Consider the following 56563-nt stretch of genomic DNA (forward strand, 5'->3'; position numbering starts at 1 on the left):
AGTGGGATTGATGTGCGCTAAGCGATGCACTCGCTGAAGCTCTTTGACTTGAGCTTACTGATTGGCTTGCTGATGTCGACTTAGAGATGCTACCGTTACCATCAATAGTCATTGAGAAGCCTCTTATCGGGAATCTCCTTTGATTTGTTCCCTCATTTTGCAGTGCTGCAAAATATGTAAGTGATTGAGGATTCTCTGGAACAGTACCATAAACTCTCATCTTAACATCAGGGCCACTAGAAGTAAATTTATATGTTATCCAGTCACCATTTGGTTTAATCCGTCTGTAGTTATCTATCAGAGTTAGTTTAGCTGGATGTACAAATTGGTTTGTAGAGTTTCTGTGATGGATAGTTACAGTGAAATTGAACTTTTGTCCAGGTTGGAGAACAACATTGCCAGGCCCATCTATGACCTGAAGTCTCGGAGCCCAATCAAATCCTTCATCACCTGGTTGTGGCAACTTACGGAAACCTGAATAACCAGCACTACGGAAACCTGACTGACCTGCTTCTTTTGGTGAATTATTTACAGCCTTATCTGCTTTTTGGTCTTTCTCGGCTTGCTTGGTTGTATCCTTACCTTGGGCTTGGTTCTTGTCTGCTACAACTCCAGCTGCGATATTGTTGCTTGTTGTTACTGCTTGACTTGTACTAAGAGCTGCACTTGCCAAACTTTGGTTAGCACTGCCTGATACAAGACTTGCCGCAGGGTTGACCTTAAGGTTGAGCGATGCAGAAGCTGAGGTAGACACAGAAGCCTGAGCTGATGGTTCGCTAACAGCTGAGGCACTCTCAACTACAGAGGCAGGTGCTTGAGCGCTCGTTGACTCTGATGGTGTAGAGCTTGCTGAGGCAGATGCTTTGGCACTTGCTGAAGCTGATACAGGAGCTGATGTTGATTGACTCGCTGACTCAGATGCCGGAACAGTTGACTGACTTGCTGATGTTGAAGCACTTGCTGATGTTGAAGCACTTGCAGATGCTGACTGACTCGCTGAGGCAGATTGACTGACTGAAGCTGACTGACTCGCACTCGCTTGAGCCTCAACAGATTGACTGACTGATACAGAAGCTGAAGCAGATGCTTGTTCTGCTTGAGCTTTCTTTACTTCTGCTTGCGCTTGAGCGATGATTGAGTTAGTACTTGTTTCAGTTGTTTCAGCTGCTTTCGGTTCAGCAGCAATGACTGTTTTATCCTTTTCTGTATAGTTAGATGTTTCATCCGCATAAACAGTTTGCTCTTGAGTCACCACAAATCCTGCAGCCCCCGCGGCCAGGATTCCCCCTATACCCGCTAGCGTGTTAAAACTAAGGTGTGCGTGATCAAGTTCTTCAGTGTCTGACAGGGTACTAGAGACAACTTCACCCATCCCACCGATACGGAAGAGATCCAATTGAGAGTTCGAGGCTTTTACCCAGTTTTTACCCGACTTGTAAAGCTTATAACGCTTTTTCTCATCTACGATCTCGAAATCTTTGTTAAATTTTTTACTTCGAAACATTTGATTCCTTTCTTTTATCCAAATGCGACCCTTTGTTAACCTCATGATCATTAACAAAGCGTAGTTGCGCTACCCTCTCAAAACCAGAGACAATCAAACCGCAGTCAGTCTCAGTTTTTATCCCTTTGACTCAGAAAAAGCAGATTCCATCTGGGATATACCAGTTGCTTTTATCTAGTATATACCATCTATCATTTTACCAAAACGGATTGCCCTTTTCAAGTAATTATACGCGAAATGACAAATGAAAATAGCTAATTTTTTCAGAAAATTCGCTTTTAAAGTTCAAACTATTGAAATTCTCTTACGATTTTCGAAATCAAGCCCATTAATACTTCCAATAAAAATGACTAAACCATCATTAGAAGAGATCATTTCTTTTGTAAATTCCATACTTTTAATCGTTTTTCAGACGTTTTCGAAAGATACAGATGAGGACAAGATTATTAACGCTTTGGAACACCCTGTTCTCATACAAAACGGGAAGCCACTATCAACCTTATCATAGTCATTAAACGAAATGCCTTTGATTGTTAGAACTTTGACAATGTCAAAACCAGAATTTTCATAGCTTTAAACATGACAAAAGAGAGAACCAGTCTGATTCCCTCTATGCTTCGTTATATGTCACCCACTACAGTTTCCACTTATTTCCATTCTAATCGGCACTCGACCAAAATTCTGCTCTGCTATACTTGGGTGTCCTAGTCGGTAAATCTGGTCTGCCTTTTGAGTCATAGCATCCCAAGGTTCTTTGCCAATTCGGCTGACTAGATGGATCTGCCCTTTCAGAGACTTGAGATGTTGTCTGCCTTTTTCGGTAAAGCCAAGGACATGGAGGCCTTCTGGCAAGTCACTTTCTCTGGATTGCACCAAGATATAGGTCAAGAGGCGTCTAACACGCGCCTTGGTATAACGCTTGGTCGCAACCGCCTCGACCAATTCTTCCAAAGACTGGGCTGTTTTGATAGCATCCTTGATGCGCACAGCCATTTCTTGATTGACCTGATAGATGGTGGTTAGATCTGGATTTGACAAGATTTGATAGCGTAAGAGTTGAAAATAATCTTCCCAGCTCACTTTACTAGCATTTTCAAAAAGCTCCACAGAAGGCATAAAGCGTTCTAAAAAATCTTGGTCTGATTGATGCTGACGGAGGGCTGTAGCCGAAGCAAATTCCACATCCTTGTCCACAGAGTGATAGTCAGCCCCCTGACGCTGAAGCGGATGGAGTTTGATTCTACGTCCCGCAACCGCCTTAGCATAGGCCAAAGCCAGAACATGATTGGGGGTATTGCCTGAAAAATCAAGACCAGCAAATTCCTTCCACATGGCTTGGGTTTTCTGAGGATAGGAGAGAGAATCAGGCAAATTTTCCACAAAATTCTCCATCTCTCTACCTTGCTCTGTGTATAAGTCAGCGATTTTTTGATAATCTAAAACTTCTTCTGTCCCAAAAGCGAGGCTATCAATACCCAACTGTGCTAAGATATCCACAGCCCCTTGACCAAAGAAATCCGCCGCCTGAACACTGACTAAAAAGGGCAACTCCACTACCAGATCTGCTCCATTTTCAAGCGCCATCTGGGCCCGTGTCCATTTGTCCACGATAGCAGGCTCTCCTCTTTGCATGAAGTTCCCAGACATGGCAACAATTTTCAGCCCTTCAGCCTGATCCAGCAGGTATTTGTGGCCATTATGAAAAGGATTGAACTCCGCGATAATACCTGTGATGGTCATGATGTTCTCCTACTACTAGACATTACTTTTCGTTATATTTATTAGCTTCAACTATTTTAAAATCTTCATCTAATTGAGAAATTGTATGAAACAATTCCATAACATTGCTAAAATAATGATTAGATTGATTTATCTTTTTAATAATAAACTCTAAGTTTATTCTTTCATACTCTTCTTCTGATCTAACAGCCAAATCTTGAAGTTGATTCACAAGAATAGTAACGCTATCAATATCATCGATAGAATCATTTTGAGCAATATTTCTTGTTTTTGTTCTCAGAATATTTTCAATAATTCTAATAAATTTAGGCCGTTCAAAATCCTCTAGTACCAAAATGGCAAGTGACAAATAAAGCAGCTCTATATTTCCTTTCAAAGAATATATTACTTTGTATTTTCGTAGATACTTCTGAATTTTCTCTCTAATAAAACGCGTACGTTTCAATTTGTAGTTATCTCTTTCATATATCACTTGTACAATCGAAATCAGAGATAACCCTATAGCTAAATAGAATTGAAACGCCGTATTACTTGAATCAGGTGAAATATCATTTACATTTCCTGTAAAAGCTATTCGAGCAATATACCAGTTTAAAATAATTGAAGCTATCGCTATTATTAAAATAAATAAATGATTCACTAATTTTCGACGACCTAAAATCAAAATTATCAGATATATAACTATCCAAAAAACTAAACTTATCGTCCATAAATAGTTATATGAAACATGACAAGTTTTAAAAACAGAATTCAAAAATAAAGAACTAACATATCCTAGAATAGAAAAAAATGGCGAAATAAATATCCAAAAGATTATGCTACTCGTACTAATTTTATCCCCGCTAGAAGAAGAAAAAAATCTCGTACTAAAACCTTGATACTCTTTCAAATTCATTGAAAGAAAGTTCTTAAGCATAATGTACTCTAATATGACCACAACCAAAATAAAAAAGAATTCTAACATTATTACCTCAATCTATTTCGCCAAACCATTCAGACATCCTACTTCTGTGCCACAAAAAAACAACGTCTACTGGTCTCTGTCGGCTCCTTGTCCTCAAAGTCCGCATAGAGTTTGAAGGACTTGAAACCAGCTTGTTCCAACAAAATATCATAGGTCAAAACCTCATAAGTTCGCTCCTCATGCACTTCATCGTGACGACTAAAGGAACCGTCAGCCTCCTTGATAAAAAAGGTCAACTCATGTACGATGGAGTGAGGAGCTTCGTCCTCATAGGTGTCCCAAAGCATGGCGAAGTCTTCCGCATTTTCATGGTAAGAATAGCCTGGAAAAACCTCATCAGTCTGGTAGATTGAATGCACATCAAAGATGAATACACCATCTTCATTGAGGGCATTATACACTTCCTTAAAGACATCCCCTACCTCGACCTCATCCTGCATGTAGCAGAGAGAGTCAGAGTAGCAAGTCACAAAATCATATTTACCAGCCTTGGATAAATCCAGCATATTGCCTTCAATAAAATCAATCTTTTGCTTGGCTGAAGTCGCTCTCTTCTCAGCAATCTTCAACATATCCGCGCTCAAATCAAGTCCAGTTACATCAAAACCAGCTTGAGAAAAGCGTACAGACTGGATACCCGTCCCACAAGCCAATTCTAAGAGTTTCTTTCTCTCCTTAGTCTTAGGCAAATGACGCAGCGAAAAATCCGTCCATTTATCGTATAAACTATCGTCCATCACAGCATCGTAAACAGCCGCAAAGGTTTCATAAGTTGCCATAATTAAGATACAAAGAGCGTTAAAAGCAAGGAGAAAATAGGAAACTTTCTGCTGTATCGTCAGACACAAAGGAAGTTACTCTTTTTCTCGCAGTTTTTAGCTCGTGTTCAGTTTCGAGATGAACAAAACACGACGCCCTCACCTTTCTATCAATTTTCTAAAATAAGCAAAGAAACCCAGTTGACTGCAACTGAGTTCAATTGTAACGCTATAGTCTTTTCGTTTGCTTTTAGTACTAGGCAACGAATTGCAGGCATAACTAGAGTTAGGCAAAATGAGTTAACGCCGTAATAAAAGATAAAGGAAAAGACTATAAAGTTTCAGATAAATCTACAGAATGCGCCTCATGCCATAGTTTTTCTAAGTTATAGTGGGCACGCATTTCTTCTGAGAAGATATGCACAACGACAGCACCTAGGTCCAGCAAGACCCAGCCTCCAGCTGCATCGCCTTCAACATGGCTACCTTTAAAGCCTGCTTGAGCTACTTTTTCACGTATGTTATCAGCGATAGCGTCCAACTGACGGCTATTCATTGAACTAGTGATAACAAAGTAATCCGTCACGCTAGTCAAATCTTGTACGTCAAGTGCGAGGATATCCTCAGCACGTTTCTCATCAGCCGCTTTCACGACTAGTTCTAGTAATTCTTTTTCGTTCATTTAATCCTCTTTCAAATAGTGCACAAAGGCGTTATAGGTTTCAAGGGTTTGGGGATAGATGGGAAATCCTTGATGAGCCAAATGTTCCACAGTTCGAGCAGTTTCGTAGGCCACTGCCTTATTGAGCGATAAACTTGCAATCTCACGCGCCACATCCACTCCCGGAAATGCTCGGTTATGCTCGATATAGTCTGCGACATAGACAACCTTATCTAAGTCTGTCATCTGACCAGCCCCGACTGTATGGATTTCAATAGCCCGCAGGATTTCAGAATCTTGTAAATCTAAATCTTCCTGAATCTTGTAGATACCAACCATGCCATGCCAGACATTATTGCCCCAGTTTTTGAGGTCAGGGTCTAGCCGATAACGGTCAATCAAGTCTAGAAATTCCTGATCTGACAGCTTTTTAGCATAATCATGGAGAAGTCCTGCTAGGCCTGCTTTCTCACTATCCACACCAAAGCGCTGGGCAAGTTCTATGGCTGCACGCTCCACCCCCAAGCAATGGGTTAAACGTTTTTCAGGTAGAAGCTCTGCCATTTTTTCCAACAAAGCCTCACGTGAACAGTTGATATAGTCTTGATAGGCCATCAGTAGAGCCCCTCCTTCTCGATGTAGTCTAGCACTGGCTGAGGTAGGAGAAAGTTGGGTTTCCGACCTTGAGCAATGAAGTCACGCACCATGCTGGACGAGATGTCCATGAGAGGCACATCCACCCAGATAACTGGATAGGAAGTCCCTGCCTTGTAGCGTGGGCGCTGAACTCCAACAAACTGAACCATGTCGACCAGCTCATCAATTCGGTACCACTTAGGCAGATAGTCCACCATATCAGCTCCGATAATGAAGTAATAATCCGTATCTGGATGTTGCTCTGTCAAAATCTTCATGGTGTCGTAGGTGTAGGAAATGCCCTTGCGCTCCAACTCAATAGTTTCAATGGCTAGACCTTCAATCCCCTCAATCGCCAATTCAAGCATCTTGAGACGATGGTGCTCGGGGATGGTTTCCTTTTTATCTACATGAGGTGGTTGGTATTCGGGCATAAGCAAGACCTGATCCAGTCCCAACTGTTGTCGTACTTGGTCCGCAACGATCAGATGGGCATTGTGAACGGGGTTAAAATTCCCTCCTAGAAGCCCAACTTGTTTGCGTTTTTTCTCCTTGATTTCTGGCTCCAACTCTACCTTGGTAAAGGGAGTCAATAATTCGATTGCCATAGGCTCGTCTTCCTTTAATTCTCTGTAAAAACAGTTGTTTGGAGTAGGTGTTTAGATTTCTTTAACTTTCTTGGAAATCTTGCGATTTTCTTTCTTGCTGGATTGTTTAAACAAGATCAAGATGCGTCCGATTTTTTGGACAGTATCTACACCGATTTCTTCTTCTAAAATTTCAGCTACTTCGTGGATGTTTTCGTCTGTGTTTTGCAAGAGAGTAACCTTGATCAATTCACGTGCGTCAAGAGCTTGACGGACGCTGGTTTTGATTTGGTCGTTGAGTCCATTTTTCCCGATTTGGATGATGGGTTTGAGGGTGTGTGCCTGGCTGTTGAGGAAGGCACGTTGTTTTGATGTTAATGACATAATTTCTTAAAAAGAGTTTCTTTTTATACTTTTCTAAAGTGGTGACGGACATCAGCAAAGTCCTTTGGACTTTCATGACTAAAATTTGAGCCTAAGGTCTCAAATTTTCCGCAGTTGGTACAATCACTTGTACCAACTAACACCACGGCGAAAAGTATTATCTACGAGCTCGCAATGCTCGCCCAAGTCTAGATGACCCTTTCCTTTCTGTGTTTAGATAATTGCTTTGCGTGTGACGACAGCGACGCCTTCTGGTGCCCAGACGGCGACTTTGGCAGTGCCTGTTACTCGGATCCAGCCTAGTCCTGAGATGACCAGGTCAGTCTTGTCCTTGATATTAAATACATGCTGGACTAGTTTTGGAAAATCTTCTTTTTCCTTACTATTTGGTGGTGTTAGAAGGGTTCCGAGGTGCTTGTCATAAAAGGCACTAGCGCCTTCTAGCTTGGTACGGTGGAGTTTGAGTTCATTGTCAAAGAAGGCTGTGAAGCCTTGTTTTTCTCCTGAAATGAAGTCAAATCGTCCCAAACCACCTAGAAATAGAGTTTGCTCAGGGTTAAGTTGATAGGTTTTAGGCTTGATTTCCTTTTTAGGGCTGACATACTTGAGGTTTTTGGCTGTCAAGTAGTGGGCCATCTGGTGTCGGTGGATAATTCCCGGTGTATCGTAGATATAAGATCCGTCATCAAGTGGAATCTCAATCTTGTCCAAGGTTGTCCCTGGAAAGCGTGAAGTCGTGATGACATTTTGGTCACCCGTGATTTCTTGGATAATAGCGTTGATAAGGGTTGACTTTCCAACGTTGGTCACCCCAACTACGTATACATCACGGCCCTTGCGGTAGTGTTCAATCTTGTCAATGACTTCCTTAATAGCATGCTTGTTTTGAGCTGAAGTTAAGACGACATCAACAGGACGAAGACCTTCTTCGTGGGCACGTTCCATAAGCCATTGGCTAATCTTACCCGGTTTAACTGACTTGGGCAGGATATCTTTTTTATTTCCAACCAAGAGGACATCATTGCCCGATACAAAACGTAGCAAGCCTGGGATGACAGAACCATTAAAGTCAAAAATATCAATGACATTGACCACCAAGGCATCACTGTCTCCTACCTCGTGCAAGAGTTTGAGGAAATCATCATCCGTCAACTGGATATCTGTAATTTCATTGTAATGACGGAGACGGAAACAGCGTTGGCAATAGACTTCGCCTGTCTCCAACCCTTTTTCAAGTGCTGACTGGGGTGTAAATCCAAGACCAGCCTTGTCTGTCGTCTGAATGGTTGCTCCACAGCCAATACAGAGAATTTCTTCCATAGTTAGATTCCTTTTTTATATGTAATCGGTCCGTACTTTTCCGTTATTTTTCGCATCACACGGCGCTCACGAGCTCGGTTAATCTGCGTCTTGATAGAGTCATGTTGGACCAAGGGTTTGACCAAAATTGAGCGAATTCCTGCACGATGGGCTGCCCGAATATCGGTCATGAGCTGGTCACCGACCATGACCACTTCATTTTTCTCATAGTGGAATTCCTTCATGGCACGGTCTATTCCAAAGGTGAAGGGTTTAAGAGCCCAATAAACATAATCAATTCCAAATTTCTCAACTGCGCGTTGGACCCGTTTTTTGGTGTTGTTTGAGACTACGATGATGCGAATGCCCGCGTCACGGAGGTCATGTAGCCATTGCTTCATCTCTGGTGTTCCATCAGGGTTGTTCCAAGCAATAAGGGTATTATCCAAATCGACCAAAACAGCCTTAATCCCCTGCGCTTGCAGGCTTGGGACTGTCAGATCATAGACTGCTTCCACAGCAAAATCTGGCATGTAATTTTCAATCGCCATTCTGGCTCCTTTTCTTTTTAATTTCTAGCAATTCTCTTTAAACATTGAGCTAAGACTGCCCATAAAATTAGACTAGCTATCAAAATATAAATCCAAGCATTTGGTTCATCTGTAAACGGTAAGGGAACATTCATTCCGAAAAATCCTGTAATAACCGCAAGGATAGCCAGCAAGACTGAGATAATTGTCAAAGTTGTCAAATTATCATTCAGATTATTATTTAGGATGTTGTTGTAAGAGGCTGAGAGTTGTTGCAAGACTTGAGATATTAAGTCTGTCATTGAAACCAACTGATGGGCTTCAATCATAGCATCGTCAAACTGCTCTCTTTCTACCTCATTAAGATTGCGATAAAGAGCATGCCCTTGAATGTGTTCCAAGAGGAGACGATTTTGTTTAGCAGCAGCTGTCAGGTAAACCATACCAGTTTCCAAGTCAGAGAGGGCAAAAAGATTTTTTTTAGTTGTTTTTTGACGAAGAAGTGCACTGATTTCATCCTTACTTTATCCATCTCTTCAATAACTGGATAGTAAGCATTGCTAATAATCTCTAAACTGGCAAAAAGAAATTTGTAGATGGAAATAATTTCATGGCTTTCAAGATAGGTCGCCATACGTTTGATCACATAAGTATTCTTGTGATTGCTGATAGTGATCAACCGTTTTTTTTCAACGATAAAGGTCATCGGAATCGCTTCATAATATTCTTTGTCTTTTTCTAAATCAAGAACATTATAAATGAAGGTTACTGTCCCCGTTTCACGGTTATAATCCATGTGGGCTCGTTCATTTCTATCCAGAGCATACTCGATGGTTTCCTTGTCCAATCCATAGATGTCAGAAAGATCTTCCATATTTTTAATCTTATCCACATCAAGGTCTATCCAAGTACAATCGTGACCTAGTTTTTTCTCTACAAATAGCATACTCTCTCCTTTACCAAACTCTTTCTATTGTACCACAAATCTGCCAAAATAGCAGACCTACTCTGTACGAGAGAAGTTGCTGACAACAGTGATATTTCGGTTGGGAACAAAGTGAAGGGCTTGGTCGTCACTGCGAAGTTGGGTCGTACGGATTCCTACACTGACAACCTTTCCAGATACGGTAATAGGACCATTTGTGAGGACCACTTCGTCGCCCACATCGAGCTGGCGTTCAAAGAGGATGAAGAAACCATTGATAACATCGGATAGAAAACCTTGTGCACCCATCCCAATGGCAACCCCAGCAATTCCTGCCCCAGCAAGGAGGCTGGAAACTGGCAAACCCAAAATAGACAAGATACAGTAAATCAAAAAGAAATAAAGGGTGTAGTTAAAGATATTCTCAAGCAAACGAGAGATGGTCTTTTGTCTGCCTGCATCCCGATTTGAAAATTTAAGCGAGGGCTTGACAATCTTTCGTACAGTCGCGTGAAGGATCTTTTTAGCTATATAAAATAACAGAAAGAGAATCAAAAGAGAAATCATCTTGGTCAAGAGATTCTCTAATACAGTTGTTACATCCAATTTATCAAGATAACGTTGAAAAAATTCTTGCATACAAAACTCCTTTCTAGTATTATACCACAAATCATCCCGTTCAATTCCCTCATAAATATTCCAATATCCCCCCAAACTCAAATAAAAAGACTTGCCTAAACGGCATATTTATACTATAATCATAAACAATACATTTTGAAGGAGACTATTATGAAAAGAATTATTCGAGCCTGGAACAAGGCCAGCCTCATCAAACGTATCCTAATCGGCATGCTTCTTGGAGCCTCTCTAGGGCTACTTTTCCCAAGTTTGTCGGGACTCGGCATTCTCGGTGACCTATTCGTTGGGGGTCTGAAAGCCATCGCTCCTGTTTTGGTCTTTACCCTCGTCGCAAATGCCCTCTCACAACATCAAAAAGGGCAAGATACCAATATGAAGACCGTTATTTTTCTCTATCTACTCGGTACCTTTGCTGCTGCCTTGGTTGCTGTACTGGCTAGTTTTCTCTTCCCCGTCCAGATTACTCTCAGTAGTGCGAGCACAGAGATTGCCCCACCAGACGGCATCGGTCAAGTCCTCAGCAACCTCCTGCTGAATCTCGTGGACAATCCCCTCAACGCCGTCGTCAAAGCCAACTATATTGGAATTCTATCATGGGCTGTTGTCTTTGGACTTGCTATGAGAGAAGCTAGCAAAAACAGCAAGGAATTGCTCAAAACCATGGCTGATGTAACTTCCAAGATTGTGGAGTGGATTATCAATTTGGCACCTTTCGGAATTATGGGCTTGGTCTTCAAGACCATCTCTGATAAAGGAATTACCAGCCTTGCTAACTACGGAATTTTGCTAGGACTCTTGGTTGCAACTATGGCATTTGTGGTCCTTGTCATCAATCCCCTCATCGCCTTTCTCTTTATGAGAAAAAATCCCTACCCCCTTGTTTTGAAATGTTTGCGTGTTAGTGGGATTACAGCTTTCTTTACTCGTAGTTCTGCCGCTAATATCCCAGTTAATATGAAACTTTGCCAAGATCTAGGACTCAATCCAGATACCTACTCCGTTTCTATCCCCCTTGGTTCGACTATTAATATGGCCGGTGCAGCTGTAACCATTAATATTTTGACTCTAGCTGCAGTCAATACGCTAGGAATCTCTGTTGATTTTGGTACAGCTTTTGTCCTCAGTGTAGTGGCTGCCATTTCTGCCTGCGGAGCCTCTGGGATCGCTGGAGGATCACTTCTCCTCATCCCCGTCGCTTGTAGTCTCTTTGGGATTTCAAATGACCTTGCTATGCAAGTAGTCGGAGTTGGTTTTGTCATCGGTGTCGTCCAAGACTCCTGCGAAACTGCCCTGAACTCTTCTACCGACGTCCTCTTTACAGCAGTAGCTGAGTACGCGTCGGCACGCAAAAAATAGATTTTTTAAGACAAGTCTTCCAAGTCTTGTCTTTTATACTCTTCTTCTAGTATTATAGGAAATTCTCATGTCTATCACCCAACGTACGACAAAACTGATCTTAGCGACCTGCCTCGCTTGTTTTCTCGCTTATTTTTTAGATTTATCATCAGCAGTTTCAGCTGGAATTATCGCCATCTTAAGCCTTTCCGACACGCGCAGAAGCACGCTAAAATTGGCCCGTAACCGCCTCTTTTCCATGCTCTTAGCGCTCGCTATCGGTGTTCTAGCCTTTCAGCTGACAGGCTTTCACATCTGGAGTCTGGGCCTCTATCTGGCTCTCTACGTGCCTCTGGCCTATAAAATGGGCTGGGAAATCGGTATCACACCTAGCAGTGTCTTGGTCGGCCATCTCTTGGTACAGGAGTCTACTTCTCCAGAACTCTTGCTCAATGAAGTGCTCCTCTTTCTCATCGGGACAAGCTTTGCTCTGCTGGTCAACCTTTATATGCCCTCTCGGGAGAAAGCCATCCAAAGTTACCATCTTCAGGTCGAAGAAAAGTTAAAAGATATCTTGCTTCGCTTTAAATACTATCTGTCAAGAGGAGACGGGCGCAATCAAGCCCAACTCGTTGACGAATTAGACAGCCTTCTTGATGAAGCCCTCAAGCTAGTCTATCTGGATCATTCGGACCAGCTCTTTCACCAAACGGACTACCACATCCACTACTTTGAGATGAGGCAGAGACAAAGTCGCATCCTACGAAACATGGCTCAGCAAATCAACACTTGCCAGTTAGCTGCAAGTGAGAGCTTGATTTTGGCCCAGCTCTTTGCTAAGATTGCTGCCCAGCTAAGCCAGACCAATCCTGCTCATGACCTACTTGATGACATCGAACGCTATCTGCAAGTCTTCCGCAATCGGAGTCTCCCTAAAACACGTGAGGAGTTTGAGACCCGAGCCACTCTCCTGCAGCTACTACGCGAAGCCGAAACCTTTATCCAGGTCAAGGTCGATTTTTATCAAAAATATGGAAACTAGAAAAACCCCAGAAGAGTTCATGCAACATGATCTCTCTGAGGTTTTTAATTTACCTTTGACTTCAATTACCTTTACTATATGAAAAAATCCACGAATCAAAAGGCACTGCACCCATAAAATGAGACACAAGAAAAACACATTTATGAGGCCAGTTTTCTGTAATCTACAGGAGACTGGTCATTTAATCTCTGTTGAATTCTAGTTTCATTATAAAATATGATGTAAGATTGACAATTTCTGTTATACTATCTTTAGTTAGGTTTCTCCAATTATGGAGATAGAAGGTTTCAGACTTGAGGACAGCATGAAACCATTCAATACAGGCATTATCTGCTGGTGTTCCTTTTCGGGACATGGAGCGGGTGATGCCTTTTTATATGCAAGCCTGATAGTAGGATTTTGAGGTGTAAACAGATCCTTGGTCGCTATGTAAAAGTATCCCTTGAGGTAGCTCAAGTTGATGAAGTGTGTCGAGCACAAAGTTATTATCTTGGCAATCGGAGATGGTATAAGCTACAATTTCGCGATTATAGAGATCATGATCGAAGATAGATAAAGTCTACAGTTCCCAAAGTAGAGGTAGGTGATGTCTGTGACAAGCTTCTCCATAGTCTTGTCTGCCTGAAAATCACGATCCAGCTTATTGTCTGTTAAATGATAAGGCTTCCCTAATTTAGGTCCCTTCTTGGGACGGACACAGCAAAGACAGCCCTTTTCCTTCATGATACGATAGACTTTCTGACAATTTACGACGAGGTTATAAACTTTCTTTAGTAAGCGAGTGATGGTTCGATAGTCATAAATAAAGTGATTTTCCATACAGAGTTGTTCGATTTTATCTATTATTTCGTCTCTTTTCTAAGAATTCTTACACTCCTGTCTCCAGCGATAAAAGGTTGAGCGTTTGACTCCGAAACACTCTAAAATAACAGACACAGGGCACGTTTTCTTATACTCTTCTACTAGCTTGATAAGACTTACTTTGTCGATTTTCTTACCAAGCTCTGATACTTTTTTAGTAATTCTACCTGCAAACGTAACTGTTCGACTTCGGATAGCTGTTCCATTCCTTTACAATAGGTAATATTGTTTCCCCAGAGGTTGATGAAAACGATGTAGCTCATCATTCTCATACCATCGCATCTAGGTGTAGATTTGACTGTCATTCTTAATTTCCAAGATCTCCATGATGACCTTATTGGACTTACCAACCTTTTTCATTTCGATGCAAGCTAACTTAGTTTCTAATGAATATGCTTTTTTGACCATAACAAAACACTCCTGTTTCTAGTTTACCAGAATTCAACAGGAGTGTTTTCTTGTGTCTCATTTTATGGGTGCAGTTCCCTGAGCTAGTTTTTCGGTTTCTATAATAGGAAGCGGAATCTAATTACTAAATAGTAAAGAAATCAGTTAATTTCCACCAGTTTATCAAAAGCAATTAGTCTTAACTTACTAATATTCAAAATAAGAATTGTAAAGCTACTATTCTCAGTTAACTTAACCACATAGTAAGAACAATTTCAATCATTATTCATTAAGTCCACAAGACTAAACTCTTGACATGGTCAATATTCACTCAAATTATAATGTACTTTTAAACACATTCTTGCATCAACTATAAATCCTCTGATTTTAAAACACTCTTCATATACACTTTACAAAAAGTAACTATAGAAAATCTTGATGATCTATACTTTAGGTGCTACCGCTCTGTAAAAATAGGCTGTTCTAAAAAATTTATCATCGAGTCATAATCAATCTCTACTTTTTCAGTCCTATTATTCCAAATATCTTCCAACTTGTAAACAATATTGCTATTGGAATCAAGATATGTTGTAATATGTCCATGAGCTATGGCATTTCTAATTCGCTCTAAAATATAATAATACTTGGTCTCACTTCTTTTATTTATTGTACTAGAATTATTTTGATAATATTTCTGCAAATTGTCTTCTTCATATGTAAATCCGTCAATATTAACAGATAAAGGAGAAATTTTCTTCAAATCGTCATCTTCTAACCTCAAGGAAATATCCAACAGTCTCAACACTGGAAACATAAAATTAAATCCAACAATTTTATCTTCATCCTCTTTTAACTCCCTAATACTCTTATTTATTTCTTTAATTTGATTTTGTGTCTTCTCTGGGGAAACATCTTCAATATAGAAAATATTACACCAATAATCAATCAATCTATCATTTAATTGCATTAAATGGACTAAAAAAATTAGAAAACTCTGTTTCAAAATCATACAAAAACTTTATTTCAGAAGAAAATTCTTTATAAGTTATTTCTTTTTTATTTAAGTATGTTGTTAAAAAAGACACCTCGACCTCTATTCTATTTTCAGGAATTTCCGTAACTACATGATTATAAATTTCCCTATTATTTTTTATAAAGTTTTCTAATTCTATAAAGTTCAAGTCATTTAATTTTTGAGTAAATATGTTCATTGCATGCTGATTATCACCAGCATATTTTAATTTTTCATCACCTTTACCGTCGTATGTTAGAATATTAAAAAAAGCAAATGTTTTGTTTTTCTTATTTAATAATTTTCTTACTATCCTTGAAATAAATGATTGTTTTTTAAAATCAATAACTTGCTCAGGAGATATCTTATTTGTACTATTAAAATTAAACCAACTATGTTTATATACGACACCGTATGAAGTGTAATTAGAAAAATATGACTGAATGAATCTGTGTAAAATTGGTTCTAAAATAAAGCCATGATTAATAGCTTTACCATTTTTATTGTTATATATAAAATACCCTAGAAAATAACCATTTTCCAAAGTTATAAAATTTCCGTAGTTCATATGAGCAAGAGCATTTCTTAAAATTGCTAATTGGTCATACGGACTTTTACTCTCTCTATTACTGCTCACATAAAATTTATCAAACGATTGAACCGTTCCTTCATTAATCATTAGTTCATCTTTATATAAATTGAAATATTTCTTATATAAATCAAGCAATATTTTATCTTTTTCGCTATTATTCAAATGGTTAAAAAAGTCAGCATAAATAAAATTTTTTTTAAAATAGTCTTTCTCTAGTTTTTCCCTATTAAATAATAGAATAGCTGAATCTAAAAATACTCTAAATCTAACTAAATCAGTAATATTTAATTCACCAAAGTAATTCTTACCTATCTTTTCAATCACATCATCTATATCCAGACCATTGGAATAAAGCGTCTGGTACTTATTTATCATAATTAGATTGTTGTTTAAATAGTCATTATTAGGGTACTCTTGAACTTTTTTATTAAACTTCAAATGACAATTTTTATATTTTTCTCCTGAACCACAAGGACACGGTGTATTTCTCTCTATATTTTTTTTACTCATTCAATTCTCCAAAGATCACATCTTTTCCTCTAACTCTACATCCGGATACTTGTCTGCAAACCAGCGGAGGGCAAAGTCATTTTCGAAGAGGAAGACAGGTTGGTCAAAGCGGTCTTTGGCCAAGATATTGCGGCTAGAAGACATGCGTTCATCCAAGTCTTCTGGCTTGATCCAACGGACTGTCTTTTTACCCATTGGAGTCATGACAACTTCTGCATTATACTCGCCTTCCATTCGGTGCTTGAAGACTTCAAACTGGAGTTGGCCGACAGCGCCTAGCATGTACTCGCCTGTTTGGTAATTCTTATAAAGCTGGACGGCTCCTTCTTGTACCAACTGCTCCATGCCCTTGTGGAATGATTTTTGCTTCATGACATTCTTAGGAGAAACCTTCATGAAAATCTCAGGAGTAAAGGTTGGCAAGGGTTCAAACTCAAACTTGTTTTTCCCAACAGTTAGCGTATCTCCAACCTGATAAGTACCTGTGTCGTAAACCCCTATGATATCTCCAGCCACAGCATTGGTCACATTCTCACGACTTTCCGCCATAAACTGGGTAACATTAGACAGTTTAGCACCCTTACCAGTACGAGGCAGATTGACACTCATCCCACGTTCAAATTCACCCGAAACGATACGGACAAAGGCAATGCGGTCACGGTGACGAGGATCCATGTTGGCTTGGATTTTAAAGACAAATCCTGAGAAATCCTTGTCATAAGGATCCACCATTTCACCATCTATTTTCTTGTGTCCATGAGGTTCTGGAGCAAACTTGAGAAAAGTCTCAAGGAAGGTCTGCACACCAAAGTTAGTGAGGGCTGAACCAAAGAATACCGGAGTCAAATCACCTGCAAGAATGGCTTCCTCTGAGAATTCATTTCCTGCTTCATTCAGGAGCTCAATGTCATCCTTGACTTGCTCATAGAAAGGATTGCTCGCAAAGAGTTTATCACCATCTTCCAGACTAGCAAAACGCTCATCCCCTTTATAGAGTTCCAAGCGTTGGTTATAGAGGTCATAGAGACCCTCAAAGGCTTTCCCCATACCGATTGGCCAGTTCATCGGATAACTCGCAATACCTAGAACTTCTTCTAGTTCTTGCAAGAGGTCCAGTGGCTCACGACCATCACGGTCCAACTTGTTCATAAAGGTAAAGACTGGAATACCACGGTGCTTGACAACCTCAAACAATTTCTTGGTTTGGGCCTCAATACCCTTGGCAGAATCCACGACCATAACCGCAGCATCCACCGCCATCAAGGTACGATAGGTATCTTCTGAGAAGTCCTCGTGCCCTGGTGTGTCTAGGATGTTCACGCGTTTACCGTCGTAGTCAAATTGCATCACAGATGAAGTGACCGAAATCCCACGTTGTTTCTCAATATCCATCCAGTCCGACTTGGCAAAAGTCCCTGTTTTCTTCCCTTTTACAGTACCAGCCTCACGAATCTCGCCCCCAAAGTAGAGCAACTGCTCAGTGATGGTTGTTTTCCCCGCGTCCGGGTGGGAGATGATGGCAAAGGTACGGCGTTTCTTAATTTCTTCTTGAATAGTCATATCTTCTCTTTCTTTTCTTTTAGGATAATAGTGAATGCTATATTTAATTTTATATTTTTACATCGGAATATTCCAATCCTTTCAACTTACCTATTATAGCGAATTTCAGGGAGTTTTTCAATTGCTCGTCTGATGAAAAAGTCAAGCTAGAGCACAGATTTCACCTGATTTCTCTTTTTCCACCGTTTCTTGAACAAGATATCAAAGAGAAGCAAGGCAAGAGAAAGAATAACCGACACAAGGAGGTACTTTATCCATAGAGGTGCATTCGAGATAAATGGTGTATCTCTTAAGAGACCATAATTTCCACCCGTCACCTGATTAACCCCAACTAGAAAGAGATTGAGGATAAAGGTATAGGCTACGATCATATATTTCTTGAGTAGGCTCTTGTCATAGTGATTCATCAAGTAGACCAAGGAGTTCACCAAAAGAGCATAGTGTCCAATCAAAAATGAAAAGCTAGTGATATGGGGGAAATCATAGGGGTCAAAAACGGGGTAAACCAGTGCAAAGACCGCTCCACTTGCTCCTAAGAGGGCAAAATACTGCTTGCTCCACCATTTATCTGGCAAGAAAACCACCGCGAACATAGCCAAACGGCAATGGTAAAATGGAAGGCTATTAGAAAAGGGAATCCCAAAACCAACATACCAACTATAAAGAGCTAGCAACTGGAGGATTTGAATCCCCTTAAACAAGAGGACAAATTTGGGATTTTTGTGATAAGCAAGTGCCCCATAAATACAAAGCACTAAGACAAGCATCATAACCCCATACCAAAAAAGCGAAATGGGAGGAGGGACCGTCTGAGTTCTGGTGATAAATTGATGGAACATATTTCTATCCTAACTCTTATTTTCTCTATTCTCTAGTTCAACCATTATAGCGAATTAAAAACGATTTTTCAATTTCTATTTCTTTTCAGTTTGGCTCCCTTATTTATAGGAAAATATGGTAAAATAGAACAGACTAAAAATCATCATTTCACGAAAGGATGCAAGATGAAGATTACGCAAGAAGAGGTAACACACGTTGCCAATCTTTCAAAATTAACATTCTCTGAAGAAGAAACTGCTGCCTTTGCGACTACCTTGTCTAAAATTGTTGACATGGTTGAGTTGCTGGGCGAAGTCGACACAACTGGTATCGCACCTACTACAACGATGGCTGACCGCAAGACCGTACTCCGTCCCGATGTGGCCGAAGAAGGAACTGACCGTGACCGCTTGTTTAAAAACGTACCTGAAAAAGAAAACTACTATATTAAGGTACCAGCTATCCTAGATGATGGAGGAGATGCCTAATGACTTTTAATAACAAAACGATTGAAGACTTGCACAACCTCCTTATCTCTAAGGAAATTTCAGCAACTGAATTGACCCAAGCCACGCTTGAAGATATCAAGTCTCGCGAGAAAGCTATCAATGCTTTTGTCACTATCGCTGAAGAACAAGCCCTTGCTCAAGCTAAAGCCATTGATGAAGCTGGAATTGACGCGGATAATGTCCTTTCAGGAATTCCACTGGCTGTTAAGGATAATATTTCTACTGACGGCATCCTCACAACTGCTGCCTCAAAAATGCTCTACAACTACGAGCCAATCTTTGATGCGACAGCCGTTGCTAATGCAAAATCTAAGGGCATGATTGTTGTCGGAAAAACCAACATGGACGAGTTTGCCATGGGTGGATCAGGTGAAACTTCTTACTACGGTGCCACTAAAAATGCTTGGGACCACAGCAAGGTTCCTGGTGGTTCATCAAGCGGTTCTGCCGCAGCTGTAGCTTCTGGGCAAGTCCGATTGTCACTTGGTTCTGATACTGGTGGTTCCATCCGCCAACCTGCCGCCTTCAACGGGATTGTTGGTCTCAAACCAACCTACGGAACGGTTTCTCGTTTCGGTCTCATTGCCTTCGGTAGCTCATTAGACCAGATTGGACCTTTTGCACCAACTGTTAAAGAAAATGCCCTCTTGCTCAATGCGATTGCCAGCGAAGATGCTAAAGACTCTACTTCTGCTCCTGTCCGCATTGCTGACTTTACTTCAAAAATTGGTCAAGACATCAAGGGAATGAAAATTGCTTTGCCTAAGGAATACCTTGGTGAAGGGATTGACCCAGAGGTTAAGGAAACCATTCTGAATGCCGCTAAACACTTTGAAAAACTTGGTGCCATCGTCGAAGAAGTCAGCCTTCCTCACTCTAAATACGGTGTTGCCGTTTACTATATTATCGCTTCATCTGAAGCTTCCTCAAACTTGCAACGCTTTGACGGTATCCGTTACGGCTACCGCGCAGAGGATGCGACTAATCTTGATGAAATCTATGTAAACAGCCGTAGCCAAGGTTTCGGTGAAGAAGTGAAACGCCGTATCATGCTAGGTACTTTCAGCCTTTCATCAGGTTACTATGATGCCTATTACAAGAAGGCTGGTCAGGTCCGTACCCTCATCATCCAAGATTTCGAAAACGTCTTTGCGGATTACGACTTGATTTTGGGACCAACTGCACCAAGCGTTGCCTATGACTTGGATTCCCTCAACCATGACCCCGTTGCCATGTACTTGGCTGACCTTTTGACCATCCCAGTCAACTTAGCAGGTCTCCCAGGAATTTCAATTCCTGCTGGATTTTCTCAAGGTCTCTCAGTCGGTCTGCAATTGATTGGTCCTAAATACTCTGAGGAGACCATTTACCAAGCTGCTGCTGCCTTTGAAGCAACAACAGACTACCACAAACAACAACCTGTGATTTTTGGAGGTGATAACTAATGAACTTTGAAACAGTCATTGGACTTGAAGTCCACGTAGAGCTCAACACCAATTCAAAAATCTTCTCACCTACTTCTGCCCACTTTGGAAATGACCAAAATGCCAACACCAACGTGATTGACTGGTCCTTCCCAGGAGTTCTGCCAGTTCTCAATAAGGGTGTTGTCGATGCCGGTATCAAGGCAGCTCTTGCCCTCAACATGGACATCCACAAGCACATGCACTTTGACCGCAAGAACTACTTCTATCCTGACAATCCCAAAGCCTACCAAATTTCTCAGTTTGATGAACCTATCGGTTATAATGGTTGGATTGAAGTGGAGCTAGAAGACGGTACGACCAAGAAAATCGGTATCGAACGTGCTCACCTAGAAGAAGACGCTGGTAAAAACACCCATGGTACAGATGGCTACTCTTATGTAGACCTCAACCGCCAAGGGGTGCCATTGATTGAAATTGTATCTGAAGCTGACATGCGTTCTCCTGAAGAAGCCTACGCTTATCTGACAGCCCTCAAGGAAGTCATCCAGTACGCTGGCATTTCTGACGTTAAGATGGAAGAAGGTTCTATGCGCGTGGATGCCAACATCTCTCTTCGTCCTTATGGTCAAGAGAAATTCGGTACCAAGACTGAGTTGAAGAACCTCAACTCCTTCTCAAATGTTCGCAAGGGTCTTGAATACGAAGTCCAACGTCAAGCTGAAATCCTTCGCTCAGGCGGTCAAATCCGCCAAGAAACACGCCGTTACGATGAAGCCAACAAAGCAACCATCCTCATGCGTGTTAAGGAAGGTGCTGCAGACTACCGCTACTTCCCAGAACCAGACCTACCCCTCTTTGAAATCTCAGATGAGTGGATCGAAGAAATGCGTACAGAATTGCCAGAATTTCCAAAAGAACGCCGTGCGCGCTACGTTGCTGACCTTGGCTTGTCAGACTACGATGCTAGCCAGTTGACAGCAAACAAAGTCACTTCTGACTTCTTTGAAAAAGCTGTCGCCCTTGGTGGCGATGCGAAGCAAGTCTCAAACTGGCTCCAAGGCGAAGTCGCTCAATTCTTGAACGCTGAAGGAAAAACTCTGGAACAAATCGAGTTGACACCAGAAAACTTGGTTGAAATGATTGCCATCATCGAAGACGGCACTATCTCATCTAAGATTGCCAAAAAAGTCTTTGTCCATCTGGCTAAAAATGGTGGTGGAGCGCGTGAATACGTCGAAAAAGCCGGAATGGTTCAAATCTCAGATCCATATATCTTGATTCCAATCATCCACCAAGTCTTTGCCGATAACGAAGCTGCTGTTGCCGACTTCAAGTCAGGAAAACGCAACGCAGACAAGGCCTTCACAGGATTCCTTATGAAAGCAACCAAAGGACAAGCCAACCCACAAGTTGCCCTTAAACTACTCGCCCAAGAATTGGCTAAGTTGAAAGAAAACTAGACAGAAAAAAACCAGCCCTAAGGTTGGTTTTTTCTTATCTACCAACTCCCAATAACTATTTTGGCTTTATTTCCAGAATATTTTATGGTAAAATGAAGAGTAATAATATTTATTAAAGAGGTAAAAACATGATTGAAGCAAGTAAATTAAAGGCTGGTATGACCTTTGAAACAGCTGACGGAAAATTGATCCGCGTTTTGGAAGCTAGCCACCACAAACCAGGTAAAGGAAACACCATCATGCGTATGAAATTGCGCGATGTCCGTACTGGTTCTACATTTGACACAAGCTACCGTCCAGAGGAAAAATTTGAACAAGCCATCATCGAGACTGTTCCAGCTCAATACTTGTACAAAATGGATGACACAGCTTACTTCATGAATACAGAAACATACGACCAATACGAAATTCCTGTAGTCAATGTCGAAAACGAGTTGCTTTACATCCTTGAAAACTCAGAAGTGAAGATCCAATTCTACGGAACTGAAGTGATCGGTGTGACAGTACCAACTACTGTTGAATTGACAGTTGCAGAAACTCAACCATCTATCAAAGGTGCTACTGTTACAGGTTCTGGTAAACCAGCAACTCTTGAAACAGGTCTTGTTGTAAACGTTCCAGACTTCATCGAAGCAGGACAAAAACTCGTCATCAACACTGCTGAAGGAACTTACGTTTCTCGTGCCTAATCTCTAGAAAGAGGTCATTCTATGGGAATTGAAGAACAACTTGGCGAAATCGTTATCGCCCCACGTGTACTTGAAAAAATCATTGCCATCGCAACAGCTAAAGTTGACGGTGTCCACTCTTTTTCAAACAAATCAGTATCTGACACCCTTTCAAAACTTTCTCTCGGTCGCGGCGTTTATCTTAAAAACGTGGACGAAGAACTAACAGCTGATATCTATCTCTACCTTGAGTACGGAGTAAAAGTTCCTAAGGTAGCTGTTGCTATCCAAAAAGCTGTCAAAGATGCTGTCCGCAACATGGCTGATGTAGAACTAACTGCTATCAATATCCACGTTGCTGGTATCGTTGCAGATAAAACACCAAAACCAGAATTGAAAGATCTATTTGACGAGGACTTCCTCAATGACTAGTCCACTATTAGAATCTAGACGTGAGCTCCGTAAATGCGCTTTTCAAGCTCTCATGAGTCTTGAGTTCGGCACGGATGTCGAAACTGCTTGTCGTTTCGCCTATACTCATGATCGTGAAGATACTGATGTGCAACTTCCAGCCTTTTTGACAGAGCTAGTTTCTGGTGTTCAAGCTAAAAAGGAAGAACTAGACAAGCAAATCACACAGCATTTAAAAGCAGGATGGACCATCGAGCGTTTAACACTCGTGGAGAGAAACCTCCTTCGCTTGGGAGTCTTTGAAATCACTTCATTTGACACCCCTCAGCTGGTTGCTGTTAATGAGGCTATCGAGCTTGCAAAGGACTTCTCAGATCAAAAGTCTGCCCGTTTTATCAATGGACTGCTCAGCCAGTTTGTAACAGAAGAACAGTAAACAGAAAAAGTGTTTGACAAATATCAAACACTTTTTTCTTTGCCTTCACTATCTAAAAAAATGATAATAGACATAATTATAAACAAAAATCCAGATGGGTTTTGCATAAATGAGAAAGTTGAAAAAACTATGGCACAGGATGGTAATTTTTAGGTTCTTTGTCCAACGGTAGACAAGGGCATAGAAGAGACCGCCTAAACTATAAATAATCAAACTGATAGGATCTCGGTGAGTTAGGATTAAATGACTAAGTCCAAAGATAAGAGCAGATAGGATAACATCCAGATAGTACTTGGACTGGGGGAAAAAGGTATTCATAAAGTACCCTCTATGAATCAGTTCCTCTAATATAGGTCCGATGACTACTGTTAAACTAAAACTGAGAACAGTTGATAGAAAAGTTGGTTGCCCATTGGAGTATAGAATCGAAAGAAGATCTTGAAAGATATACTTGTTATCAATTAGATGATGAAACTGTAACTGAAAAGCATCTACCAATTGACGATCAAAATAAGTAGCCACTAGACCAAATACAAGGTAAAAGAATCTTGACTTCTTTGAACCCTTTTTTTCAAAAATATAGAGCATCTCTTTCTTTTTGAGCCAGTAGATAAATATTAGCAAAAGAGCTATTACTTCAACTGTTAAAAAGATAGAATAGCCATCTATCCCCCATCCTAAAAACTTAGTTAGATGCATAATCCCTAACTCTGGTAGATAAACCGATAGAAATACCAGTAAGATAAAGACTCCCAAATGCCCTAGTTTTTTCATACTTACACCTTTAATTTATTAATAGCCAATACCATAAGCACGTCTAGTCGCATGAGTCAGTATTGTACTCCATTCTGTCGCTAAACTATATGCATATGGCGAATCCCAATGTCTATCATCAACCAACCAAATCATGCCACCACCTGGAACTTGATCTAAGTCTTCAGATGAAAGAACTATAAATGTTTCTGTACCTGTCATTGCAAGAACCTTCTTAAAATATTGTTGTAGGCTCACCTCTACAGTATACTTCTTTTTTATCTATTTTATTAGTCTTCTCCTCAACTATCAATTTTTCAACCTGAATGGCATTTTCTATAAAAAAATGAGACCTTTCTAGTCTCATTTAGTCGTTCTTAGTATTTTCTAAAGCGTTGGTAACGTTCTTCAATAAGTTGGTCAAGTGGTAGTTCTTGCAACCTATCTAGTTCTGCACGCAATTCATTTTTAACACGAGCTTGTAGCTCTTTACTGGAGAGGCCTGCTTCTGAGATTACCTTGTCTACGATTCCCATTTCTAGAAGTTCATGCGAAGTGATTTTCATCAATTCCGCTGCTTCCATAGCACGACTTCCATCCTTCCAAAGGATAGAGGCAAATCCTTCAGGGCTAAGTACGGCGTAGATTGAGTTTTCTAACATCCAGACACGGTTAGCTACTGCTAGAGCTAGGGCCCCGCCAGATCCACCTTCACCGATAATAATCGCGATGATTGGAACCTTGAGGTCACTCATTTCCATCAGGTTTCGGGCGATTGCTTCACCTTGTCCACGTTCCTCTGCTCCAACACCTGGGTAAGCACCCGCCGTATTGATAAAGGTCACAACTGGACGACCAAACTTTTCTGCCTGTTTCATCAGGCGAAGAGCCTTGCGATAGCCTTCTGGATGAGGCTGCCCAAAATTCCGTTTGAGGTTATCATGAAGACTTTTCCCCTTTTGGATACCAACGACAGTTACTGCTTGTTCACCTAACCAGCCAATTCCACCAATGACCGCACCATCGTCTCGGAAAGAGCGATCTCCATGCAATTCGATAAATTCATCGAAGATTCCATTGGCAAAATCAAGGGCTGTCAAGCGACTCTGCTCGCGTGCCTCTCTGACTATTTTTGCAATATTCATCCGCGACTTCCTCCATGCAATCTTACTAATTTAGCAATTGTTTCAGGCAATTCTCTCCGTTTGACAATTGCATCAACAAATCCATGTTCAAGCAGAAATTCTGCCTTTTGGAAGTCATCCGGCAAGGTCTCACGAACTGTATTTTCGATAACACGACGCCCAGCAAAACCAACCAAACTCTGGGGTTCCGCTAGGATAATATCACCTTCCATAGCAAAAGAAGCGGTCACTCCACCTGTTGTCGGATCGGTTAAAATAGTTAGGTAAAAAAGTCCTGCCTTGGAATGACGTTGAACTGCTGCAGAAATTTTAGCCATCTGCATCAAGCTCATGATTCCTTCTTGCATACGGGCACCGCCAGAAGCCGTAAAAAGTACAACTGGCAACTTTTCAACTGTCGCATATTCAAACAAGCGCGTGATTTTTTCACCTACAACGGTTCCCATCGACGCCATGATAAAGTTGGAATCCATGATCCCAAGGGCAACTTTTTGCCCCTTAATGCTAGCTGTACCAGTTAGGACAGCTTCATCCAGTCCTGTTTTTTCACGCATGCTAGCCAGTTTTTTCTGGTAACCAGGAAAGTTCAAGGAATCTTGAGTCTCAATACCTGTAAACATCTCTACAAAGCTATCAGAATCAATCGTCAAATCCAAGCGTTCCTGAGCTGAAATACGGAAAGTATAGCTACAATGGGGACAAATGCGCTCACTGCCAAGGTCCTTTTGATAAATTGTGTGTTTACATCCAGGACACTTGGAGAAGAGTTCATCAGGCACCTCTGGTTTGGCTTGTGGTGCCTGCCTTACGGAACGATTAGGATTGATCCGAATATACTTATCCTTTTTACTAAATAGAGCCATAACTCCCCCTTTTAGTTCTCATACTCTTTGAAAGTCTATTCTTTTTCTTGGTATTTTGGCAAGAAAGTTTCCATCAAGAAGGAAGTATCGTAGTCACCAGCAATAACACGACGGTCTGAAATCAGATCCAATTGAAAATCTGCATTGGTTTGTACTCCTTCAATCTCGAGCTCATAAAGTGCTCGTTGCATCTTCATAAGAGCGTCAAAACGATTCTCCCCATGAACAATAATTTTGGCAATCATACTATCATAGTAAGGAGGAATGGTATAGCCTGGATAAACTGCTGAGTCCACGCGCAAGCCAACTCCACCACTTGGTAGATAGAGATTGGTAATTTTCCCTGGACTTGGGGCAAAGTTAAATGCTGGATTTTCCGCATTGATCCGACACTCGATAGCATGACCACGTAGGACAATATCTTCTTGCTTGACAGACAACTGTTGCCCAGCCGCAATACGAATCTGCTCCTTGACGATATCCACACCTGAAACAAACTCTGTGACTGGGTGTTCAACTTGCACTCGAGTATTCATTTCCATGAAGTAGAAATTGCCACTGGCTTCATCGAGCAGAAATTCAATAGTCCCTGCATTTTCATATCCAACAGACTCCGCTGCACGAACGGCCGCAGAACCAATTTCATTACGAAGGGTTTTTCCAATCGCGATGGACGGGCTTTCTTCTAAGACCTTTTGGTTATTTCGCTGAAGAGAACAATCCCGTTCTCCTAGGTGGATGACGTGTCCCTCTTGGTCAGCAAGGATTTGGACCTCTATGTGGCGAGCTGGATAAATCACACGCTCAAGGTACATAGCGCCATTCCCAAAATTGGCCTTGGCTTCACTGGATGCTGTCTCAAAGGCTGCGACCAAGTCTTCTGCCTTTTCAACCTTACGAATCCCTTTTCCACCACCACCTGCCGATGCCTTTAGCATGACTGGGTAGCCAATCTTTTCTGCAACTGCAAGGGCCTCTTCAGCCGTGTGAACTTCTCCATCAGATCCTGGGATAACAGGAACCCCAGCCTTGATCATTTGTTCACGCGCATTGATCTTATCACCCATGGTATCCATCACAGCCCCAGAAGGACCGATGAACTTAATTCCCACTTCGTCACACATAGTGGCAAACTTGGAATTCTCACTAAGAAATCCAAAACCTGGGTGGATGGCTTCTGCCTCCGTCAAGACTGCAGCCGATAAAATCGCGTTGATATTGAGATAAGATTCTGTCGCCTTACCAGGTCCGATACAGATAGCTTCATCCGCTAGGAGTGTGTGAAGAGCTTCCTTATCAGCAGTTGAATAAACTGCTACGGTCGCAATCCCCAATTCACGCGCAGCTCGGATAATGCGAACCGCAATCTCACCACGATTGGCAATTAAAATTTTACGAAACATGGAGAACCTCCTTAGTTTCCAATTGCAAAGGTAAGAATACCACTCGCTGCAAGCTTGCCATCCACTTCAGCCTTTGCTTCAACCACGGCAATCGTACCACGACGTTTCACAAAGGTAGCCGTCATGACTAATTGATCACCTGGTACAACTTGCTTCTTAAACTTGACCTTGTCCATGCCAGCGTAAAAGACCAGCTTTCCTTTGTTTTCAGGTTTGGACAATTCCAAAACACCCGCAGTCTGTGCCAAGGCTTCCATAATAAGAACACCTGGCATAACTGGGTATTGAGGAAAATGACCATTGAAGAAAGGTTCGTTGATGGTGACATTTTTAATAGCAACAATAGTATCTTCGCTCACTTCCAAGACACGATCCACTAGGAGCATAGGGTAGCGATGGGGTAGAGCTTCTTTAATTCCTTGAATATCGATCATTTGATACGTACCAATCCTTTACCAAACTCAACCATTTCTTCATTTGAAACGAGAATTTCTGTTACCACGCCATCCTTAGGTGCTGGAATTTCATTCATGACTTTCATGGCTTCGATGATTACCAAAGTCTGGCCTTTCTTGACACTGTCACCAACCGTCACAAAGGCAGGTTTATCTGGTCCAGCAGCCAAGTAAGCAACCCCAACAAGTGGGCTTTCAACAACATCTCCCTCTGGAGCAACCGTCGTTCCAGCTGGTGCTTCTTCTACTGGACTCTCTACTGGAGTCGAAGGGACTGAAACTGCTGGACTAGCAACCACTGCGGCAGGCGCTGAAGGAACTGGAGCTGGTGCTTCAGAAACCATTCTTGCTTCATTCTTGCTGAACTGCAATTCGTCCCGTCCGTTTTTATAAGAAAATTCTCTCAAACTTGACTGGTCGAATTGAGCCATCAAGTCCTTGATCTCATTTAAATTCATAATTATTTATTCTCCCAACGTTTGAAAGCAAGAACCGCGTTGTGTCCACCAAATCCAAAAGTATTTGAAATGGCATAAGGAATTTCTTGCTCCAAGCCTTGTCCATAAACGACATTCGCTTCGATATAGTCTGACAACTCGCTTGTTCCAGCTGTCATTGGTACAAAGTTATGACGCATGGCTTCGATTGTAGCGATTGCTTCTACCGCTCCTGCAGCTCCAAGCAAGTGTCCTGTAAAGGACTTGGTTGAAGATACTGGTACTTCTTTACCAAAAACAGCTACGATAGCACCACTTTCTCCTTTTTCATTAGCAGGAGTTGAAGTTCCGTGGGCATTGACATATGCTACTTGCTCTGGAGAAATTTCTGCTTCTTCCAAAGCCAACTTCATAGCCTTAATCGCACCTTGACCTTCTGGATGAGGTGAAGTCATATGGTAAGCATCACAGGTATTACCGTAGCCAACTACTTCAGCCAAGATAGTTGCGCCACGTTTTTCAGCGTGTTCAAGACTCTCGAGAACCAGCATTCCAGAACCTTCTCCCATGACAAAACCGTTACGATCCTTGTCAAATGGAATAGAAGCACGAGCTGGATCTTCTGTAGTTGATAGAGCTGTCAAAGCTTGGAATCCAGCAATGGCAAAAGGAGTGATTGATGATTCTGATCCCCCAACTAGCATGACATCTTGGAAACCAAACTTGATTGAACGGAAGGCATCTCCGATGGCATCATTTGATGAGGCGCAGGCTGTATTGATTGATTTACAGATACCGTTTGCTCCGAAACGCATAGCAACATTTCCTGAAGCCATATTTGGCAAGGCTTTTGGAAGTGTCATTGGTTTAACGCGTTTTGGACCTTTTTCATGAAGACGGATAACCTGATCTTCGATTTCTTTAATTCCCCCAATACCAGAAGCAACGATGACACCAAAGCGATCTTTATCGATTGCTTCTACATCAAGATTTGCATTTGTCACCGCTTCTTGAGCTGCATACAAGGCATACAAAGAATAGTTGTCAAAACGGTTGGTATCTTTTTTGACAAAGTATTTATCAAATGGGAAATCTTGAACTTCTGCCGCATTGTGCACAGCAAATTCGCTGTGGTCAAACTTAGTGATTTCTCCAATTCCAATCTTCCCAGTTTGCAAACTGTTCCAAAATTCTTCTGGAGTATTTCCGATAGGAGAGGTCAATCCGTAACCTGTTACTACAACTCGATTTAGTTTCATCTGTCTTACCTATATCTTTCCTTATTTTTTACATGCTAAGTCCGCCATCAACAGCGAGAACTTGTCCAGTCAAATAATCCTGTCCAGCCAGGAACACTGTAGCATCTGCGATATGTTCTGCTTGACCGAAATGTTTCATTGGGATTTGGGCCAATGTCGCTTCCTTGACCTTATCAGACAAAACAGCAGTCATATCTGACTCGATCATCCCTGGTGCAAGAGCATTTACGCGTACGTTGCGATTGGCAACTTCACGTGCAACTGACTTGGTAAAACCAATCAAACCTGCTTTAGAAGCTGCATAGTTGGCTTGTCCGATATTTCCCATCAAACCGACCACACTCGACATGTTGATAATCGCACCTTCACGTGCCTTGATCATCTGTTTCAAGACTGCTTGCGTCATGTTGAAGGTACCTGTCAAGTTGATTTTAATCACTTTTTCAAAGTCTTCTTCGGTCATCTTGAGCATAAGCGTATCTTGAGTGATCCCAGCATTGTTGACCAAGACATCGACAGAACCGAGTTCCGCAATCGCTTGATCTACCATACGCTTGGCATCTGCAAAGTCTGAAACATCACCTGATATCGGTACTACTTTGACGCCGTAGTTTGAAAACTCAGCCAGCAATTCTTCTGAGATTGCTCCTCGACTATTCAAAACTACATTAGCGCCTAGTTGGGCAAATTTGTGAGCAATGGCAAGTCCGATACCACGACTTGAACCTGTTACAAAGACATTTTTATTTTTTAGTTGCATTCTGTTCTCCTGTTTCCTGTTGTATTTGTGGGAGAAGGGATTACTAGTTTCCCAGCAAAGCATCCAAACTTGCTTGGTCTTCAACGTTAGCTAGCTTAGCTGTTTTATCGATTTTTTTGACAAAGCCTGATAGGACTTTCCCAGGACCAATTTCAATAAAATTGGTCACGCCAGCATTCTGCATCACTGCGATACTCTCATAAAAACGAACAGGTTCTTTGACCTGACGCGTCAAGAGCTCTTGGATTCGATCTTTTTCCATAACAGTAGCTTCCGTATTGCCGACTAGAGGGCAAGTAAAGTCAGAGAAACTCACTCCCTCAAGAGCTCCAGCTAATTGCTGACTGGCTGGCTCAAGAAGGGCTGTATGGAAAGGACCAGATACATTTAAAGGAATCAATCGTTTTGCTCCTGCTTCCTGCAAGAGTTCAACTGCGCGGTCAACCGCAGCCACCTCACCACCGATAACGATTTGGCTTGGGGTGTTGTAGTTAGCTGGAGTCACTACTCCAACTTTAGAGGCTGTTTCACAAGCTTCCTCAATCACTTCAACTGGAGTATTAAGGACGGCTACCATTTTACCAGAACCAGCTGGCGCCGCCTCTTCCATATAAGCTCCACGTTTGGCAACCAGGGCAACTGCCTCTTTAAAGTCCAAGGCTCCGCTAGCTACTAAAGCAGAATATTCACCAAGGGATAAACCTGCTACCATATCTGGCTGATAGCCCTTTTCTTTCAATAAACGGTAAATAGCAACCGAAGTTGCCAAAATGGCTGGTTGCGTATAGCGAGTCTGGTTTAACTTGGTTTCTTCCTTATCAATCAAGTCACGAAGGTCATAACCCAAAACCTGACTGGCTTGGTCAATGGTTTCCTTGACGATAGGATAGTGGTCATAGAGGTCTCGTCCCATCCCTAGATACTGAGCACCTTGACCCGCAAATAGAAAGGCTGTTTTAGTCATTTCTTACAACTCCTGCCCAACGAGAGGCTTCTTCCTGAATTTTCTTGGCAGCGCCATAGTATAAATCTTTTAGGATTTCTTCAACGGTTTCTTCTTTAGAGACCAAACCAGCAATCTGACCTGCCATTACAGATCCACCTTCTACATCTCCATGAACAACGGCTTTAGCAAGAGCACCAGCTCCCATTTGTTCAAAGATTTCTAAATCTGGATTTTCTTGTCTAAAGGCATCTTTTTCAGCCTGTTCAAAGTCACGTGTCAACTGGTTTTTAATGGCACGAACAGCATGACCAAAATGCTGAGCTGAAATAGTCGTATCGATATCACGCGCCTTTAAGATTTTTTCTTTGTAGTTTGGATGGGCGTTAGATTCCTTAGCTACTACGAAACGCGTACCGACTTGAACAGCCTCAGCACCAAGCATAAAGCCTGCAGCGACACCCTCACCGTCTGCAATTCCTCCAGCAGCGATAACTGGAATTGAGACAGCCGCAGCAACTTGGCGAACCAAGGTCATCGTTGTTAGTTTTCCAATATGTCCACCGGCTTCCATTCCTTCTGCAATAACTGCATCTGCACCAATTTTTTCCATGCGTTTTGCCAAAGCAACACTTGGAACAACAGGAATAACTGTAATTCCTGCATCATGGAAACGAGTCATGTATTTACTTGGATTTCCAGCACCAGTTGTAACCACCTTAACCCCTTCTTCAATCACGAGATCAACGATGTCTTCTACAAAAGGTGACAAGAGCATGATGTTGACACCAAAAGGTTTATCCGTAAGTGATTTGATTTTATCGATATTAGCCTTTACGACCTCTTTAGGTGCATTTCCACCACCGATGATCCCTAGACCACCAGCTTTGGATACTGCACCAGCCAAGTCACCATCAGCAACCCAAGCCATTCCTCCTTGAAAAATAGGGTAATCAATGTTCAATAATTCTGTAATACGTGTTTTCATAGTGCCTCCATCATTCCTTGCTTACGTAATAGTTCGATGAGTTTATCATTTGAGTTTCAAACTATTACCTAAACAAGAGGGAGTGGGTTTCCCCTACTCCTTCTAGTAATATGTTAATTATTTTGTTTGTTCTTCAACGTAGGCAACCAAGTCACCAACTGTTTTCAAGTTATCTTCTGCTTCGATTTGGATATCGAAAGCATCTTCGATTTCAGAGATTACTTGGAACAAGTCCAATGAATCTGCATCCAAATCATCAAAAGTAGATTCAAGTGTTACTTCTGATGCATCTTTCCCAAGTTCTTCAACGATAATTTCTTGTACTTTTTCAAATACTGCCATGATAGGACTCCTTTAAAATATAAAAAATTTATAACTATGTGTTTACCACATGATTACCTAGATTGTAAGAATGAGTGTGCCCCATGTCAAACCTCCACCGAAGCCTGATAGGAGAATCGTCTGGCTACCATCTAAACGAATCTTACCATTCTCCACACACTCTGAGAGCAAAATCGGGATACTTGCTGCACTGGTATTTCCATACTCCATCATATTGGCAGGAAGCTTGTCTCGGTCTACACCGATCTTCTTAGCCATCTTATCCAAAATGCGGATATTTGCCTGATGAAGCAAGAGATAATCCAATTCCGATGCTGCGATTGGACCATTCTCAATGGTTTCTTTGATCGATCTAGCAACATCACGATTTGCAAAATCAAAAACTGCTCGTCCATCCATTTTCAAAAAAGCAGGAACTGCTTCTTGATCTGAGAAGGGCGAAGCCAAAGCCGTTTGACCATAGGTCAAACACTCGCTCCGAGAGCCATCTGTATAGAGACTTTCCACAAGGAAGTGCCGTGTTTCGCTCGTTTCCAAGAGAACGCCACCAGCACCATCTCCAAATAGAACAGCTGTCGAACGATCAGACCAATCAACTGCCTTGGATAAGGTCTCAGCCCCGATAACAATCCCTTTTTTGAACTGTCCAGAACTTAAAAATTTTTCAGCAGTTGAAAGAGCGAATACAAAGCCACTGCAAGCTGCTGTAAGATCAAAGGCAAAAGCTCTATGCGCTCCGATATTTGCCTGAACTCGAGCTGCTGTAGAAGGCATCATCGAATCTGGAGTAATCGTCGCTACAATGATAAAATCAATCTGGTCCGCTGTTAAGCTCCCTTTGGCCAGCAAACTATTAGCAACTTCTGTCGCCAAGTCACTTGTAGACTCCGTTTTTGAGATATGTCTCTGTTTAATTCCTGTCCGACTTGAAATCCACTCATCGCTTGTATCCATGATTTGAGCCAAGTCTTGATTAGTGACCACTTGCTCTGGAACATAATGAGCAACCTGGCTTATTTTTGCAAAAGCCATTATTTCAAATCCTCCAAAAATTGATAAAGGTTAGTCAAGCCCCTATCCATCACTTCTATTTCTTCAGAACTCATGCCATCGATAATTTTCTCGACCATGGCCTTGTGGAAACGTTTATGAAGGCGGTGAACCAAACGACCTTTCTTTGTCAAATGCAGATAGACCACACGACGATCCTGATCAGAACGAATGCGCTCAACATAACCTTTTCTTTCGAGATTATTCAAGCTGGTCGTAACAGTTCCAAGAGTTACCATCAGTTCTTTTGAAACCTTACTTGGTGTTGCCTCCGGGAACTTTCCAATCACATCAATCGTGTGCATTTCTTTGATGGAGATATCTTTGAAACGACTACCTCGTAAGCTAACCTCCTCAATCACAAGGACATTATTAAAAATAGATGTTAAATACTCATTCACTTGTTGGTAGTCCAAAGTATTCCCTCCTTCTCAAAAAAACTTTTGCATTCAAAACATTTGACACAAAAAGTATATCAAACTTCAAAGAATTGTGCAAGTATTTTTTTATTTTCCTGAAAATTTTGGTCGTCTTCTTTCAGAATGTGCTCGGACTCCTTCTTTAAAATCTTCAGTTAAAGATAAAGATTCTTGCAACTTTAATTCCAATTCAGCATAATTCTGCCAATCCTTAAATTGGCTTTCCCAAACCAACTTTTTAATGGCTGCGTATGAGTTTGCTGAGCCTCGTCTTAATTTCTTCAGAACTTGTTCTCTTGTCTTTTCTAGCTTATCTGCCTCGCAAACACGGTATACCACACCCCATTCCAGTGCTTTTTCCGCGGTCAAGGCTTCTCCTGTCATGGCAAGTTGCGCAGCTCGTGTTACCCCGATACTACGACTCAAGAGATGAATCCCACCAGCGTCCGGCGCCAATCCAACTCCAACAAAGGCTTGGATGAATTTTGCCTTATCAGTCGCCAAACAAAAATCGACTGCTACTGCCATATTGGCTGCAGCACCAGCAACTGCTCCATCTACCTCCATCAAAACAGGTTTAGGGATCTGCTTAATTTTATAGGAGATTGTATTGACTAATTCTGCAATCTTATTCAAAGAAGGGATATCATCTTCATCCACTGCACGCTTCATCTCAACCAAATCTCCCCCAACTGAAAAGACCTTCCCATTAGCGTTAATCAAGATAAACTGAACAGTTTGATCCTGCTCTGCTAGAGTCAAAGCTTCTAAAATTTCCTCACACATTGGGATATGGAAACCATTTGCCACTTCGGGACGATTCAAAGTGATGATAGCAAGATCATCTAGGATATGATATAGGATATGATTCATAGCTTCTCCTTTTGTAAGGTGATAAAATTATTTCATTGCCAAAGTATACCTTTTTTTAGATAAAGAGGCAAGAAAAAACTAAAGGAAAGTGTCTCAGCTGATAAAAAACGCTCACTTTATCCTAAAGACTATAGTATTTTCTTCATTGAAAAAAGCCCCTCTTTCTGCTATAATCGTATAAAATACTTACTTGAGGAGTCCCTATGAAGGTTGTAAAATTTGGCGGAAGCTCGCTTGCCTCTGCTAGTCAGTTAGAAAAAGTTTTAAACATCGTTAAAAGCGATAAAGAGCGCCGTTTTGTGGTCGTTTCTGCACCGGGTAAACGCAATTCTGAAGATACTAAGGTTACCGACGCTTTGATCAAATACTATCGTGATTATGTAGCGGGAAATGATATCAGCAAGAGCCAAAACTGGATCATCGATCGCTATGCGGCTATGGTGAGCGAACTAGGCTTAAAACCATCAGTTCTAGAAAAAATTTCTAAAAGCATCCGTGCCTTAGCGACTCTTCCTATTGAAGAAAATGACTTTCTCTATGACACCTTCCTAGCGGCTGGAGAAAACAACAACGCCAAATTGATTGCAGCTTACTTTAACCAAAACGGCATCGATGCGCGCTATGTTCATCCAAGAGAAGCGGGAATTATCGTAACAAGCGAACCTGGAAATGCTCGCATCATTCCATCTAGCTATGACAAGATTGAGGGCTTGGCTGACAGCAACGAAGTCCTTGTTATTCCTGGTTTCTTTGGGGTCACTAAGGAAAATCAAATCTGTACCTTCTCCCGTGGTGGATCCGACATAACTGGTTCCATCATCGCTGCCGGTGTCAAAGCCGACCTCTACGAAAACTTTACAGATGTCGATGGTATCTTTGCTGCCCATCCAGGTATCATTCACCAGCCTCATTCTATCCCTGAATTGACCTACCGTGAAATGCGGGAATTGGCTTATGCAGGTTTCTCAGTTCTTCACGATGAAGCTCTGCTCCCTGCCTACCGAGGAAAAATCCCTCTCGTTATCAAGAATACCAACAACCCTGACCATCCGGGTACTCGTATCGTTCTGAAACACAGTAGTGATAAATTCCCAGTAGTAGGGATTGCGGGTGACTCAGGATTTGTCAGCATCAACATGTCGAAATACCTCATGAACCGTGAAGTTGGTTTTGGTCGCAAGGTTCTGCAAATCCTTGAAGATCTTAACATCGGTTGGGAGCACATGCCAACTGGTATCGATGATCTTTCAATCATTCTCCGTTCTCGCGAATTGACTCCTATCAAGGAAGAAGAAATTCTGCGTCAGCTCGTTCAAAAGGCTGAAGTGGACCATGCTGAAATCGAACATGATCTTTCAATTATTATGATTGTCGGGGAAAAGATGAAGAGTCATATCGGGGTAACTGCTACTGCCACACGTGCTTTGTCTGAGAATAAAATCAACATCCAGATGATGTCCCAAGGGTCAAGTGAAGTTTCCATCATGTTTGTTGTCAATAAAGAGCAAGAGAAGGCCGCTATTAAGGCGCTCTATCATGCCTTTTTCGGTGAAAGTAAGGAAGACTAATCATGGCTCAATCACTCAATAAAGTCATTGACCTCCAAACCACTGGGACATCTTACCTCTCTATCTCTGGAAAAGTTGGAAAATTTCTAGTCGGGGACCAAGCCTTGGAGTTTTATCCTGATGTCAATGTCGAACAATATATCCAGATTCCCTGGTCAAGCATTCAGCAAATCGGAGCCAACGTAAGTGGCCGCAAGATCAGCCGCCACTTTGAAGTCTTCACCGATCAAGGTAAATTTCTCTTTGCCTCAAAAGACTCTGGGGCTATCCTCAAAATCGCTCGGGAAAAATTAGGAAACGACAAGGTCGTGAAACTTCCGACTCTGCTCCAGACCATTGGACAAAAATTTAAAAATCTATTTGCAAAAAAGTAGAAACTTTAGTATAATCATAGCAACGGATAAGTAGGTTATCCTCTTCTTTCAGAAAGTCTGCGGGTGCTGCGAGCAGATAGGAGGGATAGGTGAAATTCTACCGTTATCAACAATTAAATACAGAATCAAGTGCACACCTGTGAAGTTGGATGGAACCGTGGCCCTGCCACTCCAACGCTTTGTTAGGTGTGCTTTTTTCATAAAGGAGTTTTTATGTTAGATATCAAACGTATTCGTACAGACTTTGATGCTGTCGCTGAAAAACTAGCTACACGTGGTGTAGATGCTACTATCCTTAACGAGATGAAAGAAATCGACGCTAAACGTCGTGATATCTTGGTCAAGGTCGAAAACCTCAAGGCAGAACGTAACACAGTTTCTGCAGAGATTGCTCAAGCCAAGCGCAATAAGGAAAATGCTGATGACAAGATTGCTGCTATGCAAACCCTATCTGCTGAAGTCAAAGCCTTGGATGCTGAATTGGCGGACATCGATGCTAAATTGACAGAATTTACCACTACTCTTCCAAACATCCCAGCTGACAGCGTTCCTGTTGGAGCTGATGAGGATGACAACGTTGAAGTTCGCCGTTGGGGAACTCCGCGCGAGTTTGACTTTGAACCAAAAGCTCACTGGGATCTGGGTGAAGACCTCGGTATCCTTGACTGGGAACGTGGTGGAAAAGTGACGGGTGCTCGTTTCCTTTTCTATAAAGGCCTCGGTGCTCGTTTGGAACGTGCCATCTATAACTTTATGTTGGATGAACATGGCAAGGAAGGCTACACAGAAGTCATCACGCCTTACATGGTTAACCATGATTCTATGTTTGGTACTGGTCAATATCCAAAATTCAAGGAAGATACCTTTGAATTGAGTGACACCAACTATGTCCTTATTCCGACCGCTGAAGTGCCTCTTACAAACTACTACCGTGATGAAATCCTTGACGGAAAAGACCTACCAATCTACTTCACTGCTATGAGCCCATCATTCCGTTCTGAAGCTGGTTCTGCTGGTCGTGATACACGTGGCTTGATTCGTTTGCACCAATTCCACAAGGTTGAAATGGTCAAATTTGCCAAACCAGAAGAATCATATGAAGAATTAGAAAAAATGACAGCCAACGCTGAAAATATTCTTCAAAAGCTTAATCTTCCATACCGTGTGGTCGCGCTCTCTACTGGAGATATGGGCTTCTCAGCTGCCAAGACTTACGATTTGGAAGTTTGGATTCCAGCACAAAATACCTACCGTGAAATCTCAAGCTGTTCAAATACAGAAGATTTCCAAGCTCGTCGTGCTCAAATCCGTTACCGTGATGAAGCCGATGGCAAGGTTAAACTCCTTCACACCTTGAACGGTTCTGGACTTGCAGTTGGACGTACAGTAGCCGCTATTCTTGAAAACTACCAAAATGCAGATGGTTCTGTAACTATTCCAGAAGTACTTCGTCCATACATGGGTGGAGCTGAAGTTATCAAACCATAAAAAATAAGGCCTAGCTAGATAATAGCTAGACCTTTTTTCGTAACCAAATTAGATAACCACTCAAGACAAAGAGTAAAATACTTAAGCAAAGGAGGGTTTCCACAAACACTAGATAATCTAAGATAGGCAGTTTTACAATTCCTTGAGCCATTTTAAGCGATGTAGCTGTGATAATGGTTGGGAAGGTTAAGGCTGAGAAGGCTGGTTGAAAGCCTTGTTTTAAAATATTGGGCAAGCGAGTCAAAACGAAGATGAAAAAAGACTGAGAGACAAGCATCAGCAGTAACAAGGCCCAGGTCGGAAGAGTAACTCCCCCGATACGCACCAGAGCTGCTAAGAGCAAAGAAAAAGGAGCGCAGTAGATTCCTTCTTGCCCTAGTAGGGCTGGAGTCAATGGCTGTTTCTTTAGATCACTGTAAATCAACGGATAGAGAAAAAAAGTAGCGAGAAAGCCGAAAGTCACCGTTAGGTAGGCAATCTGAATCAGGCCAACGACTGGATAGGTCAAGGCTGCTACTGCTATGCCCACATAAAGTACTGTCCAGCTTGGTGTTGCACTAGCTCTTTCCTCCACTCCAAGAAAGCGACGAGAAAAATAAGCGATCAAAGCAAAATCCAAAATAAAAGAAAACCACCACAAAGGCTGGGATAGGATAGGCATAGACGGAACTAGTCGCAAGACATAGGTCGATAAAATCATCCCCGCCATAGGAAAGGTAGCTATACCAGATAAAAGAGGGGGCTTGGTCAATTCTTTCTTGGTTTCTTCCCAATTAAAAAGATGAAGAATCAGAAAGAAAATCCATAAGACCAATCCAGTCAAACTAAATAGGTGCGAAAGAACAGGCCAAGTATCCGCAATCAAGTTTCCTGCACCTGCCAAACCTAACAAACAACCAGAAAATACCAAGGGGAGTTTTTTCATGGCAACCTCCGTTAATCATATTATTATCAGTATAGCATAAAAGCCTTTAAAATAGCATAGAAAAATGAAGACTGGATAAATCAGCCTTCATTTTATTTATGATTCGAACTAGGCATAAGGTTGCAATTCTGGATTGATTGGCGTATCAGCTAAGTTGTTTGCATAGTTGCAAAGGCTGGCTAGGCTGACACCGAGAACTACGTCCAAGGCATTTTGTTGCGTATAGCCGGCTTCTAAGAATTCAGCCAAAGCTTCATCTCCTACACGACCCTTGGTATTGATGACCGCCAAGGTAAACTTAGCTAGAGTATCTAGTTTTGGATCTGTCTCAATTGGAGTGCGGTTGCGAAGGGCTTGGAGAAGATCATCATTCATCTGGATTTGTTTGATTGAAAAGGCAGTATGACCTGCCACGCAGAAAGCACAACCATTGGTCACGGCTGCCGTGATTTGCACTACTTCGCGTTCCACTGGTGTCAGGCTATTGCGACGGTTGATGGCTCCGACAGTTCGGTAGGCTTCAAGCGCGGTTGGGGCATTGGCCAAGAGACCGATTAGGTTGGGAATATAGCCATTGTTGTCTTTTCGTACTGTTTCAAGAACTTCTTTCACTTCTGCTGGTGCTGATTCTACTGTGTGGATGGTAAATGTTGTCATAAGAAACCTCTTTTCATTTTATTGTCATTTAGTCTATCATAGAATTTCCCCCTTGGATAATATATATTTTCAATTGCCATGATAGGAAATGTTTATGAAATGAAAAAATCACACTAAAAGTGTGATTGGATTAGTTCTTAAAATACTTCTTAGTCTCAGCAACAACTACGGGCGACAAGACCAAAAGGGCAATCAGGTTAGGCAAGGCCATCAAGGCATTGACGATATCTGCAATAATCCAGACCATGTCCAACTCGATAAAACCTCCCAACAAGACCATGAGCACAAAGACCACCCGATAGAGCCATATAAAACGAACTCCAAAGAGGAACTCGAAACAGCGTTCTCCATAGTAGTTCCAACCTAGAATCGTAGTGAAGGCAAAAAGCACAAGGAAGATGGTTAAGAGGGCAGGTCCAAAGTGTGAAAAGACTGTTGAGAAAGCTGACTGGGTAAGCGCTACTCCATTCAAATCACCACTCCAAACCCCAGTTACCAAGATGGTCAAACCTGTCAGAGTACAGATAATCAGGGTGTCAATAAAGGTTCCTGTCATGGAAATCAAGCCTTGCTCAACAGGCTCATTTGTCTTAGCCGCAGCGGCTGCAATCGGAGCTGAACCAAGACCAGATTCATTCGAAAAGACTCCTCTCGCCACACCATTTTGAATCGCAGTACGGATAGTCGCACCAGCAAATCCTCCTACTGCAGCTACAGGGCTGAAAGCAGAAGTAAAGATGAGGGCAAGTGTGGCTGGGATTTTCTCGATATTAAAGAAAATCACAATCAAGGTTCCTAGAATATAGACGATGGCCATAAAAGGAACGACTGCTGTTGAAACCTTGGAAATGGATTTGAGTCCACCAAAGACTGCAATCGCTACAAAAACAGACAACACAAGAGCTGTGATAGCTGGATCAATTTGAGCTGTATTTTGGATAGATTCTGTAATTGAATTGACTTGGGTAAAGGTACCAATCCCCAGAAGGGCAACCAATACACCAGCTAGGGCAAAGAAGATTGCAAGGGGACGCCACTTTTCTCCCATTCCCAAAAGAATGTAGTGCATGGGTCCTCCAGCTACAGCCCCATTTGCATCCTTAGTGCGGTACTTGATAGCCAGCAATCCTTCAGCATACTTGGTCGCCATCCCAAAGAAGGCAGCCATCCACATCCAAAAGAGAGCACCTGGCCCACCAACCTTAATAGCTGTCGCAACTCCGATGATATTTCCCGTACCAACTGTGGCTGCTAGAGCCGTACAGAGAGCAGCAAAGCTCGACACATCGCCATGCCCCTTATCCTTGGTAAAGATCAACTGAAAGGCTTTAGGGAGACGAGCCACCTGTAAAAGTCCTAGTCGGATGGTCAAGTAGATACCCGTTCCGACCAATAAAATCAAGAGGGGAGGTCCCCAAACGAAAGCATCAAGCGCTTTTAGCAATTCTAACATGTCCTACTCCTATCTTTCAACCCCAAAAGAAAGAGCACATGCAAGATACATGTACTCTGGAATGCCTAGATAAATGCCAAAAAGCGATCTATCTTAGCTCTGTCCTTTTACCTGAGAGTTTGAGCAGTTGCCTGCCTTGCCCCTTCGGTGCCTTTACGGTCTCTCCAGAGTTCCGTCCATTTACAGTCATGGAAAACAAACCTTTCTCCACTTCTATTAAACTTCATTCGGTGTTGGTATTTAATTTTTATTATTTTACAAGAAAAGTTAGCTTTTGTCAATAAATTCTATGAAAATTTTTGACTTTCCATTTCTTTTCTCAGAAAGGCCGAATCCTACTTCTCTCTAACCTTTAAAGGTCACAATGGTTGCGCCACTGCCTCCAGCATTCTGTGGGGCATAGCCAAAACTCTTGACATGCTTGTTTCTTTGTAGGTATTTGGTAACGCCCTCACGGATAACACCTGTTCCAATCCCATGGATGATGTCTACCTGCGCCATGTTATTAAGTAGGGCCTGGTCAATAAAGGCATCCAGCTCATTCATGGCTTCTTCGTAACGTTTGCCTCGGAGATCTAGTCTTGCTTGCGGACCACGACCAGAAGCACGTTTCACGATATTGACTTGTTTCTTCTTGACTGGTGCCTCTTGTTGGGCCTGAACCAAGTCAAATTCCTTGTCTTCCAAGGTCATCTTAATCAAGCCAACTTGGGCTTCCCAACGGCCGTCCTTAAGCTGATTGGTCAAGGTTCCACGTTGTCCATAACTGAGGACCACAATATCATCCCCCACCTTTGGAGTCCGTTTTTTCTTGGCCTTTTGAAGGACCTTGTTTTTAGACAAGTCCACTTTTTCAGGAGCCAGTTTTTTCAGCTCAGCCTTGGCTTCAATGATTTCGTGAGGTTTGAGTTGAGACTTACTGTGGAGATTCTTGAGAATCTGGTCACTCTCACTTAGCGCTAGTTCCACAATTTCAGCTGCTTGTTCACGCGCCTTGTTGAGCTCAGTTTCCTTTTCCCGATTGAGCTCATTGTAAAGCTTTTTGAGTGCTCGGTTCATCTTGAGGTTTTCTTGCTCCACCTCACGGATATTGTCCAAGCGTTTACGACTTTCAAGCGTTTGGTCTTCCAATTGCTCAATAATGCGGTTGACGTCATTATCTTGGTTGACCTGTTGGCTAGCATCCCCAACGATGACATCTGACAAGCCTAGACGTTTGGCAATTTCAAAGGCATTGCTTCGGCCAGGAACTCCCTGCATAAAGCGATAGGTAGGACGCAGACTGGCTGTATCAAACTCCATGCTAGCATTTTGCACAAAGGCTGTCTCAATACCGTAGGCCTTGAGTTCTGGATAGTGGGTCGTCGCCATAGTTTTGACCTGACGTAGACGAAGATCCTCTAAAATAGCCATAGCAAGGGCAGCACCTTCCTGCGGATCGGTACCTGCGCCAAGCTCATCTAAGAGTAAAAGTGAGTGTTGGTTGACCTTGCCAAGAATATCTACGATATTGGTCATGTGACTCGAGAAGGTCGACAAGCTTTGCTCGATAGACTGCTCATCTCCAATATCTGCGAAGATTTCTTCGAAAATACCGACTCGGCTCCCCTTATCAGCTAAAATGGGCAAGCCTGACTGGGCCATGAGTTGAGTCAAGCCCAAGGTTTTGAGCATGATGGTCTTCCCACCTGTATTGGGACCTGTAATGACAATGACCGTTAATTCCTTACCAAAGTGTACATCGTTTGGCACTGCATTTTTGACCAAAGGATGGCGAACATGAAGGAGTTGAATCTCTTGGTTCTCTGAAAGTTGAGGAACGACTGCTTGTCTTTCTTGAATAAAACGCACCTTAGCACGAATCAGGTCCAGATGGCCGATAATCCAAGCGTCATTAGCAATCTCTGCAGCATGAGGACGAACCCGTTCCGATAGTTCCTGCAGGATGCGAATCATCTCATAGCGCTCATCAGCTCGCAGACTAGCGATTTCTTCGCTCAGTTTCACGACCTCACGGGGTTCGATATAGACTGTATTCCCACTGGCAGAGATGTCATGGACAACACCTGCAATCTTGTTGCGGTAGGTATTCTTGACGGGCAAGACTTGACGGCCATTTCTGCTAGCGATAATCCCTTCCGTCAACATCTGAGCTTTTTGCTTGAGCAAGTCTTGCAAGACATCTCGAACTTGGCTCTCACTATCATGGATTTTCCGACGGATACGTGCTAATTCTTCACTGGCGAAATTTTCGATAAATCCTGCGTCATTTAGGGCTTGGAGGCTCCCTTGTAAATGAGGAAAATCATGGAGTTTCTCAAACCATCTCGCCAACTGTTCCAAGCGTACGTTTTCGAGATTGGCATAAAAACTTTGTAACTCTCTGCTAGCAAGTAAGACCCGTTTGAGGAGCAGGAACTCCTCGATATTGAGGTCCGCCCCCATCTCCAAACGCTTGCAGACAGCTGAGATCTCACGTGTCGCTAGGATTGTAAAGTGAGGCTGCTCCACAAATAAGACTTGCATTTCCTCCATCTCTGTAAAGGCTTGTTTGATCTTATCCGCCTTGGCAGTTGGAACCAAGGCTTTTAGCTCCTCTAGTCCTTGTTCTGTCAGGAGATGCGGTTCAAACAAGGCTTTTATTTTATTAAATTCTAAGGTTTCTAGTATTTTTGTATTCATATTCTTTCCTTGTATACTTGTTTACAAGATTGTAGTACCTAGAGGTTTTTGAACTTTACCTGACCCTAGTCGTCCAATCTGTAAACAAAGGGCTAGGAAGAATCCCGCCCTTTTTATCCGATTAAATTTGTCACCCAGAGTTGTTTGATAAAGTTTGTCGTAAAAGGGACACTTTGGATGATATGCTTGGCTACCATGCTCTTTTCAAGGGGATTTTGCACAGCTGCCAGAGGCACCGTTGCAAGAATGGTCAGAGCCATTTGCAAGACAAATAAGGTTACCAATAGAGACAAGACACCTGCTCCGATACGAAACCAGATGCCCCCTAGCTTATTAGTCGGAATCAAGTGTAGGAACAAACCGATAAAACGTCCGATACTGTAACAAATTCCGAAAACTAGAAGGTAGGCCAGACCCGCATAAAAGACCTTGTCTAGCTGAAAAAGTTGGGCTGAAGGGAAGAAAAAGGTGCCCTGCCCTTCCTGAGGATTGGCATAAGGGACAAGCAAGTGAAATTGATCTCCCAGCGATTTATAAAACTGCCCAGCGATAAAGGCTGAAATCACTGCCACGAGGAAATAATAAACTTGTAGCACCAAACCTCTACGGTAGCCGATGTAAAAACCCCAAGCTAGAACCAGTAAGAGAAGGATCGAAATCATAGGGAATCCTCAATCTTGCTCTGCTCTTGCTTGACTGCCACTAGCTTATTTCGAAGGTCTTTAAGCTCCTGCTCCTTATCGTCAAACTCAATCTCACGACTAAGCTGCGTCGATAGGCTGTTAATCGCTAAAAGAAGGGCAATGGTTTCATCATCCGCTCCAGGCATTTGTTCCTTAATTGCTTGGTATTTTTCAGTCGCAACCTTAGCGATTTCCTCCATAAAGAGGTTGTCATGCTCTGTTGTCAAGGTTAATGTCTTTTTCCCGAATGTAAACTTATATCGATTTAGATTTGCCATAAAATTCACCTCACGATATTATACCAAATTTCGCTAACTTTGTCAGTTTTTACCAATTCTCCTGCTTTTGTGGTACAATAGAGATTATGGCAAGTATCACACTCACACCAAGTGAACAGGAAATTCAGAGCTTTTTGAGTCAGTATCAGAAGGCTCTCAATCCTAGTAAAAATCCCTATATTCGCTATTTTTTGCGACTGCCTCAGGCAACGGTTTCCATTTATACTTCTGGAAAGGTCCTCCTGCAGGGCGAAGCTGCTGAACAGTACGCCACTTTCTTTGGCTATCAAGTCCGACAAGAAAACAGTGGACAAGATTTTCCTATGATTGGGACTGATGAGGTGGGAAATGGTTCCTACTTTGGTGGGCTGGCTGTCGTGGCCTCCTTCGTAACACCTGACCAGCATGACTTCTTGCGAAAACTCGGCGTGGGGGATTCAAAGACCCTGACAGACCAAAAGATTCGTCAGATCGCCCCTATCCTTAAAGAAAAGGTCCAGCACCAAGCGCTCCTCCTTTCACCGAGCAAGTACAACGAAGTTATCGGAGAGCGTTACAATGCTGTTTCTGTAAAAGTTGCCCTTCACAATCAGGCTATCTTTCTCCTTCTTCAAAAAGGAGTCCAGCCAGAAAGAATCGTCATTGATGCTTTTACAAGTCCTAAAAACTATGACAAGTACTTGACCCAAGAAGCCAATCGTTTCCCAAACAAGATCAGCTTGGAAGAAAAAGCCGAGGGAAAATACCTAGCTGTTGCAGTTAGCTCCATCATCGCGCGAGATCTCTTCCTCGAAAGCTTGGAAAATCTTGGACGAGAACTAGGCTATCAACTGCCAAGTGGCGCTGGAACTGCATCTGATAAGGTTGCTAGCAAAATCCTTCAAGCCTATGGCATGAAAGGGCTCAACTTCTGTGCCAAGCTTCATTTTAAAAATACTGAAAAAGCCAAAGCACTTCTGGAAAGGTAAATTATGAATTATTTTAAAACATTTCTAAAAGAGTGGGGACTTACGTTCCTCATCATTATAGTAGTTGGTCTCAGTCGTCTCTTTCTATGGACCAATGTCCGCGTGGAAGGACACTCTATGGATCCGACCCTAGCTGATGGAGAGATTCTTTTTGTCGTCAAACACCTCCCTATTAACCGCTTTGACATTGTAGTTGCCCATGAAGATGATGGAAATAAAGACATCGTTAAACGCGTCATCGGCATGCCCGGAGATACCATTCGCTACGAAAACGACAAGCTCTTTATCAACAATCAAGAAACTGACGAACCTTACCTAGCAGACTACCTCCAACAGTTTAAAAATGATAAACTGCAAAACGCCTATTCGGGGAAAGGCTTTGAAGGGGATAAGGGAGTCTATTTTAGAAGTCTAGCCCAGAAAGCTCAAGCCTTTACTGTCGATGTGAATTTCAACACCAGCTTCAGCTTTACCGTACCCGAGGGTGAGTACCTCCTCCTTGGAGATGACCGTTTGGTTTCCAGTGACAGTCGCCATGTCGGAACCTTTAAAGCCAGTCAAATCAAAGGAGAAGCCAAATTCCGTTTCTGGCCACTCAACCGTATCGGAATTTTTTAAAACCAGCAACTAGATGCTGCGATAGTCTTTTTGAGTTAGCTTTTAGGATTAGATTGCAACTTGGCAATATCTTGTACCAAGTCCCAAATCCAAGGAAAGCCTAACTGAAAGCTCTATCCCAGCTCTTTTTCTATCAAAAAGGAAATCTATGGAAGTTTATTTTTCAGGCACTATTGAACGGATTATTTTTGAAAATCCCAGCAATTTTTATCGCATTCTCCTCCTAGATATCGAAGATACCAATGCGGAGGACTTTGACGATTTTGAAATCATCGTTACAGGAACTATGACTGACGTGATTGAAGGGGAAGACTACACCTTTTGGGGACAAATCGTTCAACACTCCAAGTACGGAGAACAACTGCAAATCAGCCGTTATGAACGGGCAAAACCAACTAAAAAAGGGCTAGTTAAGTACTTTTCGAGTAGCCACTTCAAGGGAATTGGTCTCAAAACGGCTCAAAAAATCGTGGATTGCTATGGTGAAAATACCATTGACGAAATTCTGGAGCATCCTGAAAAGCTAGAAAGCATCTCAGGACTCTCTGCCAAAAACCGTGAGGCTTTCGTCTCTACACTTCGTCTCAACTATGGGACAGAAATGGTCTTGGCAAAACTAGCCAACTACGGCATTCCTAATAAATTGGCCTTTCAGATTCAAGACTTTTACAAGGAAGAAACGCTGGATATTGTCGAAAACTATCCCTATCAACTGGTTGAGGATATCAAGGGTTTGGGTTTTACCATTGCTGACCAATTAGCCGCCGAACTAGGCATCGAAAGCCAAGCTCCCGAGCGCTTCCGTGCTGGCCTTGTCCACAGTCTCTTTCAAGGTTGTATGGATACGGGTGATACCTATATGAAAGCCCGTGATTTGCTAGAACAGACCCTGACTCTCCTCGAGTCTTCCCGTCCCGTGGAACTGGATCCCAGCCAAGTCGCTCAGGAATTATCTCATCTGATTGAAGAAGACAAGGTTCAGCAGATTGACACTAAAATCTTTGATAATAGCCTCTTTTTCGCTGAAGAAGGCATCCGCAGTCACTTGGTTCGTATCCTTGAAAAAGGAAAACAAAAGAATCATGATTTGGAAACCATTCAAAAGCATATCGCTAGCGTCGAGAAAGAACTGAGTATCCAATACGATGGTATCCAAAAACAGGCTATCTGCGATGCTATCCAGAACAATGTTTTTATCCTGACAGGTGGGCCTGGTACTGGTAAGACGACAGTTATCAATGGGATTATCGCTGTTTATGCACTCTTAGAAGGACTTGACCTCAGGAAAAAAAGCAACCTACCTATTCTTCTCGCTGCCCCAACTGGTCGAGCAGCTCGGCGCATGAATGAATTGACAGGTTTGCCTAGCGCTACTATACACCGTCATTTGGGAATGACAGGTGACGATGATACCAGCCATCTGGAAGATTATCTGGATGCTGATTTTATCATTGTAGATGAGTTTTCCATGGTGGATACTTGGCTAGCCAACCAACTTTTCTCCAACATCTCTTCAAACAGTAAAATCCTCATCGTGGGTGATAGCGACCAGCTACCTTCTGTCAGTCCTGGGCAGGTACTAGCTGACCTACTCCAGATACCCCTGATTCCGCAGACTCGCTTGGAACGGATTTATCGTCAGAGTCAAGAATCAACTATCGTCACCTTGGCAAGTCAGATTCGACAAGGCATCTTGCCAGCTGACTTTTCTCAGAAAAAAGCAGACCGCTCCTACTTTGAAATCATGAGTAGCCATATCCCTGCAACCATTGAGAAAATTCTCGGTGCTGCTCTCAGAAGTGGCATTCCAGCTCGTGATATTCAGGTATTGGCTCCTATGTATCGAGGAACTGCTGGTATTGACGCCATCAACCAACTCATGCAAGACCTACTCAATCCTCTTCAAAAGGGGCAGGTTAGCTTTGAAACAACTCAGTATCACTATCGAACAGAGGACAAGGTCATTCACCTAGTCAACGACGCTGAAGTCAATGTCTTTAATGGAGACCTAGGCTACATCACAGATTTGATTCCTGGAAAATACACCGAGTCCAAACAAGATGAGATTGTCATTGATTTCGATGGCAATGAGGTCATCTATCCACGCAACGAATGGTACAAGATTCGACTAGCCTATGCTATGAGTATCCATAAGTCTCAGGGAAGTGAGTTTCCCGTTGTCATCCTGCCCATCACCAGTGCTAGCAAGCGCATGCTGGAACGCAATCTCATCTATACAGCTATTACACGGGCTAGGAGCAAGCTCATCCTACTAGGCGAATTACAGGCCTTTGACTATGCAGTTAAACATATCGGAACTGCCCGTAAGACCTATCTGATTGAGCGCTTCAAGGATCTGGTTGAATCATCTGAACAAACCAGCCCCGTTCCTAGCCAAACGACAAATCAAGAGGATTCTCCTCTATCTTACACCCTCACTGAGGAGAACTGGTCTAGCATCCCAGCCATGATCGGGATTACAGATGCAGACCTCAAAGAGATTTTTGGGAAATAGACCAGCAAAAAGCCCACCTAGTCAGGTGGGCTTTTTATCATTTAAGATTATTTTACTGTTGCAGTGCTTGTGATCAATTCAACAGCTTTTTTGATTGCGATATCGTGTTTCAACATATCAGCTGAAAGCAAGTTTTGAACTTGTGCCACTTCCATGTTGTAAGTCGCAGCCAATTGTTCGATTTCTTTTTGGATTTCTTCTTCAGTAGCGTCAAATCCTTCAGCCTTGGCAACTGCTTCGATTACAAGGTTAGTCTTAGTGCGTGACTCAGCTTCTGCTTCGTATTGTTTGTGAAGGTCTTCTTGAGTAGTTCCAGTGATTTGGAAGTACATGTCAGGATTGATACCTTGACGTTGCAAGTTTCCAAGGAATTCATTTACTGAGCGGTGAACTTCCTCGTGGATCATTTCTTCTGGAAGTTCTACGATTTCAGCGTTTTCTACAGCTTTATCGATTGCTGCGCCTTCAAGGGCATCTTTGTACGCTTCTTCTTTAGCAGCAGTCAACTCTTTGCGGTATTTTTCTTTCAATTCGTCAAGAGTTTCCACTTCTTCGTCGATGTCTTTTGCAAGTTCATCATCAAGAGCTGGAACTTCTTTTGCTTTTACTTCGTGAATAGTTGTCACGAATTTAGCTTCTTTACCTGCAAGGTCCTCTGCTTGGTAGTCTTCTGGGAATGTTACGACAACATCAACAGTTTCGCCAGCTGAGTGTCCAACCAATTGGTCTTCAAAACCAGGAATGAATTGACCTGATCCAAGTCCAAGTGAGAAGTTTTCACCTTTTCCACCGTCAAATTCAACACCGTCGATAGAACCAACAAAGTCAATCACAACAGTGTCGCCATTTTCAGCAGCGCCTTCTTTGATAACCAATTCAGCCAAGTTGTTGCGTTCGCGTTCGATACGTTCTTCAACATCAGCGTCTGTGACTTCTTTTTCTACATCTACTGATACTTCAAGGTTTTTGTAGTCACCCAATTTAACTTCAGGTTTTGTCACGACTTCAGCAGTGATAACCCAGTCTTGACCTTTTTCCATTGAAGTGACGTCAATTTTTGGTTGCGCAACCACTTCAAGACCAGCTTCTTTTACAGCTGCTTCATAAGCGTTTGGCAAAAGAGCGTTCAACACATCTTGGTAAAGTGTTTCTTCACCAAATTTTTTATCAAAGATAGGACGTGGAAGGTGACCTTTACGGAAACCTGGAACGTTAAGAGTTTTCTTTACTGAGTTGAAGACACGATCCACTTCTGGTTTGATTTGGTCTTGAGAGATCGTGAAAGTCAAGACACCACGGTTTGTTTCTTTGTTTTCAAATGATACAGACATTCTGTCATTTCTCCTTAAAATTTTTAAATACAGTCTATTATAACATAAACGAGCGACTTTTTTCAAGTAATGAATACGCTTTTCAACGATGCTAAAGGTACTTGCTGGCTTCCTTGATACTGAGTTCAGCCATTCTCTTCTTATTTTTTTCGATGAAAGCTGCTACCCATTCGGGATTGGTTTTAGAGTAGTCTCTTAGAGCCCAGCCGATGGCTTTGTTGATAAAAAATTCTGTCTGGTCCAGATTGTTGAGTAGGATCTTTTCCATCAGTTGGACATTCGTTTTCTCTTTTCTTAACAACTGGTGGTCAATAGCGACTCGCCTCAACCAGATATTGTCTGAGAGGCTCCATTTTAAAAGCACTTCTTCAAGTTCCGGATGGTCGGCTACCAAACTCCCTACTACTCGGTCTAGGATATCTACCGTGTCCCACCAAGACTTGGTCACGACTAGATGCTCAAGCTTAGGCAAATCATCCTTCGTTAGATAAGACTGCATAGCTTTCAAATAGTTGGCGCCCACATACTGGTATTCTCTTGGCTCCTTTTCCCAGCAAGTGTCTACAAAATCCCAATCGATAATTCTTGTTTTTTTCGCTTCTGGAAAATACTTTTTATAGAGTGCATTTCTTTCAGGACCTGCAATGCCTAGAAAGGGAAATTGATGACGCATATAGGCTTCCATAGAGCCTGCTTTCTCAGGGTCTTTTGCTGCTTCTAGCTCCTCAAGTAAATCTGCAAGACTCATCTAAAAATCCTCATGCCCGACCAAGTGGTGCTGAAAGGCATAGACCGCCGCCTGGGTGCGATCACTAACCTCAAGCTTGGCAAGAATGTTGGACACATGGGTCTTGACCGTCTTGAGAGAGATAAAGAGTTCATCAGCGATGCGCTGATTTTCATAACCCTTGGCGATGAGTTGAAGCACATCACGTTCACGCGCAGTCAATTCCTCATGAAGCTCGATATGATTGCGATGGTATTCGACTTTCTTGCTGACCTCTTGTTCAATGGCTAACTCGCCAGCAGCCACCTTACGAACTGCATGAAGCAGTTCGTCTGCACTAGAAGTCTTGAGCATATAGCCTTTTGCACCAGCATTCAAGACTGGCATGATTTTTTCATTGTCCAAGTAAGAGGTCACAATCAAAATCTTGGCTTCAGGCCGTTCTTTGAGGATGGCCAAGGTAGCATCAATCCCATTCATCTCAGGCATAACAATATCCATGACAATGACATCTGGGCGCAGTTCCAAGGCCAACTCAATACCTTGAGCCCCATTGGCAGCCTCGCCCACAACTTCTACATCGTCTTGGAGGTCAAAATAGCTTTTCAAGCCCAATCGGACCATTTCATGGTCATCTACCAGTAAAATTTTCATCTCTACTCCTTTATGATTCCTTGTCTAGCAGGGGAATACGGATATCAACCGCCAGTCCTTGTTTGGGAGCTGTCAAGAGTTGAATCGTTCCTGCCATATCTTCGACTCGCTCCTTGATATTTCGCAGTCCATAACTCAAGTCATCTAAACTCCCTAACTGGAAACCAATCCCATTGTCCACTACCTTCAGCTGCAATTCAACATCTGTCTGATAGAGATAGACATCTAGGCAAGATGCCTGAGCATGGCGGAGGGTATTGCTGATCAACTCCTGCAAAATACGGAAGATATGTTCTTCAATCTTCTTAGGCAATTTAGACACATTCTGCTTGAGACTAACCTTGAGATCACTCTTGTCCTCAAGCTCTTTTAAGAGGATTTGAATCCCCTCAACCAAGCTCTTTTGCTCCAACTCTACTGGTCGCAAATGTAGGAGCAAGACTCGCAAATCTTTCTGGGCTGTTTCTAGGATGGCTGCGACACTTTGCAACTGGGTCTGCATCTTGTCTCTATCAAGCTTCAAAGCCTGCTGGCTGACACCTGATAAAATCATATGGGCCGCAAACAACTCCTGACTAACCGTATCATGTAAGTCACGTGCAATCCGCTTCCTTTCTTTCTCGATGATTTCTTCTTCCTTGACCAGACTTTGATTTTCAGCCTTTTGAACAGCTTCTGTCAAGAGATTAAGCTTGCCAGACAAGGACTTGAAACTGGCCTCCAAGTCTGGATCTGCAAAGGAAAATACCTCTTTTCCTGCCAGCAGTCGCTTGAGATTAACCTGCATTTTTCTGCGAGAGACTTCTTCTATCACACGCCAAAAGAGGACAAAAAAGAAGGTCATGGAAAGGCTAAAGACCAAGATCAAGAAGATGAGTTTCTCTGTTTTTTCGATATCTTGTAGCAAATAGGACCAATCCAGTTCAAAAATATCAAGTAAACTATTAGCCAAAAAGAGGATAAAGAGGGAAGAAGTCAGGCCGATTAATAGGTACGATTGCTTTTTCATCCTCTGACCACCTCCACATCGCCAACCATAGTAGTTAGGAAAATCTTGACACTCTTTTTACTCTTGAGATAGTCTCTGGTTTCCTGATGATAGTGTTCGTTGCGGAGGGATCTCTTAGGTTGATGAAGGAAGGTAAGATCTCCATAAAGACAGTTAACACTGAGGCTGATTTCCACATCTACAGGTACGATAATCCTAGTCGTTCCGACCATCTTTCTAAGGATAATGACATTGTCATGATTGGTTAGGATAACTCTTTCTAAATGAATGGTGTCCTTGCCCATGAGGCGAAAGAGGTTGATATCGTCAAACTGGCAGGTCTGGTGACTAGAGAAATGATGGAGATTGCCAAACCAGCGATTCTTTTCATTTTTAACCGTCACCACCTCTTCAAAGACCAAATCGGTCTCCTCTCTTTCTTGATTCATCATTGGATAGAGAAGAAAGAGACTGTAGATCACCGCTACAAAGATAGCTAAAATCACAAAGGGATTGAGCATGACAATGAAAAAGAAAAGAATAGTCGCCACAAGGAGGAGAAAGTTGTTGCCCTCTTTGCCTGCATAATAGCGTATCAGGAGAAGAAAGAGGAATAGAATCAGTAGAAAACGCGAAAAATGCTCTGATACCATCAAAATCAGAGCTCCCGTCAACAGACAGGCTTCAATAAATAAAAAGATTTGAAATTTTTTCATAGATGCATCCTCTCCCTTCTATTTTATCACAATTCAAAAAAGTCACCTCGGTCTGAGGATGGAAAAAGGAGATTGGACAGAAATCGCTCCTACAAGCTTAGTTCTTTCAGACCACTACAGTTGACAAAAGGCTACAAAAAAGGGCGGGATTCTTGTCCCGACCTCTCTACATCTGATCTTTAGCTTCTTTTAGTTTACCATAAAGAATATAGTCTACGTTTTGCAGATCCGCTATGGTTGCACAATTAAGGGCACACATGATCAAACGCAGATCTTCTTTCCAGCCTTGAACAATACCAATCACTTCTTCGACGGTATAGCTTTCAACCAATTCCAGAACGGTACGTGACAGTCCTACAGCCTTGGCACCAAATACCAAGCACTTAATCATATCTAGCGGATTCCGAACACCTCCACTGACCAAGAGTTCGACCTTGTCTTTCCAGCCTTGGGCATTGAGGAGGGCTTGCATAGTAGACTGGCCCCATTGATTGAGGTAATCACGCTGGCCACTGCGACGGTTTTCAATATAAGCAAAGCTGGTACCACCACGACCTGACAGGTCAACGGTTTGAATTCCTAGTTCATAGGCTCTCTCGATAGTCTTTACATCCATCCCAAAGCCCACTTCCTTGAGAATAATAGGAACAGGGATTTGCTTGCTATAGTCTGCCAGATGCGAATACCAGCTTCTGAACTTCCTTTCTCCCTCAGGCATGAGCAATTCCTGCATAACATTGACATGCACTTGTAAAAGTAGCGGATTCATCTCCGTCACAGTCTGCAAACCAAGTTCAACGGGCTTGTCCAATCCAATATTGGTTCCAAGAAGGAGCTTCGGATGGCTAGACTTGACAGAAAATGAGTCATCTGTAGGATCCTTGAGGGCTACACTATAAGAACCCGTTACAAATAAAATCCCACAGGCTTCTGCCACCTGAGCCAGCTTTTGATTGATTTCTCTCCCCTTATCACTTCCACCCGTCATGGCATTGATATAAAAAGGAAAGTCCCACTTTCGACCTGAAAATTCTGTAGACAAATCAATCTCATCCAGGTCATAAAGAGGCAGGGAAGAATGAATCAACTCCACCTCATCAAAGCTATTATAGGAACTTTTCTGCTCAAGGGCATAGCGGATGTGCTCGTCCTTACGATTTGTCGTCATGTCCTATCCTTTCTTGGTATAAGAGCTCAATCTCCAGATTAGCCCAACGGTTTTTTAAGGTTTCAGTTGATTGCTCATCAAAACTCAAGGCAATGCCACAGTCACCACCACCAGCTCCACTACTCTTGGCAACAGCCCGTAAATCTTTACTGGCTTCTTTCAACTGTCTCAGCGAAGGCGTGTAAATATCTGGGCTCAAACCTTCTAAAAGTTGACTGGCTGTTTCCACCTGCTCGATGATTTTTTCTGCATTCCCCTGTTCCAAGGCTTCTACCAAAGCAGACACCGTTGCTTTTGAAGAAGTTAAAAAATTCTGATTGATGTTTTGCTTTATTTGCTGGACCATATTACTAGACACAGCTACTTCCTTGGTCCATCCCACTAGGAAATCACATTCTAGGGCAGGTTGTACGTGTGAGATAGAAAAGCCCCAATCACGCTCCAAAACTGTCGCCAAATTTTCTTCTTCCAACCAAGCAGCCACCTTCTGGCGATCAAAAGACTGGTAGAGAACCAAATCCTCTGCTACGATACAGGCAAGGTCTCCCATAGAGCCGTTGTCTCCTCGCTTGAGTAAGACCGCGCTTGCCAGCTTGAACAAGAAATCCTGATCAACCATAATATCATATAGAGCCAGCAGGGCCTTGATCACCAAAACAACGATGCTACCACTAGAACCCAGACCAAACTTTTTGCCTTCCCGTTCCATTTTTCCACGGATTTCCAAGGAAAAAGGTCGCAAGGTTTGCCCATGATAAACGAGGAAATCTTCCACTAGAGCAATCGTTTCCTGAATCAAGCTGTAGTCAGGATTTGGCGTCAAGTCCACTGCAAAATCAAACATATCTGAATAGATACGGTAGTTCTCAGAAAAGGTAATCTCAGCCTTCATATAGATGGGGATAGCTTTTATCAAGGCTAAATGCCCTGGCTCTAGAATAGCATACTCACCCGCCCAGTATAGTTTTCCGCAAGTTTTAACAGCAATCATCTTGACTCAAATCCTTTGTTTTTGACACAATCAAGCGGTAACGTTGACCGAAGATTTCAGATAAATGCTCCAAGTCTTCCTCTTGACAGAGGACCTTAACATTGGGACCAGCATCCATGGTAAAGTAGCAGGATTCTCCTTGCTCGCGAAGTTGGCGGACAAAGTCCATGGCTTCATAGGAAGCATCCGTCAGATAAGAAAAGGCTGGTGATGCTGTTTTGGTCGTAGCGTGCATGGCTAGGGCATTTTTCTCCGTTAATTCCCCAACCTTGGCAAAGTCATTTTCCTTGAGATAGAGCAACATGTCCTGATAATCTTTCTCAGACTGGCGCACCCAATCATCAAAGGTCGTCGAGGTTTCCACACAGAGTTTCATCCCGTCACGACTAGAGATTGGTTTTTTCTTGTCCTCTAGTACCAACATGATCATAGC

At 42.3% G+C, this 56563-nt stretch carries 58 protein-coding genes, 3 pseudogenes and 1 riboswitch (1 of these 62 cut by a window edge); of the genes and pseudogenes, 15 read left to right on the plus strand and 46 right to left on the minus strand.

Annotated features, from left to right (window positions below; translation table 11 throughout):
• A partial coding sequence (locus HMPREF0850_RS11550; protein WP_000490059.1) for a KxYKxGKxW signal peptide domain-containing protein occupies positions 1-1504 on the minus strand: 1504 nt, incomplete at its 3' end.
• Positions 1505-1946: 442 nt separating this feature from the next.
• Here HMPREF0850_RS11550 and HMPREF0850_RS13260 point away from each other — a divergent pair.
• Positions 1947-2116 (plus strand): annotated as a pseudogene (locus tag HMPREF0850_RS13260) (ISL3 family transposase); the annotation flags it as partial.
• 15 nt (positions 2117-2131) lie between these two features.
• Here the strand turns inward: HMPREF0850_RS13260 and HMPREF0850_RS11560 are convergent.
• The 11 genes and pseudogenes from HMPREF0850_RS11560 to HMPREF0850_RS11610 form a co-directional block, all read right to left on the minus strand.
• Positions 2132-3244, minus strand: a complete 1113-nt coding sequence (locus tag HMPREF0850_RS11560) for a nucleotidyltransferase (protein ID WP_000156322.1) — start codon at positions 3242-3244, stop codon at positions 2132-2134.
• A gap of 22 nt (positions 3245-3266) precedes the next feature.
• Positions 3267-4208 (minus strand): hypothetical protein, encoded by a 942-nt coding sequence (locus tag HMPREF0850_RS11565; RefSeq protein ID WP_000889001.1) that lies wholly within the window; start codon positions 4206-4208, stop codon positions 3267-3269.
• Positions 4209-4246: 38 nt separating this feature from the next.
• Positions 4247-4987, minus strand: coding sequence for a class I SAM-dependent DNA methyltransferase (locus HMPREF0850_RS11570; RefSeq protein WP_009014090.1), 741 nt, complete (start codon positions 4985-4987; stop codon positions 4247-4249).
• A gap of 310 nt (positions 4988-5297) precedes the next feature.
• A complete protein-coding gene (gene rsfS / locus HMPREF0850_RS11575) occupies positions 5298-5648 on the minus strand; it encodes a ribosome silencing factor (protein WP_001003017.1) in 351 nt (116 codons plus the stop codon).
• Positions 5649-6242: a bis(5'-nucleosyl)-tetraphosphatase (symmetrical) YqeK gene (gene yqeK / locus HMPREF0850_RS11580; RefSeq protein ID WP_000331224.1), complete on the minus strand. Its 594-nt coding sequence runs from the start codon at positions 6240-6242 to the stop codon at positions 5649-5651.
• The gene (locus HMPREF0850_RS11585) at positions 6242-6871 is read right to left on the minus strand and encodes a nicotinate-nucleotide adenylyltransferase (RefSeq protein WP_000963721.1); all 630 of its coding nucleotides are present in this window, start codon (positions 6869-6871) and stop codon (positions 6242-6244) included. The genes yqeK and HMPREF0850_RS11585 overlap by 1 nt, the downstream gene beginning before the upstream one ends.
• A gap of 51 nt (positions 6872-6922) precedes the next feature.
• Positions 6923-7234, minus strand: coding sequence for a ribosome assembly RNA-binding protein YhbY (gene yhbY / locus HMPREF0850_RS11590; protein WP_000060169.1), 312 nt, complete (start codon positions 7232-7234; stop codon positions 6923-6925).
• A 213-nt stretch (positions 7235-7447) separates the two neighbouring features.
• Complete coding sequence (yqeH, locus tag HMPREF0850_RS11595; protein WP_000391177.1) at positions 7448-8554, minus strand: ribosome biogenesis GTPase YqeH; 1107 nt, start codon at positions 8552-8554, stop codon at positions 7448-7450.
• A 2-nt stretch (positions 8555-8556) separates the two neighbouring features.
• A complete protein-coding gene (locus tag HMPREF0850_RS11600; protein ID WP_000963744.1) occupies positions 8557-9084 on the minus strand; it encodes a YqeG family HAD IIIA-type phosphatase in 528 nt (175 codons plus the stop codon).
• Positions 9085-9101: 17 nt separating this feature from the next.
• Positions 9102-10009, minus strand: a pseudogene (locus HMPREF0850_RS11605) (magnesium transporter CorA family protein).
• Positions 10010-10066: 57 nt separating this feature from the next.
• Positions 10067-10627: a mechanosensitive ion channel family protein gene (locus HMPREF0850_RS11610; RefSeq protein WP_001154835.1), complete on the minus strand. Its 561-nt coding sequence runs from the start codon at positions 10625-10627 to the stop codon at positions 10067-10069.
• Between the two features lie 150 nt (positions 10628-10777).
• Here HMPREF0850_RS11610 and sstT point away from each other — a divergent pair, with 150 nt between their 5' ends.
• Positions 10778-11983 (plus strand): serine/threonine transporter SstT, encoded by a 1206-nt coding sequence (sstT, locus tag HMPREF0850_RS11615; protein ID WP_000821316.1) that lies wholly within the window; start codon positions 10778-10780, stop codon positions 11981-11983.
• Between the two features lie 67 nt (positions 11984-12050).
• Positions 12051-13004, plus strand: a complete 954-nt coding sequence (locus HMPREF0850_RS11620; protein ID WP_000029011.1) for an aromatic acid exporter family protein — start codon at positions 12051-12053, stop codon at positions 13002-13004.
• A 140-nt stretch (positions 13005-13144) separates the two neighbouring features.
• Here HMPREF0850_RS11620 and HMPREF0850_RS12910 read toward each other — a convergent pair.
• The 5 genes and pseudogenes from HMPREF0850_RS12910 to HMPREF0850_RS11650 all read right to left on the minus strand — a co-directional run bounded on the left by HMPREF0850_RS12910 (position 13145) and on the right by HMPREF0850_RS11650 (position 18765).
• Positions 13145-14273: pseudogene (locus HMPREF0850_RS12910) on the minus strand (IS3 family transposase).
• Positions 14274-14709: 436 nt separating this feature from the next.
• The gene (locus HMPREF0850_RS11635; RefSeq protein ID WP_009014096.1) at positions 14710-15219 is read right to left on the minus strand and encodes a hypothetical protein; all 510 of its coding nucleotides are present in this window, start codon (positions 15217-15219) and stop codon (positions 14710-14712) included.
• Positions 15206-16366, minus strand: a complete 1161-nt coding sequence (locus tag HMPREF0850_RS11640; protein ID WP_000038837.1) for a YecA family protein — start codon at positions 16364-16366, stop codon at positions 15206-15208. The genes HMPREF0850_RS11635 and HMPREF0850_RS11640 overlap by 14 nt, the downstream gene beginning before the upstream one ends.
• Positions 16367-16381: 15 nt before the next feature.
• Positions 16382-17926, minus strand: coding sequence for a peptide chain release factor 3 (locus HMPREF0850_RS11645; protein WP_000155098.1), 1545 nt, complete (start codon positions 17924-17926; stop codon positions 16382-16384).
• A 146-nt stretch (positions 17927-18072) separates the two neighbouring features.
• The gene (locus HMPREF0850_RS11650; protein ID WP_009014097.1) at positions 18073-18765 is read right to left on the minus strand and encodes a YwaF family protein; all 693 of its coding nucleotides are present in this window, start codon (positions 18763-18765) and stop codon (positions 18073-18075) included.
• A gap of 165 nt (positions 18766-18930) precedes the next feature.
• Between HMPREF0850_RS11650 and gatC the strand changes: the two genes are divergently transcribed.
• From gatC to nusB, 6 genes are all read left to right on the plus strand, one after another.
• On the plus strand, positions 18931-19233 hold the full coding sequence (gene gatC / locus HMPREF0850_RS11655) for an Asp-tRNA(Asn)/Glu-tRNA(Gln) amidotransferase subunit GatC (protein ID WP_000705437.1): 303 nt from the start codon (positions 18931-18933) through the stop codon (positions 19231-19233).
• Positions 19233-20699 carry an Asp-tRNA(Asn)/Glu-tRNA(Gln) amidotransferase subunit GatA gene (gene gatA, locus HMPREF0850_RS11660; RefSeq protein ID WP_000143695.1) on the plus strand — a complete coding sequence of 489 codons (1467 nt, stop codon included), beginning with the start codon at positions 19233-19235 and terminating at the stop codon, positions 20697-20699. Before gatC ends, gatA begins: the two co-directional genes overlap by 1 nt.
• Positions 20699-22141 carry an Asp-tRNA(Asn)/Glu-tRNA(Gln) amidotransferase subunit GatB gene (gene gatB / locus HMPREF0850_RS11665; protein ID WP_001008634.1) on the plus strand — a complete coding sequence of 481 codons (1443 nt, stop codon included), beginning with the start codon at positions 20699-20701 and terminating at the stop codon, positions 22139-22141. Before gatA ends, gatB begins: the two co-directional genes overlap by 1 nt.
• Before the next feature lie 128 nt (positions 22142-22269).
• Positions 22270-22830 (plus strand): elongation factor P, encoded by a 561-nt coding sequence (gene efp, locus HMPREF0850_RS11670; protein WP_000568641.1) that lies wholly within the window; start codon positions 22270-22272, stop codon positions 22828-22830.
• 21 nt (positions 22831-22851) lie between these two features.
• Entirely contained in the window at positions 22852-23241 is a 390-nt protein-coding gene (locus HMPREF0850_RS11675) for an Asp23/Gls24 family envelope stress response protein (protein WP_000510581.1), read from the plus strand.
• A complete protein-coding gene (gene nusB, locus HMPREF0850_RS11680; protein ID WP_000203644.1) occupies positions 23234-23656 on the plus strand; it encodes a transcription antitermination factor NusB in 423 nt (140 codons plus the stop codon). The genes HMPREF0850_RS11675 and nusB overlap by 8 nt, the downstream gene beginning before the upstream one ends.
• 48 nt (positions 23657-23704) lie before the next feature.
• Here the strand turns inward: nusB and HMPREF0850_RS0103470 are convergent, their stop codons facing one another.
• From HMPREF0850_RS0103470 to HMPREF0850_RS11750, 15 genes are all read right to left on the minus strand, one after another.
• Positions 23705-24430, minus strand: a complete 726-nt coding sequence (locus tag HMPREF0850_RS0103470; RefSeq protein ID WP_000732991.1) for a CPBP family intramembrane glutamic endopeptidase — start codon at positions 24428-24430, stop codon at positions 23705-23707.
• An 18-nt stretch (positions 24431-24448) separates the two neighbouring features.
• Positions 24449-24631: a hypothetical protein gene (locus tag HMPREF0850_RS12995; protein ID WP_000148135.1), complete on the minus strand. Its 183-nt coding sequence runs from the start codon at positions 24629-24631 to the stop codon at positions 24449-24451.
• Positions 24632-24786: 155 nt separating this feature from the next.
• Positions 24787-25554, minus strand: a complete 768-nt coding sequence (locus HMPREF0850_RS11690) for an acetyl-CoA carboxylase carboxyl transferase subunit alpha (RefSeq protein WP_001017382.1) — start codon at positions 25552-25554, stop codon at positions 24787-24789.
• Positions 25551-26417 (minus strand): acetyl-CoA carboxylase, carboxyltransferase subunit beta, encoded by an 867-nt coding sequence (accD, locus tag HMPREF0850_RS11695; protein ID WP_001173366.1) that lies wholly within the window; start codon positions 26415-26417, stop codon positions 25551-25553. The genes HMPREF0850_RS11690 and accD overlap by 4 nt, the downstream gene beginning before the upstream one ends.
• 35 nt (positions 26418-26452) lie before the next feature.
• On the minus strand, positions 26453-27820 hold the full coding sequence (accC, locus tag HMPREF0850_RS11700) for an acetyl-CoA carboxylase biotin carboxylase subunit (RefSeq protein ID WP_000488662.1): 1368 nt from the start codon (positions 27818-27820) through the stop codon (positions 26453-26455).
• A gap of 11 nt (positions 27821-27831) precedes the next feature.
• Positions 27832-28254 carry a 3-hydroxyacyl-ACP dehydratase FabZ gene (fabZ, locus tag HMPREF0850_RS11705; protein ID WP_000565514.1) on the minus strand — a complete coding sequence of 141 codons (423 nt, stop codon included), beginning with the start codon at positions 28252-28254 and terminating at the stop codon, positions 27832-27834.
• A complete protein-coding gene (gene accB / locus HMPREF0850_RS11710) occupies positions 28251-28733 on the minus strand; it encodes an acetyl-CoA carboxylase biotin carboxyl carrier protein (protein ID WP_001052295.1) in 483 nt (160 codons plus the stop codon). Before accB ends, fabZ begins: the two co-directional genes overlap by 4 nt.
• A gap of 2 nt (positions 28734-28735) precedes the next feature.
• Positions 28736-29971 carry a beta-ketoacyl-ACP synthase II gene (gene fabF, locus HMPREF0850_RS11715; RefSeq protein WP_000774049.1) on the minus strand — a complete coding sequence of 412 codons (1236 nt, stop codon included), beginning with the start codon at positions 29969-29971 and terminating at the stop codon, positions 28736-28738.
• A 28-nt stretch (positions 29972-29999) separates the two neighbouring features.
• Complete coding sequence (fabG, locus tag HMPREF0850_RS11720; protein ID WP_001176209.1) at positions 30000-30731, minus strand: 3-oxoacyl-[acyl-carrier-protein] reductase; 732 nt, start codon at positions 30729-30731, stop codon at positions 30000-30002.
• 43 nt (positions 30732-30774) lie between these two features.
• Positions 30775-31695 carry an ACP S-malonyltransferase gene (fabD, locus tag HMPREF0850_RS11725; protein ID WP_000167633.1) on the minus strand — a complete coding sequence of 307 codons (921 nt, stop codon included), beginning with the start codon at positions 31693-31695 and terminating at the stop codon, positions 30775-30777.
• Positions 31688-32662 carry an enoyl-[acyl-carrier-protein] reductase FabK gene (gene fabK, locus HMPREF0850_RS11730; protein ID WP_000857454.1) on the minus strand — a complete coding sequence of 325 codons (975 nt, stop codon included), beginning with the start codon at positions 32660-32662 and terminating at the stop codon, positions 31688-31690. Before fabK ends, fabD begins: the two co-directional genes overlap by 8 nt.
• Before the next feature lie 117 nt (positions 32663-32779).
• Positions 32780-33004, minus strand: a complete 225-nt coding sequence (locus HMPREF0850_RS11735) for an acyl carrier protein (protein WP_000257840.1) — start codon at positions 33002-33004, stop codon at positions 32780-32782.
• A 57-nt stretch (positions 33005-33061) separates the two neighbouring features.
• The gene (locus tag HMPREF0850_RS11740; RefSeq protein WP_000852978.1) at positions 33062-34036 is read right to left on the minus strand and encodes a beta-ketoacyl-ACP synthase III; all 975 of its coding nucleotides are present in this window, start codon (positions 34034-34036) and stop codon (positions 33062-33064) included.
• Positions 34036-34470, minus strand: coding sequence for a fatty acid biosynthesis transcriptional regulator FabT (gene fabT, locus HMPREF0850_RS11745; protein ID WP_000386341.1), 435 nt, complete (start codon positions 34468-34470; stop codon positions 34036-34038). The genes HMPREF0850_RS11740 and fabT overlap by 1 nt, the downstream gene beginning before the upstream one ends.
• A 90-nt stretch (positions 34471-34560) precedes the next feature.
• The gene (locus HMPREF0850_RS11750) at positions 34561-35346 is read right to left on the minus strand and encodes an enoyl-CoA hydratase (RefSeq protein WP_001015581.1); all 786 of its coding nucleotides are present in this window, start codon (positions 35344-35346) and stop codon (positions 34561-34563) included.
• A gap of 203 nt (positions 35347-35549) precedes the next feature.
• On the opposite strand from HMPREF0850_RS11750, the gene HMPREF0850_RS11755 reads away from it, so the two are divergent.
• From HMPREF0850_RS11755 to serS, 3 genes are all read left to right on the plus strand, one after another.
• Positions 35550-36914, plus strand: a complete 1365-nt coding sequence (locus HMPREF0850_RS11755; RefSeq protein WP_000869650.1) for an aspartate kinase — start codon at positions 35550-35552, stop codon at positions 36912-36914.
• Positions 36915-36916: 2 nt separating this feature from the next.
• Positions 36917-37288, plus strand: coding sequence for a DUF956 family protein (locus HMPREF0850_RS11760; RefSeq protein ID WP_000079370.1), 372 nt, complete (start codon positions 36917-36919; stop codon positions 37286-37288).
• Positions 37289-37501: 213 nt separating this feature from the next.
• Positions 37502-38776: a serine--tRNA ligase gene (gene serS, locus HMPREF0850_RS11765; protein WP_000884236.1), complete on the plus strand. Its 1275-nt coding sequence runs from the start codon at positions 37502-37504 to the stop codon at positions 38774-38776.
• 25 nt (positions 38777-38801) lie between these two features.
• Here the strand turns inward: serS and HMPREF0850_RS11770 are convergent, their stop codons facing one another.
• The 6 genes from HMPREF0850_RS11770 to zapA form a co-directional block, all read right to left on the minus strand.
• A complete protein-coding gene (locus tag HMPREF0850_RS11770; protein ID WP_000735940.1) occupies positions 38802-39701 on the minus strand; it encodes a TDT family transporter in 900 nt (299 codons plus the stop codon).
• 108 nt (positions 39702-39809) lie between these two features.
• Positions 39810-40358 (minus strand): carboxymuconolactone decarboxylase family protein, encoded by a 549-nt coding sequence (locus tag HMPREF0850_RS11775; protein WP_000206779.1) that lies wholly within the window; start codon positions 40356-40358, stop codon positions 39810-39812.
• A gap of 130 nt (positions 40359-40488) precedes the next feature.
• Positions 40489-41811, minus strand: coding sequence for an alanine/glycine:cation symporter family protein (locus HMPREF0850_RS11780; protein WP_000891445.1), 1323 nt, complete (start codon positions 41809-41811; stop codon positions 40489-40491).
• Between the two features lie 89 nt (positions 41812-41900).
• Positions 41901-41989, minus strand: a riboswitch (glycine riboswitch).
• A gap of 167 nt (positions 41990-42156) precedes the next feature.
• Positions 42157-44493 (minus strand): endonuclease MutS2, encoded by a 2337-nt coding sequence (locus HMPREF0850_RS11785; RefSeq protein ID WP_001092915.1) that lies wholly within the window; start codon positions 44491-44493, stop codon positions 42157-42159.
• A 113-nt stretch (positions 44494-44606) separates the two neighbouring features.
• Positions 44607-45155: a CvpA family protein gene (locus HMPREF0850_RS11790; protein ID WP_000623533.1), complete on the minus strand. Its 549-nt coding sequence runs from the start codon at positions 45153-45155 to the stop codon at positions 44607-44609.
• Positions 45152-45454, minus strand: a complete 303-nt coding sequence (gene zapA, locus HMPREF0850_RS11795) for a cell division protein ZapA (RefSeq protein ID WP_000002027.1) — start codon at positions 45452-45454, stop codon at positions 45152-45154. Before zapA ends, HMPREF0850_RS11790 begins: the two co-directional genes overlap by 4 nt.
• A gap of 86 nt (positions 45455-45540) precedes the next feature.
• Between zapA and rnhC the strand changes: the two genes are divergently transcribed.
• The 3 genes from rnhC (at position 45541) to recD2 (ending at position 49555) form a co-directional block, all read left to right on the plus strand.
• Positions 45541-46422, plus strand: a complete 882-nt coding sequence (gene rnhC / locus HMPREF0850_RS11800; protein WP_000146892.1) for a ribonuclease HIII — start codon at positions 45541-45543, stop codon at positions 46420-46422.
• A 3-nt stretch (positions 46423-46425) separates the two neighbouring features.
• The gene (gene lepB / locus HMPREF0850_RS11805) at positions 46426-47040 is read left to right on the plus strand and encodes a signal peptidase I (protein ID WP_001105833.1); all 615 of its coding nucleotides are present in this window, start codon (positions 46426-46428) and stop codon (positions 47038-47040) included.
• Between the two features lie 148 nt (positions 47041-47188).
• Entirely contained in the window at positions 47189-49555 is a 2367-nt protein-coding gene (gene recD2, locus HMPREF0850_RS11810) for an SF1B family DNA helicase RecD2 (RefSeq protein ID WP_000454465.1), read from the plus strand.
• A 47-nt stretch (positions 49556-49602) separates the two neighbouring features.
• Here recD2 and tig read toward each other — a convergent pair whose 3' ends face one another.
• The 8 genes from tig to mvaD form a co-directional block, all read right to left on the minus strand.
• Positions 49603-50886, minus strand: a complete 1284-nt coding sequence (gene tig / locus HMPREF0850_RS11815) for a trigger factor (RefSeq protein WP_000116510.1) — start codon at positions 50884-50886, stop codon at positions 49603-49605.
• 91 nt (positions 50887-50977) lie between these two features.
• The gene (locus HMPREF0850_RS11820; protein ID WP_000050039.1) at positions 50978-51634 is read right to left on the minus strand and encodes a DNA alkylation repair protein; all 657 of its coding nucleotides are present in this window, start codon (positions 51632-51634) and stop codon (positions 50978-50980) included.
• Positions 51635-52267 carry a response regulator gene (locus HMPREF0850_RS11825; protein ID WP_000698409.1) on the minus strand — a complete coding sequence of 211 codons (633 nt, stop codon included), beginning with the start codon at positions 52265-52267 and terminating at the stop codon, positions 51635-51637.
• Between the two features lie 10 nt (positions 52268-52277).
• Entirely contained in the window at positions 52278-53276 is a 999-nt protein-coding gene (locus HMPREF0850_RS11830; protein WP_000744939.1) for a sensor histidine kinase, read from the minus strand.
• On the minus strand, positions 53273-53971 hold the full coding sequence (liaF, locus tag HMPREF0850_RS11835; protein ID WP_000714478.1) for a cell wall-active antibiotics response protein LiaF: 699 nt from the start codon (positions 53969-53971) through the stop codon (positions 53273-53275). Before liaF ends, HMPREF0850_RS11830 begins: the two co-directional genes overlap by 4 nt.
• Before the next feature lie 166 nt (positions 53972-54137).
• Positions 54138-55139, minus strand: a complete 1002-nt coding sequence (fni, locus tag HMPREF0850_RS11840; RefSeq protein WP_000210660.1) for a type 2 isopentenyl-diphosphate Delta-isomerase — start codon at positions 55137-55139, stop codon at positions 54138-54140.
• Complete coding sequence (locus tag HMPREF0850_RS11845; protein ID WP_000562385.1) at positions 55123-56130, minus strand: phosphomevalonate kinase; 1008 nt, start codon at positions 56128-56130, stop codon at positions 55123-55125. Before HMPREF0850_RS11845 ends, fni begins: the two co-directional genes overlap by 17 nt.
• Positions 56117-56563, minus strand: the 3' end of a protein-coding gene (gene mvaD / locus HMPREF0850_RS11850) for a diphosphomevalonate decarboxylase (protein ID WP_000375371.1). It continues 507 nt past the right edge of the window; the window shows 447 of its 954 coding nt (coding positions 508-954); the start codon falls outside the window, past its right edge — the gene reads right to left on this strand; its stop codon occupies positions 56117-56119. Before mvaD ends, HMPREF0850_RS11845 begins: the two co-directional genes overlap by 14 nt.

Source organism: Streptococcus sp. M143 (assembly GCF_000162495.1).
Taxonomy (GTDB): Bacteria; Bacillota; Bacilli; order Lactobacillales; family Streptococcaceae; genus Streptococcus; species Streptococcus dentisani.

What these genes read in the sequence shown, in the direction of transcription:
- HMPREF0850_RS11775 (WP_000206779.1), bottom strand. Translation starts at nt 40,358, where the DNA reads ATGACAACATTTACCATCCACACAGTAGAATCAGCACCAGCAGAAGTG.
- HMPREF0850_RS11830 (WP_000744939.1), bottom strand. Translation starts at nt 53,276, where the DNA reads ATGAAAAAGCAATCGTACCTATTAATCGGCCTGACTTCTTCCCTCTTT.
- fabF (WP_000774049.1), bottom strand. Translation starts at nt 29,971, where the DNA reads ATGAAACTAAATCGAGTTGTAGTAACAGGTTACGGATTGACCTCTCCT.
- efp (WP_000568641.1), top strand. Translation starts at nt 22,270, where the DNA reads ATGATTGAAGCAAGTAAATTAAAGGCTGGTATGACCTTTGAAACAGCT.
- yqeK (WP_000331224.1), bottom strand. Translation starts at nt 6,242, where the DNA reads ATGGCCTATCAAGACTATATCAACTGTTCACGTGAGGCTTTGTTGGAA.
- HMPREF0850_RS11560 (WP_000156322.1), bottom strand. Translation starts at nt 3,244, where the DNA reads ATGACCATCACAGGTATTATCGCGGAGTTCAATCCTTTTCATAATGGC.
- accC (WP_000488662.1), bottom strand. Translation starts at nt 27,820, where the DNA reads ATGTTTCGTAAAATTTTAATTGCCAATCGTGGTGAGATTGCGGTTCGC.
- fabZ (WP_000565514.1), bottom strand. Translation starts at nt 28,254, where the DNA reads ATGATCGATATTCAAGGAATTAAAGAAGCTCTACCCCATCGCTACCCT.
- HMPREF0850_RS11585 (WP_000963721.1), bottom strand. Translation starts at nt 6,871, where the DNA reads ATGGCAATCGAATTATTGACTCCCTTTACCAAGGTAGAGTTGGAGCCA.
- HMPREF0850_RS11735 (WP_000257840.1), bottom strand. Translation starts at nt 33,004, where the DNA reads ATGGCAGTATTTGAAAAAGTACAAGAAATTATCGTTGAAGAACTTGGG.
- fabD (WP_000167633.1), bottom strand. Translation starts at nt 31,695, where the DNA reads ATGACTAAAACAGCCTTTCTATTTGCGGGTCAAGGTGCTCAGTATCTA.
- recD2 (WP_000454465.1), top strand. Translation starts at nt 47,189, where the DNA reads ATGGAAGTTTATTTTTCAGGCACTATTGAACGGATTATTTTTGAAAAT.
- fabK (WP_000857454.1), bottom strand. Translation starts at nt 32,662, where the DNA reads ATGAAAACACGTATTACAGAATTATTGAACATTGATTACCCTATTTTT.
- HMPREF0850_RS11750 (WP_001015581.1), bottom strand. Translation starts at nt 35,346, where the DNA reads ATGAATCATATCCTATATCATATCCTAGATGATCTTGCTATCATCACT.
- serS (WP_000884236.1), top strand. Translation starts at nt 37,502, where the DNA reads ATGTTAGATATCAAACGTATTCGTACAGACTTTGATGCTGTCGCTGAA.
- HMPREF0850_RS11740 (WP_000852978.1), bottom strand. Translation starts at nt 34,036, where the DNA reads ATGGCTTTTGCAAAAATAAGCCAGGTTGCTCATTATGTTCCAGAGCAA.
- gatC (WP_000705437.1), top strand. Translation starts at nt 18,931, where the DNA reads ATGAAGATTACGCAAGAAGAGGTAACACACGTTGCCAATCTTTCAAAA.
- HMPREF0850_RS11845 (WP_000562385.1), bottom strand. Translation starts at nt 56,130, where the DNA reads ATGATTGCTGTTAAAACTTGCGGAAAACTATACTGGGCGGGTGAGTAT.
- zapA (WP_000002027.1), bottom strand. Translation starts at nt 45,454, where the DNA reads ATGGCAAATCTAAATCGATATAAGTTTACATTCGGGAAAAAGACATTA.
- HMPREF0850_RS11690 (WP_001017382.1), bottom strand. Translation starts at nt 25,554, where the DNA reads ATGAATATTGCAAAAATAGTCAGAGAGGCACGCGAGCAGAGTCGCTTG.
- HMPREF0850_RS11640 (WP_000038837.1), bottom strand. Translation starts at nt 16,366, where the DNA reads ATGAGTAAAAAAAATATAGAGAGAAATACACCGTGTCCTTGTGGTTCA.
- HMPREF0850_RS11785 (WP_001092915.1), bottom strand. Translation starts at nt 44,493, where the DNA reads ATGAATACAAAAATACTAGAAACCTTAGAATTTAATAAAATAAAAGCC.
- accB (WP_001052295.1), bottom strand. Translation starts at nt 28,733, where the DNA reads ATGAATTTAAATGAGATCAAGGACTTGATGGCTCAATTCGACCAGTCA.
- HMPREF0850_RS11770 (WP_000735940.1), bottom strand. Translation starts at nt 39,701, where the DNA reads ATGAAAAAACTCCCCTTGGTATTTTCTGGTTGTTTGTTAGGTTTGGCA.
- HMPREF0850_RS11675 (WP_000510581.1), top strand. Translation starts at nt 22,852, where the DNA reads ATGGGAATTGAAGAACAACTTGGCGAAATCGTTATCGCCCCACGTGTA.
- fni (WP_000210660.1), bottom strand. Translation starts at nt 55,139, where the DNA reads ATGACGACAAATCGTAAGGACGAGCACATCCGCTATGCCCTTGAGCAG.
- HMPREF0850_RS11610 (WP_001154835.1), bottom strand. Translation starts at nt 10,627, where the DNA reads ATGCAAGAATTTTTTCAACGTTATCTTGATAAATTGGATGTAACAACT.
- HMPREF0850_RS11755 (WP_000869650.1), top strand. Translation starts at nt 35,550, where the DNA reads ATGAAGGTTGTAAAATTTGGCGGAAGCTCGCTTGCCTCTGCTAGTCAG.
- HMPREF0850_RS12995 (WP_000148135.1), bottom strand. Translation starts at nt 24,631, where the DNA reads ATGACAGGTACAGAAACATTTATAGTTCTTTCATCTGAAGACTTAGAT.
- HMPREF0850_RS11820 (WP_000050039.1), bottom strand. Translation starts at nt 51,634, where the DNA reads ATGAGTCTTGCAGATTTACTTGAGGAGCTAGAAGCAGCAAAAGACCCT.
- yqeH (WP_000391177.1), bottom strand. Translation starts at nt 8,554, where the DNA reads ATGGAAGAAATTCTCTGTATTGGCTGTGGAGCAACCATTCAGACGACA.
- gatA (WP_000143695.1), top strand. Translation starts at nt 19,233, where the DNA reads ATGACTTTTAATAACAAAACGATTGAAGACTTGCACAACCTCCTTATC.
- nusB (WP_000203644.1), top strand. Translation starts at nt 23,234, where the DNA reads ATGACTAGTCCACTATTAGAATCTAGACGTGAGCTCCGTAAATGCGCT.
- HMPREF0850_RS11650 (WP_009014097.1), bottom strand. Translation starts at nt 18,765, where the DNA reads ATGTTCCATCAATTTATCACCAGAACTCAGACGGTCCCTCCTCCCATT.
- lepB (WP_001105833.1), top strand. Translation starts at nt 46,426, where the DNA reads ATGAATTATTTTAAAACATTTCTAAAAGAGTGGGGACTTACGTTCCTC.
- accD (WP_001173366.1), bottom strand. Translation starts at nt 26,417, where the DNA reads ATGGCTCTATTTAGTAAAAAGGATAAGTATATTCGGATCAATCCTAAT.
- HMPREF0850_RS11780 (WP_000891445.1), bottom strand. Translation starts at nt 41,811, where the DNA reads ATGTTAGAATTGCTAAAAGCGCTTGATGCTTTCGTTTGGGGACCTCCC.
- HMPREF0850_RS0103470 (WP_000732991.1), bottom strand. Translation starts at nt 24,430, where the DNA reads ATGAAAAAACTAGGGCATTTGGGAGTCTTTATCTTACTGGTATTTCTA.
- HMPREF0850_RS11570 (WP_009014090.1), bottom strand. Translation starts at nt 4,987, where the DNA reads ATGGCAACTTATGAAACCTTTGCGGCTGTTTACGATGCTGTGATGGAC.
- HMPREF0850_RS11635 (WP_009014096.1), bottom strand. Translation starts at nt 15,219, where the DNA reads ATGCAATTAAATGATAGATTGATTGATTATTGGTGTAATATTTTCTAT.
- HMPREF0850_RS11620 (WP_000029011.1), top strand. Translation starts at nt 12,051, where the DNA reads ATGTCTATCACCCAACGTACGACAAAACTGATCTTAGCGACCTGCCTC.
- yhbY (WP_000060169.1), bottom strand. Translation starts at nt 7,234, where the DNA reads ATGTCATTAACATCAAAACAACGTGCCTTCCTCAACAGCCAGGCACAC.
- HMPREF0850_RS11825 (WP_000698409.1), bottom strand. Translation starts at nt 52,267, where the DNA reads ATGAAAATTTTACTGGTAGATGACCATGAAATGGTCCGATTGGGCTTG.
- gatB (WP_001008634.1), top strand. Translation starts at nt 20,699, where the DNA reads ATGAACTTTGAAACAGTCATTGGACTTGAAGTCCACGTAGAGCTCAAC.
- sstT (WP_000821316.1), top strand. Translation starts at nt 10,778, where the DNA reads ATGAAAAGAATTATTCGAGCCTGGAACAAGGCCAGCCTCATCAAACGT.
- HMPREF0850_RS11645 (WP_000155098.1), bottom strand. Translation starts at nt 17,926, where the DNA reads ATGACTATTCAAGAAGAAATTAAGAAACGCCGTACCTTTGCCATCATC.
- liaF (WP_000714478.1), bottom strand. Translation starts at nt 53,971, where the DNA reads ATGAAAAAATTTCAAATCTTTTTATTTATTGAAGCCTGTCTGTTGACG.
- fabG (WP_001176209.1), bottom strand. Translation starts at nt 30,731, where the DNA reads ATGCAACTAAAAAATAAAAATGTCTTTGTAACAGGTTCAAGTCGTGGT.
- rsfS (WP_001003017.1), bottom strand. Translation starts at nt 5,648, where the DNA reads ATGAACGAAAAAGAATTACTAGAACTAGTCGTGAAAGCGGCTGATGAG.
- HMPREF0850_RS11790 (WP_000623533.1), bottom strand. Translation starts at nt 45,155, where the DNA reads ATGATTTCGATCCTTCTCTTACTGGTTCTAGCTTGGGGTTTTTACATC.
- tig (WP_000116510.1), bottom strand. Translation starts at nt 50,886, where the DNA reads ATGTCTGTATCATTTGAAAACAAAGAAACAAACCGTGGTGTCTTGACT.
- HMPREF0850_RS11760 (WP_000079370.1), top strand. Translation starts at nt 36,917, where the DNA reads ATGGCTCAATCACTCAATAAAGTCATTGACCTCCAAACCACTGGGACA.
- HMPREF0850_RS11600 (WP_000963744.1), bottom strand. Translation starts at nt 9,084, where the DNA reads ATGGCGATTGAAAATTACATGCCAGATTTTGCTGTGGAAGCAGTCTAT.
- rnhC (WP_000146892.1), top strand. Translation starts at nt 45,541, where the DNA reads ATGGCAAGTATCACACTCACACCAAGTGAACAGGAAATTCAGAGCTTT.
- HMPREF0850_RS11565 (WP_000889001.1), bottom strand. Translation starts at nt 4,208, where the DNA reads ATGTTAGAATTCTTTTTTATTTTGGTTGTGGTCATATTAGAGTACATT.